At 33.2% G+C, this 57,671-nt stretch carries 68 protein-coding genes, 1 tRNA gene and 1 pseudogene (2 of these 70 only partly in view); 55 read left to right on the top strand and 15 right to left on the bottom strand.

The window, feature by feature from the left end:
* The 3 genes and pseudogenes from CVD28_RS29175 to CVD28_RS04210 form a co-directional block, all read left to right on the top strand.
* A pseudogene (locus CVD28_RS29175) lies at positions 1 to 261 on the top strand (cache domain-containing protein) (its annotated part extends 813 nt beyond the left edge of the window); the annotation flags it as partial.
* Positions 259 to 1,209, top strand: a complete 951-nt coding sequence (locus tag CVD28_RS29170) for a methyl-accepting chemotaxis protein (protein WP_374702501.1) — start codon at positions 259 to 261, stop codon at positions 1,207 to 1,209. The pseudogene CVD28_RS29175 and the gene CVD28_RS29170, both read left to right, overlap by 3 nt.
* Before the next feature lie 123 nt (positions 1,210 to 1,332).
* Complete coding sequence (locus tag CVD28_RS04210; RefSeq protein ID WP_101591106.1) at positions 1,333 to 1,533, top strand: hypothetical protein; 201 nt, start codon at positions 1,333 to 1,335, stop codon at positions 1,531 to 1,533.
* Positions 1,534 to 1,564: 31 nt separating this feature from the next.
* On the opposite strand, the gene CVD28_RS04205 is transcribed toward CVD28_RS04210, so the two are convergent.
* Complete coding sequence (locus CVD28_RS04205) at positions 1,565 to 1,750, bottom strand: hypothetical protein (protein ID WP_101591105.1); 186 nt, start codon at positions 1,748 to 1,750, stop codon at positions 1,565 to 1,567.
* A gap of 91 nt (positions 1,751 to 1,841) precedes the next feature.
* Here CVD28_RS04205 and CVD28_RS04200 point away from each other — a divergent pair, with 91 nt between their 5' ends.
* From CVD28_RS04200 to CVD28_RS04175, 6 genes are all read left to right on the top strand, one after another.
* Positions 1,842 to 2,336 carry a hypothetical protein gene (locus tag CVD28_RS04200; RefSeq protein WP_101591104.1) on the top strand — a complete coding sequence of 165 codons (495 nt, stop codon included), beginning with the start codon at positions 1,842 to 1,844 and terminating at the stop codon, positions 2,334 to 2,336.
* A gap of 589 nt (positions 2,337 to 2,925) precedes the next feature.
* Positions 2,926 to 3,447 carry an antirestriction protein ArdA gene (locus tag CVD28_RS04195; protein WP_101591103.1) on the top strand — a complete coding sequence of 174 codons (522 nt, stop codon included), beginning with the start codon at positions 2,926 to 2,928 and terminating at the stop codon, positions 3,445 to 3,447.
* Positions 3,448 to 3,586: 139 nt separating this feature from the next.
* Positions 3,587 to 4,027, top strand: a complete 441-nt coding sequence (locus CVD28_RS04190; protein WP_101591102.1) for an NfeD family protein — start codon at positions 3,587 to 3,589, stop codon at positions 4,025 to 4,027.
* Positions 4,028 to 4,030: 3 nt separating this feature from the next.
* Positions 4,031 to 4,975, top strand: coding sequence for an SPFH domain-containing protein (locus tag CVD28_RS04185; protein ID WP_257985739.1), 945 nt, complete (start codon positions 4,031 to 4,033; stop codon positions 4,973 to 4,975).
* An 82-nt stretch (positions 4,976 to 5,057) separates the two neighbouring features.
* A complete protein-coding gene (locus CVD28_RS04180; RefSeq protein ID WP_101591101.1) occupies positions 5,058 to 5,756 on the top strand; it encodes a metallophosphoesterase family protein in 699 nt (232 codons plus the stop codon).
* 52 nt (positions 5,757 to 5,808) lie between these two features.
* Positions 5,809 to 6,183 (top strand): hypothetical protein, encoded by a 375-nt coding sequence (locus CVD28_RS04175; RefSeq protein ID WP_101591100.1) that lies wholly within the window; start codon positions 5,809 to 5,811, stop codon positions 6,181 to 6,183.
* A gap of 44 nt (positions 6,184 to 6,227) precedes the next feature.
* On the opposite strand, the gene CVD28_RS04170 is transcribed toward CVD28_RS04175, so the two are convergent.
* Complete coding sequence (locus CVD28_RS04170) at positions 6,228 to 7,658, bottom strand: hypothetical protein (protein ID WP_101591099.1); 1,431 nt, start codon at positions 7,656 to 7,658, stop codon at positions 6,228 to 6,230.
* A gap of 168 nt (positions 7,659 to 7,826) precedes the next feature.
* On the opposite strand from CVD28_RS04170, the gene CVD28_RS04165 reads away from it, so the two are divergent.
* The 9 genes from CVD28_RS04165 (at position 7,827) to CVD28_RS04130 (ending at position 13,716) form a co-directional block, all read left to right on the top strand.
* Entirely contained in the window at positions 7,827 to 8,450 is a 624-nt protein-coding gene (locus tag CVD28_RS04165; RefSeq protein ID WP_101591098.1) for a hypothetical protein, read from the top strand.
* A 33-nt stretch (positions 8,451 to 8,483) separates the two neighbouring features.
* Positions 8,484 to 8,894 carry a hypothetical protein gene (locus tag CVD28_RS04160; RefSeq protein ID WP_101591097.1) on the top strand — a complete coding sequence of 137 codons (411 nt, stop codon included), beginning with the start codon at positions 8,484 to 8,486 and terminating at the stop codon, positions 8,892 to 8,894.
* Between the two features lie 202 nt (positions 8,895 to 9,096).
* Positions 9,097 to 9,609: a hypothetical protein gene (locus CVD28_RS04155; protein ID WP_101591096.1), complete on the top strand. Its 513-nt coding sequence runs from the start codon at positions 9,097 to 9,099 to the stop codon at positions 9,607 to 9,609.
* Positions 9,610 to 9,749: 140 nt separating this feature from the next.
* On the top strand, positions 9,750 to 10,298 hold the full coding sequence (locus CVD28_RS04150) for a guanylate kinase (protein ID WP_101591095.1): 549 nt from the start codon (positions 9,750 to 9,752) through the stop codon (positions 10,296 to 10,298).
* 15 nt (positions 10,299 to 10,313) lie between these two features.
* Entirely contained in the window at positions 10,314 to 10,490 is a 177-nt protein-coding gene (locus tag CVD28_RS27855) for a hypothetical protein (RefSeq protein WP_180953914.1), read from the top strand.
* 118 nt (positions 10,491 to 10,608) lie between these two features.
* On the top strand, positions 10,609 to 11,262 hold the full coding sequence (locus tag CVD28_RS04145) for an HD domain-containing protein (RefSeq protein WP_101591094.1): 654 nt from the start codon (positions 10,609 to 10,611) through the stop codon (positions 11,260 to 11,262).
* A 111-nt stretch (positions 11,263 to 11,373) separates the two neighbouring features.
* Positions 11,374 to 11,937, top strand: coding sequence for a 3'-5' exonuclease (locus CVD28_RS04140; RefSeq protein WP_101591093.1), 564 nt, complete (start codon positions 11,374 to 11,376; stop codon positions 11,935 to 11,937).
* A 1-nt stretch (position 11,938) separates the two neighbouring features.
* Positions 11,939 to 12,349 carry a hypothetical protein gene (locus CVD28_RS04135; protein WP_101591092.1) on the top strand — a complete coding sequence of 137 codons (411 nt, stop codon included), beginning with the start codon at positions 11,939 to 11,941 and terminating at the stop codon, positions 12,347 to 12,349.
* Positions 12,350 to 12,462: 113 nt separating this feature from the next.
* Positions 12,463 to 13,716 (top strand): site-specific DNA-methyltransferase, encoded by a 1,254-nt coding sequence (locus CVD28_RS04130; protein ID WP_101591091.1) that lies wholly within the window; start codon positions 12,463 to 12,465, stop codon positions 13,714 to 13,716.
* Between the two features lie 108 nt (positions 13,717 to 13,824).
* On the opposite strand, the gene CVD28_RS04125 is transcribed toward CVD28_RS04130, so the two are convergent.
* Positions 13,825 to 14,370 carry a hypothetical protein gene (locus tag CVD28_RS04125; RefSeq protein ID WP_101591090.1) on the bottom strand — a complete coding sequence of 182 codons (546 nt, stop codon included), beginning with the start codon at positions 14,368 to 14,370 and terminating at the stop codon, positions 13,825 to 13,827.
* Positions 14,371 to 14,528: 158 nt separating this feature from the next.
* On the opposite strand from CVD28_RS04125, the gene CVD28_RS04120 reads away from it, so the two are divergent.
* The 6 genes from CVD28_RS04120 (at position 14,529) to CVD28_RS04095 (ending at position 17,732) form a co-directional block, all read left to right on the top strand.
* A complete protein-coding gene (locus tag CVD28_RS04120; protein WP_101591089.1) occupies positions 14,529 to 15,038 on the top strand; it encodes a DUF2179 domain-containing protein in 510 nt (169 codons plus the stop codon).
* 20 nt (positions 15,039 to 15,058) lie between these two features.
* Positions 15,059 to 15,502, top strand: coding sequence for an NADAR family protein (locus tag CVD28_RS04115; RefSeq protein ID WP_101591088.1), 444 nt, complete (start codon positions 15,059 to 15,061; stop codon positions 15,500 to 15,502).
* 16 nt (positions 15,503 to 15,518) lie between these two features.
* Positions 15,519 to 15,914 (top strand): hypothetical protein, encoded by a 396-nt coding sequence (locus CVD28_RS04110; protein ID WP_101591087.1) that lies wholly within the window; start codon positions 15,519 to 15,521, stop codon positions 15,912 to 15,914.
* A 190-nt stretch (positions 15,915 to 16,104) separates the two neighbouring features.
* A complete protein-coding gene (locus CVD28_RS04105) occupies positions 16,105 to 16,524 on the top strand; it encodes a hypothetical protein (RefSeq protein WP_101591086.1) in 420 nt (139 codons plus the stop codon).
* Complete coding sequence (locus CVD28_RS04100) at positions 16,466 to 16,900, top strand: hypothetical protein (protein ID WP_180953913.1); 435 nt, start codon at positions 16,466 to 16,468, stop codon at positions 16,898 to 16,900. Before CVD28_RS04105 ends, CVD28_RS04100 begins: the two co-directional genes overlap by 59 nt.
* A gap of 226 nt (positions 16,901 to 17,126) precedes the next feature.
* Entirely contained in the window at positions 17,127 to 17,732 is a 606-nt protein-coding gene (locus tag CVD28_RS04095; protein ID WP_101591084.1) for a hypothetical protein, read from the top strand.
* Between the two features lie 38 nt (positions 17,733 to 17,770).
* Here the strand turns inward: CVD28_RS04095 and CVD28_RS04090 are convergent, their stop codons facing one another.
* The 3 genes from CVD28_RS04090 to parM all read right to left on the bottom strand — a co-directional run bounded on the left by CVD28_RS04090 (position 17,771) and on the right by parM (position 20,084).
* Positions 17,771 to 18,280 (bottom strand): type II toxin-antitoxin system PemK/MazF family toxin, encoded by a 510-nt coding sequence (locus CVD28_RS04090; RefSeq protein WP_101591083.1) that lies wholly within the window; start codon positions 18,278 to 18,280, stop codon positions 17,771 to 17,773.
* A gap of 119 nt (positions 18,281 to 18,399) precedes the next feature.
* Positions 18,400 to 19,107 carry a hypothetical protein gene (locus CVD28_RS04085; RefSeq protein ID WP_101591082.1) on the bottom strand — a complete coding sequence of 236 codons (708 nt, stop codon included), beginning with the start codon at positions 19,105 to 19,107 and terminating at the stop codon, positions 18,400 to 18,402.
* Between the two features lie 23 nt (positions 19,108 to 19,130).
* Entirely contained in the window at positions 19,131 to 20,084 is a 954-nt protein-coding gene (gene parM, locus CVD28_RS04080; RefSeq protein WP_101591081.1) for a ParM/StbA family protein, read from the bottom strand.
* A gap of 338 nt (positions 20,085 to 20,422) precedes the next feature.
* Here parM and CVD28_RS04075 point away from each other — a divergent pair, with 338 nt between their 5' ends.
* The 5 genes from CVD28_RS04075 to CVD28_RS04060 all read left to right on the top strand — a co-directional run bounded on the left by CVD28_RS04075 (position 20,423) and on the right by CVD28_RS04060 (position 22,901).
* Positions 20,423 to 20,731 (top strand): hypothetical protein, encoded by a 309-nt coding sequence (locus CVD28_RS04075; protein ID WP_101591080.1) that lies wholly within the window; start codon positions 20,423 to 20,425, stop codon positions 20,729 to 20,731.
* 19 nt (positions 20,732 to 20,750) lie between these two features.
* Positions 20,751 to 20,891 (top strand): hypothetical protein, encoded by a 141-nt coding sequence (locus tag CVD28_RS27850; RefSeq protein ID WP_180953911.1) that lies wholly within the window; start codon positions 20,751 to 20,753, stop codon positions 20,889 to 20,891.
* A 23-nt stretch (positions 20,892 to 20,914) separates the two neighbouring features.
* Positions 20,915 to 21,778 (top strand): ABC transporter ATP-binding protein, encoded by an 864-nt coding sequence (locus tag CVD28_RS04070; protein ID WP_257985738.1) that lies wholly within the window; start codon positions 20,915 to 20,917, stop codon positions 21,776 to 21,778.
* Positions 21,753 to 22,433, top strand: coding sequence for an ABC-2 transporter permease (locus CVD28_RS04065; RefSeq protein ID WP_101591078.1), 681 nt, complete (start codon positions 21,753 to 21,755; stop codon positions 22,431 to 22,433). The genes CVD28_RS04070 and CVD28_RS04065 overlap by 26 nt, the downstream gene beginning before the upstream one ends.
* Positions 22,434 to 22,547: 114 nt before the next feature.
* Positions 22,548 to 22,901 carry a response regulator gene (locus tag CVD28_RS04060; protein WP_257985737.1) on the top strand — a complete coding sequence of 118 codons (354 nt, stop codon included), beginning with the start codon at positions 22,548 to 22,550 and terminating at the stop codon, positions 22,899 to 22,901.
* Positions 22,902 to 22,951: 50 nt separating this feature from the next.
* Here the strand turns inward: CVD28_RS04060 and CVD28_RS04055 are convergent, their stop codons facing one another.
* Both CVD28_RS04055 and clpX read right to left on the bottom strand, forming a co-directional pair.
* A complete protein-coding gene (locus CVD28_RS04055) occupies positions 22,952 to 23,908 on the bottom strand; it encodes a hypothetical protein (RefSeq protein WP_101591077.1) in 957 nt (318 codons plus the stop codon).
* Positions 23,909 to 24,000: 92 nt separating this feature from the next.
* Positions 24,001 to 25,236 carry an ATP-dependent Clp protease ATP-binding subunit ClpX gene (clpX, locus tag CVD28_RS04050; protein ID WP_219621175.1) on the bottom strand — a complete coding sequence of 412 codons (1,236 nt, stop codon included), beginning with the start codon at positions 25,234 to 25,236 and terminating at the stop codon, positions 24,001 to 24,003.
* A 187-nt stretch (positions 25,237 to 25,423) separates the two neighbouring features.
* Between clpX and CVD28_RS04045 the strand changes: the two genes are divergently transcribed.
* Positions 25,424 to 25,681: a hypothetical protein gene (locus tag CVD28_RS04045; RefSeq protein ID WP_142384725.1), complete on the top strand. Its 258-nt coding sequence runs from the start codon at positions 25,424 to 25,426 to the stop codon at positions 25,679 to 25,681.
* A 53-nt stretch (positions 25,682 to 25,734) separates the two neighbouring features.
* Here CVD28_RS04045 and CVD28_RS04040 read toward each other — a convergent pair whose 3' ends face one another.
* The gene (locus CVD28_RS04040; RefSeq protein ID WP_101591074.1) at positions 25,735 to 26,466 is read right to left on the bottom strand and encodes a hypothetical protein; all 732 of its coding nucleotides are present in this window, start codon (positions 26,464 to 26,466) and stop codon (positions 25,735 to 25,737) included.
* A 282-nt stretch (positions 26,467 to 26,748) separates the two neighbouring features.
* On the opposite strand from CVD28_RS04040, the gene CVD28_RS04035 reads away from it, so the two are divergent.
* The 3 genes from CVD28_RS04035 to CVD28_RS04025 all read left to right on the top strand — a co-directional run bounded on the left by CVD28_RS04035 (position 26,749) and on the right by CVD28_RS04025 (position 29,691).
* Positions 26,749 to 28,791 carry an ATP-dependent DNA helicase RecG gene (locus tag CVD28_RS04035; RefSeq protein ID WP_257985736.1) on the top strand — a complete coding sequence of 681 codons (2,043 nt, stop codon included), beginning with the start codon at positions 26,749 to 26,751 and terminating at the stop codon, positions 28,789 to 28,791.
* Between the two features lie 45 nt (positions 28,792 to 28,836).
* Positions 28,837 to 29,370: a hypothetical protein gene (locus tag CVD28_RS04030; protein ID WP_101591072.1), complete on the top strand. Its 534-nt coding sequence runs from the start codon at positions 28,837 to 28,839 to the stop codon at positions 29,368 to 29,370.
* A gap of 120 nt (positions 29,371 to 29,490) precedes the next feature.
* Positions 29,491 to 29,691, top strand: coding sequence for a hypothetical protein (locus tag CVD28_RS04025; protein WP_101591071.1), 201 nt, complete (start codon positions 29,491 to 29,493; stop codon positions 29,689 to 29,691).
* A gap of 82 nt (positions 29,692 to 29,773) precedes the next feature.
* Here CVD28_RS04025 and CVD28_RS04020 read toward each other — a convergent pair whose 3' ends face one another.
* Positions 29,774 to 30,274 (bottom strand): hypothetical protein, encoded by a 501-nt coding sequence (locus CVD28_RS04020; RefSeq protein WP_101591070.1) that lies wholly within the window; start codon positions 30,272 to 30,274, stop codon positions 29,774 to 29,776.
* 180 nt (positions 30,275 to 30,454) lie between these two features.
* On the opposite strand from CVD28_RS04020, the gene rnr reads away from it, so the two are divergent.
* From rnr to CVD28_RS03990, 7 genes are all read left to right on the top strand, one after another.
* Positions 30,455 to 32,590, top strand: a complete 2,136-nt coding sequence (gene rnr, locus CVD28_RS04015; protein WP_219621174.1) for a ribonuclease R — start codon at positions 30,455 to 30,457, stop codon at positions 32,588 to 32,590.
* Positions 32,591 to 32,752: 162 nt separating this feature from the next.
* Entirely contained in the window at positions 32,753 to 33,226 is a 474-nt protein-coding gene (locus tag CVD28_RS04010; protein WP_101591069.1) for a hypothetical protein, read from the top strand.
* A gap of 56 nt (positions 33,227 to 33,282) precedes the next feature.
* Positions 33,283 to 33,678, top strand: coding sequence for a hypothetical protein (locus CVD28_RS04005; protein WP_101591068.1), 396 nt, complete (start codon positions 33,283 to 33,285; stop codon positions 33,676 to 33,678).
* Positions 33,679 to 33,747: 69 nt separating this feature from the next.
* Positions 33,748 to 34,638 (top strand): cation diffusion facilitator family transporter, encoded by an 891-nt coding sequence (locus CVD28_RS04000; RefSeq protein ID WP_101591067.1) that lies wholly within the window; start codon positions 33,748 to 33,750, stop codon positions 34,636 to 34,638.
* Between the two features lie 112 nt (positions 34,639 to 34,750).
* Positions 34,751 to 35,614 (top strand): DegV family protein, encoded by an 864-nt coding sequence (locus CVD28_RS03995; RefSeq protein WP_101591066.1) that lies wholly within the window; start codon positions 34,751 to 34,753, stop codon positions 35,612 to 35,614.
* Positions 35,615 to 35,634: 20 nt separating this feature from the next.
* Positions 35,635 to 35,802: a hypothetical protein gene (locus CVD28_RS27845; RefSeq protein WP_180953907.1), complete on the top strand. Its 168-nt coding sequence runs from the start codon at positions 35,635 to 35,637 to the stop codon at positions 35,800 to 35,802.
* Between the two features lie 62 nt (positions 35,803 to 35,864).
* Positions 35,865 to 37,187 (top strand): hemolysin family protein, encoded by a 1,323-nt coding sequence (locus tag CVD28_RS03990; RefSeq protein ID WP_101591065.1) that lies wholly within the window; start codon positions 35,865 to 35,867, stop codon positions 37,185 to 37,187.
* 117 nt (positions 37,188 to 37,304) lie between these two features.
* On the opposite strand, the gene CVD28_RS03985 is transcribed toward CVD28_RS03990, so the two are convergent.
* On the bottom strand, positions 37,305 to 37,538 hold the full coding sequence (locus tag CVD28_RS03985; protein WP_101591064.1) for a helix-turn-helix domain-containing protein: 234 nt from the start codon (positions 37,536 to 37,538) through the stop codon (positions 37,305 to 37,307).
* 2,304 nt (positions 37,539 to 39,842) lie between these two features.
* On the opposite strand from CVD28_RS03985, the gene CVD28_RS03975 reads away from it, so the two are divergent.
* From CVD28_RS03975 to CVD28_RS03950, 6 genes are all read left to right on the top strand, one after another.
* On the top strand, positions 39,843 to 40,037 hold the full coding sequence (locus CVD28_RS03975; protein WP_101591062.1) for a hypothetical protein: 195 nt from the start codon (positions 39,843 to 39,845) through the stop codon (positions 40,035 to 40,037).
* Between the two features lie 487 nt (positions 40,038 to 40,524).
* Positions 40,525 to 40,595, top strand: a tRNA-Phe gene (locus CVD28_RS03970).
* A 53-nt stretch (positions 40,596 to 40,648) separates the two neighbouring features.
* On the top strand, positions 40,649 to 42,223 hold the full coding sequence (locus CVD28_RS03965; protein ID WP_101591061.1) for an RNA-binding protein: 1,575 nt from the start codon (positions 40,649 to 40,651) through the stop codon (positions 42,221 to 42,223).
* A gap of 140 nt (positions 42,224 to 42,363) precedes the next feature.
* The gene (locus tag CVD28_RS03960; protein ID WP_101591060.1) at positions 42,364 to 46,794 is read left to right on the top strand and encodes an OmpL47-type beta-barrel domain-containing protein; all 4,431 of its coding nucleotides are present in this window, start codon (positions 42,364 to 42,366) and stop codon (positions 46,792 to 46,794) included.
* A 104-nt stretch (positions 46,795 to 46,898) separates the two neighbouring features.
* The gene (locus CVD28_RS03955) at positions 46,899 to 47,336 is read left to right on the top strand and encodes a nucleotidyltransferase domain-containing protein (RefSeq protein ID WP_101591059.1); all 438 of its coding nucleotides are present in this window, start codon (positions 46,899 to 46,901) and stop codon (positions 47,334 to 47,336) included.
* Positions 47,337 to 47,358: 22 nt separating this feature from the next.
* Positions 47,359 to 47,538 carry a hypothetical protein gene (locus tag CVD28_RS03950; protein WP_101591058.1) on the top strand — a complete coding sequence of 60 codons (180 nt, stop codon included), beginning with the start codon at positions 47,359 to 47,361 and terminating at the stop codon, positions 47,536 to 47,538.
* Between the two features lie 48 nt (positions 47,539 to 47,586).
* Here the strand turns inward: CVD28_RS03950 and CVD28_RS03945 are convergent, their stop codons facing one another.
* Complete coding sequence (locus CVD28_RS03945; protein WP_101591057.1) at positions 47,587 to 47,976, bottom strand: universal stress protein UspA; 390 nt, start codon at positions 47,974 to 47,976, stop codon at positions 47,587 to 47,589.
* 261 nt (positions 47,977 to 48,237) lie between these two features.
* Between CVD28_RS03945 and CVD28_RS03940 the strand changes: the two genes are divergently transcribed.
* Entirely contained in the window at positions 48,238 to 48,558 is a 321-nt protein-coding gene (locus CVD28_RS03940; protein ID WP_101591056.1) for a hypothetical protein, read from the top strand.
* Between the two features lie 27 nt (positions 48,559 to 48,585).
* Here the strand turns inward: CVD28_RS03940 and CVD28_RS03935 are convergent, their stop codons facing one another.
* Positions 48,586 to 49,188 carry a zinc dependent phospholipase C family protein gene (locus CVD28_RS03935; RefSeq protein ID WP_257985735.1) on the bottom strand — a complete coding sequence of 201 codons (603 nt, stop codon included), beginning with the start codon at positions 49,186 to 49,188 and terminating at the stop codon, positions 48,586 to 48,588.
* 690 nt (positions 49,189 to 49,878) lie between these two features.
* On the opposite strand from CVD28_RS03935, the gene CVD28_RS03930 reads away from it, so the two are divergent.
* The 4 genes from CVD28_RS03930 (at position 49,879) to CVD28_RS03915 (ending at position 52,642) form a co-directional block, all read left to right on the top strand.
* Positions 49,879 to 50,706, top strand: coding sequence for an AIM24 family protein (locus CVD28_RS03930; protein WP_101591055.1), 828 nt, complete (start codon positions 49,879 to 49,881; stop codon positions 50,704 to 50,706).
* 136 nt (positions 50,707 to 50,842) lie between these two features.
* A complete protein-coding gene (locus CVD28_RS03925; RefSeq protein ID WP_101591054.1) occupies positions 50,843 to 51,598 on the top strand; it encodes a hypothetical protein in 756 nt (251 codons plus the stop codon).
* A 67-nt stretch (positions 51,599 to 51,665) separates the two neighbouring features.
* On the top strand, positions 51,666 to 51,956 hold the full coding sequence (locus CVD28_RS03920; RefSeq protein WP_101591053.1) for a hypothetical protein: 291 nt from the start codon (positions 51,666 to 51,668) through the stop codon (positions 51,954 to 51,956).
* 62 nt (positions 51,957 to 52,018) lie between these two features.
* Positions 52,019 to 52,642: a regulatory protein RecX gene (locus CVD28_RS03915; RefSeq protein ID WP_101591052.1), complete on the top strand. Its 624-nt coding sequence runs from the start codon at positions 52,019 to 52,021 to the stop codon at positions 52,640 to 52,642.
* Positions 52,643 to 52,749: 107 nt separating this feature from the next.
* On the opposite strand, the gene CVD28_RS03910 is transcribed toward CVD28_RS03915, so the two are convergent.
* Entirely contained in the window at positions 52,750 to 53,589 is an 840-nt protein-coding gene (locus tag CVD28_RS03910; protein WP_101591051.1) for a hypothetical protein, read from the bottom strand.
* Positions 53,590 to 53,828: 239 nt separating this feature from the next.
* On the opposite strand from CVD28_RS03910, the gene CVD28_RS03905 reads away from it, so the two are divergent.
* From CVD28_RS03905 to CVD28_RS03895, 3 genes are all read left to right on the top strand, one after another.
* Positions 53,829 to 54,590, top strand: coding sequence for a vWA domain-containing protein (locus CVD28_RS03905; RefSeq protein WP_101591050.1), 762 nt, complete (start codon positions 53,829 to 53,831; stop codon positions 54,588 to 54,590).
* Positions 54,591 to 54,678: 88 nt separating this feature from the next.
* Positions 54,679 to 55,503: a vWA domain-containing protein gene (locus tag CVD28_RS03900; RefSeq protein WP_101591049.1), complete on the top strand. Its 825-nt coding sequence runs from the start codon at positions 54,679 to 54,681 to the stop codon at positions 55,501 to 55,503.
* A gap of 312 nt (positions 55,504 to 55,815) precedes the next feature.
* Positions 55,816 to 56,190 (top strand): DUF6075 family protein, encoded by a 375-nt coding sequence (locus CVD28_RS03895; RefSeq protein ID WP_101591048.1) that lies wholly within the window; start codon positions 55,816 to 55,818, stop codon positions 56,188 to 56,190.
* Positions 56,191 to 56,541: 351 nt separating this feature from the next.
* Here CVD28_RS03895 and CVD28_RS03890 read toward each other — a convergent pair whose 3' ends face one another.
* Positions 56,542 to 57,312 carry a hypothetical protein gene (locus CVD28_RS03890; RefSeq protein ID WP_101591047.1) on the bottom strand — a complete coding sequence of 257 codons (771 nt, stop codon included), beginning with the start codon at positions 57,310 to 57,312 and terminating at the stop codon, positions 56,542 to 56,544.
* A gap of 272 nt (positions 57,313 to 57,584) precedes the next feature.
* On the opposite strand from CVD28_RS03890, the gene CVD28_RS03885 reads away from it, so the two are divergent.
* On the top strand, positions 57,585 to 57,671 hold the start of the coding sequence (locus tag CVD28_RS03885; RefSeq protein WP_101591046.1) for a hypothetical protein. The gene runs 1,245 nt beyond the window's last position; the window shows 87 of its 1,332 coding nt (coding positions 1–87); it begins with the start codon at positions 57,585 to 57,587; its stop codon lies beyond the right edge, outside the window.

Here is a 57,671-nt window from a genome sequence, read left to right as displayed (position 1 = left end):
AATTGGATTGTCATGGGTTCTCAATCCGTTGAGGAATTGAAAAAAGACACTGGAATTATTCAATTAATTGCTTTTGGTATGATGGGACTTATTTTGATTGTTGCTTCCGTTATTTCGTATCTATTTAGCAAAAGAATGGCAAGAGATATTCATTCCATTAAAGATTCATTTGAGAAGGCTTCAAAAGGCGATTTAACAGTTCGTGCAAAAGTAAAATCAAATGATGAATTCAAACAATTGGAAATTTCATTTAATGCTATGATGGAAGACATTTCTGATACTCTTAAACATATCAAAGAATCTTCTATTAATGTACTAAATACGTCTTCTTCGTTAGCCAATATGACGGATGAAACAACTGCTTCTGCTCTTCAAGTGGCAACAGCGGTTGAGGAAATTGCTCAAGGAAACTCTGCACAAGCAGAAAATACACAGCAAGGCGTAAATGAAATCAGTGAACTTTCTCTTCAAATTGACAACATTTCACAGGTCACAATTGAAATGGGTGAAGCATCTCAAAAATCAACAGAATTGAGTAATCAAGGAATTGAAAAAGTAGAGGTACTAAGTGAGAAGTCTACACATACGAAAAAATCATCTGTTGAAATGGGTGAAATCGTAGGTCGAGTAAACAATAGCGTAGAAGAAATCAATTCGATTATTGATACCATTAAGGGAATTACAGAGCAAACAAACTTACTTTCACTTAATGCAAGTATCGAATCGGCTCGTGCTGGTGAAGCTGGTCGTGGATTCTCTGTGGTAGCAGGAGAGATTCGTAAGTTAGCAGAGCAATCTAAAGCATCAGCAGAAGAAATCAAATCCATTGTTGATAATATCAAGGCAGTAACAAGCAATGCAGTTATCGCTATGAACAAAACAATGGCAACAGTTGAAGAACAAGACGTAGCAGTAGGAGAAACAAAGGCTATCTTCCAAGAACTCCTTGCCTCTGTACAAGTCTTGACAGATAAAGTAAATAAAACAAAAGAATCTATTGTTCATGTTGAAGTGAAGAAAGATAATATTGTACAAGAAATGACCAGTATTTCAGCAGTATCGGAACAAGTAGCTTCGTCTTCACAGGAAGTATCCGCTTCTGCAGAAGAAATTTCCGCTACAATGGAAGAGTTTTCTGGACATGCAAACGGATTGAAAAATCTATCAGAAGAATTGGATAGTCAAGTGAAGAAATTTAAATTGGAATAGTCATAAGAAAAGAACTCCTTTTGATAGGGGTTCTTTTTCTTTTGAAAAAAAATATAAAAAAGGTGTAATTTTTTGGCTTTTCAAACCCCATATATAGTGAAGGAATAAAAAAGGAGTGGTTTTATGTATCAAGTAGAATTATATGCAAATTATGCGTTAAGAGAGTTATTGCCTAATGAAATGAAAGAGGTTTTGCCATCAAATATAGAAGGAAGTAAAGGAAATACGATTATTGTTTATTTCAAAACTTCAATGGAACGTGATTCTTTTTTATCGGTTTGTCGAAAGTATCAGTTTGGAACAAGAATGATATTCGATAAATAAAAAAGAGGGGATACTCATGTATCCTCTCTCTTTAGTGGAACTCAACTTCTAATTCGCATTTTAGGGTTGTTTCGACTTCACGCTTTAATTCATCAAATTCACCAACGGACATATCGTTGAAACAATGTGCCATTTCCTTTTGATTCGTAAATGAAACGCCTTTTCCATGAACACCTCTCACATAATATCCAGTAGATGTTATAAGGTAAACTTGCATGGTATTCCTCCCTGATTCTATTGACTTAATTCTATTATAGTTATATCATACACTATAGTCAATAGATTTGATTAAAAGGAGGGTAATATATATGACAAAAGAATTGCTAAAGGCATTAGGAAGATGTCGTATCATAGATAAGAGCTTGGCTGAAAAGTGGTTGGGTGTAACAGAGGAAGAATTGGAATCACTAAAGGAGCAAAAACTAATTTCAGTTGAATTGGTTCAAGATGATTTACAGGTACATTCTTATTACACACTTACAGAAAAGGGCGAAAAAGTCTTAAAAGAAGAAGTCCCTGCTTTTGGTGAGATTTATCGAGGATTTATTGTAGAACACGATTTATGCTTAATGGAGTTTTATCTTAAACGCACAGCAGAAGAAAAAGAAACATGGCAAACAAGAGACGATATGACAAAGAAATATCGACTACCAGGAACATTAGATGGAGCTTTTACGAACGAAAAAGGAGAGTTTGAAGGGGTAGAAGTTATCAGCAAAACTGCCAAACCTTCTGTAGTAGAAAAAGCAGAATCTTTTATTAAAGAGGTAAATATTCAGCGAATGAATTATCTTCTTTATTAAGGAGGTTTTTCAAACTGATTTGACTGTCAGAAGTAAAAGAAGACCATTTATGGTGTCAATCTTGTTTTAAGAAAAACAAAAACAATCAAGTAAAACTATTTGATATTTCTATTAAACTGCCATACGAAGCAATAAAGATAGATATTGCGGATTTTAGACTTTGCCCTAATTGTTTAGAAGAATTAAAGGGAAAAATTACATCTGCAACAAATAGCCTATAAATATAAAAGAGACGCAAGTGTTATTATTTCACTTACGTCTTTTTTATGTTGTTTACTATCGAACAACGATATGTTTATTCTTTTTTGTCAGAACCGTTTTGTTCTGCTTCTTTTTTGCCTTTCATGAAGTTGCCTACAAATCCAATCACAACCATAATGACAACCATTCCAATTAAAATACCCAAGGTTATCCCTCCTCTTTTAAATATTTTTGTATTATTATAGTTTAATCTAATGAAAAATATCGAAAAAAAGTGTCTTTGAATGATGGAGTACACTTTCACATAAAATATAGGAGTTTTTATATAACAGGTTCTTTTTGAAGAAACTTTTAAACAGGTTAAATTTACTTAAGGGAGAGATTTTAAATGGTAAAAGTAGAAGTGAAAATTTTTGTAGGTTCAGTTATTTCACCAGCTATTGGAGGTTGGATTACACTTCCTATGGAGAAAGAAGCGTTAGAAACAAAGATTAAAGAATTGAAAATAGGCGAATATATCATTTCGGATTATCAAACGGAATTGCCTGTGGAGATTGGTGAATATCAATCGCCATATCAAGTAAATGAATTTCTTCAACTGCTGTTAGCATATGAGCAAGAAGGTAAATTAAAACTATTCTTGTCAGCTTATCAGCTTCGTGATGAAGATGTTGAAGGAACGATTCGTTTTCTTGCAAAAGGGAATTATCGTTATTTTGAAAATGTAGAAGACACTGAAAGTTTGGGGGAATCAGTGGCTCGTTCAGGAGAGTTAGGAGTTCTTTTTATGAACGAAAAAGTTCTTGAATATCTTGATTTTGAAAAAATCGGAAATGATTATGAATGCAATGGTTGTCGGATTTATCCACAATTGAAAACAGCAATTATGGAAACAAGACCACAAGCATAACACACAAAAAGCAAGAGAGTTTATACTCTCTTGTTTTTTTATGGATAATAAATAGTACATAAAATATTTCCACTTTCTATTGACTATAGTGTATAATAAGGATAATGTAATACTATAGTCCTTTAAAGGAGGGATAAAATTGATTTGGTTTATTGTATTCATCGTTGCTCTTGGGATTGAACTGATGACCACAGCTCTAATTAGTATTTGGTTTGCAATTGGTTCATTGTTCGCTCTTGCGTCTATATGGATGGGGGCTTCTATTTTGGTTCAAGGCATTATTTTTATTGTTGTTTCTGTTCTTGCACTTATTTTAACTAAACCATATGTGGAGAAAAAATTATTACCAAAGACCAAAGTTGAAAAAACAAATGTTGATGCACTTGTTGGAACAAAAGCTATTGTAACTGTCGAAATTTCTAATCTTCATGGAAATGGAGAGGTTCAATTAGATGGTAAAGAATGGACAGCAAGAAGTGTCAATGAAGAGAGTATTTCTGTTGGCGAAACGGTTATCGTGGAGCGAATTGAGGGTGTAAAAGCAATTGTATCACGATTAAAAGAAGAGAGAGGGGAATAAAAATTGATTGGATTAATTGTTGGAGGAGCTACGGTATTTCTTGGTGGAGGTTTGATTCTAAACAATATTAGAATTGTCCAGCAAAGTGACGCTTACGTTATTGAAAGATTAGGAGCATATAAAGAAACGTGGAGTGTAGGATTACATTTTAAAGTACCATTCATTGAATCTGTACAAAAGAAAGTAAGTCTTAAAGAACAAGTGGTAGATTTTCCACCACAACCAGTAATTACGAAAGATAACGTAACCATGCAAATTGATACGGTTGTATATTATCAAATTACTGACCCGAAACTATATGCGTATGGAATTGAAAATCCAATAGTCGCTATTGAAAATTTAACAGCAACGAGTTTACGTAACCTCATTGGTGAATTAGACCTTGATGAAACATTAAGTTCAAGGGATATTGTTAATACGAAAATGAGAGCTATCTTAGACAAAGCTACTGATTCTTGGGGTATCAAAGTAAATCGTGTGGAACTGAAAAACATTATGCCACCAAGAGAAATTCAAGAAGCAATGGAAAAACAAATGAAGGCTGAACGTGAGAAACGTGAAGCGGTGTTAAATGCACAAGCTGAGAAAGAAAGTGCGGTATTACGAGCACAAGGTCACAAAGAAAGTGCGATTTTAAATGCTGAAGCAGAAAAGCAAAGTGCGATTTTACGTGCAGAAGCAGAAAAAGAAAAACGAATTAAAGAAGCAGAAGGGGAAGCGGAAGCTATCCTTATCGTACAAAAGGCAACTGCAGAGGGTATTGAATTAATCAACAGTTCTAAACCAACACAAGAAATGATTGCCTTACGTAGTTTAGAAGCTCTTGAAAAAGTAGCAGATGGACAAGCAACAAAGATTATCATTCCTTCTGAAATTCAAAATATTGCAGGGTTAGTTGCTTCACTTAAAGAAGTTTCTATTCCTACAAAGAAAACAGAGGAAGAATAAAAACGAGAGAGGCTTAGTCCTCTCTTATTTTTATGTGAAATCAGTTAGAATAAGAAATAGAAAAAAGAAAGGAAGGTTAGGCATGAAAGTATTTTCCGTAGCAGATATTCATGGCAATATGAGAATTTATAAACAAATTGTAGAGATTGTGAAACAGCAAGAAGTTGATGTTCTTATCCTTCCAGGTGATTTATACCCTAAACCAGATAATGTGACATTTGAAACCTATAAGGCGATTCAGGAAGGCTCTGCTTCCGATATTTCGGCTCTTTTAAAAGAGTTGAGTATTCCTATCTATTATGTCCTTGGAAACGATGATTGGGTCGATACAGGGATTTTATGTGGAGAAAATCTTCATGGAAGAATAGTAGAGTATCAGGGTATTCATTTTACTGGATTTGAATATGTAAAAAACAGCCCCTTTCATACGAACCGAGAATTGTCAGAGGATAATCTGAAAAAGAAATTCAAAGAACAAGTACAGCGTTTGGATTTAAACAACAAAGAGCCATTGATTATCGTTGGTCATACTCCATTGTTTGAAAAACAAGATAAAGTAATGGGTGGAAAATGTGTAGGTAGCCGAAAACTACGAATGGAAGTAGAAAAGCTGAATCCCCTTATCTATCTTTGTGGACATATTCATGAAGCTTTTGGTGAAAACCAGTTAAATGATACCTATATCTTCAATTGTGCCTGTGCTTATGAAGTAGACCTATTACGTGGGTATTTAATTGAAGTAAAAGATGGAGAAGTGTCTTATGAAGCGGTCATTCGATAAAAAAGAGTAGGGGAGTTGTTTTCCTACTAAATTCAGTTTCAAGGAGGTTAAGATGAAATACTTTGAAGAAGCTAAAAATATTTGGAAAACCCAAGTTTCAAAGAGTGGTCAAGCAGATACCGTTGAAGGTGAATTGTTAAGAGCGATTGAAAAACTACGGTATGAATCCCAAAATAACGGTAATAGTAATTGGGATAAGGGATTTCAGCTTTTCTGCGATTTTCTATGGAAAACTTTAAACGATAAGAAGATTTTTCATCAAAGCATTTTAGATGAAATAAAAAGAGATATTGATACACTTCTTAATTTTGAAGAACCATATCTTAATGATGATTTATACGATAGAATTACAGACCATATTGTAGAATGGAGTCTTGTAAATAAAAGTCCAATCAAAAGGGAGAAAGACCCAAATCAATATAGATAATAAAAAACGCAAGGCAATACCAACCTTGCGTTTTCTCATGCCTTTTATTTTTGGATTTCAATATAATCAATTGGGAATGTTTCTACAAAGTGATGGAAGAAACGAACAGTAGCCTTTGATTTGTTGTTCGATAAAGAAATAATCGTTCCTTCCAAACCTTCTAACTGACTTGTTTCGGTTAGTTCTTTTATTACTTTGATTTCGTCACCTGTACGGAATCGTGGCTTTCTATTTTTAAATTCTTCATCATAAATTTCAATCTCCACTGGTTTTTGTGGATTATTTAAGTGATGGGAAGGTAAATCCTCAAGAGATTCCCAATAGGAGTGATACTCATTCTTTGGTCTTTCCGTAATGATTAAATACTCGTCTCGATAATCACTTATTGAAAAACCTACTTCTTTTGCTTCTCCAATTACACTATAGATGATTTGTTGATGTATGACCAAATCAAATTTTTCATGATTGCTGAAAATGTAACCTTTTTCAATTGGAACAATAACCGTTTTCACATCATTTAAAAGAAGGGTACTGTACAATCCAGAGCCTTTCATTTTTGTATCAGAAGGAATGTTTGTTTTCATGAAAGGTTCTAATTCTTGCTCCTCAAAATGGAGCGTAGCATTTTCAACTTTGCTGTACAGATGATTTTTAATAAACATATAAGGCTCTTTACTGTCTAATCGTGAAAAGAGGGTAGAAAGGGTGTATAAAGAATCATTTACGACTAATAGGCTTTTAAATTCAGCCTTTACCTCTTCTTTTTCCTGGTAAGTTACGACCTCTCTCCACAGGCGGTTTTGCTGGTCTACGATAAATCGCTCATTTCGATTATCAAGGTAATTCATAGTTACGTATCGACTAACCAAATAGGTATTCCCTTCTTCTGTTAAAAGGTTTCCTTCATACTTAAAGACCGATTTATCAAATAGCATTTTTACGTCAATTTCTTTTCGATTATAGCGGTTATCATCGACAACATATCGTGTTAGATGTTGATTTGTAGAAATGGTAAGGTATGATTTCTCTTCATCACGTTCTGTATGATTGATAGTAGATTCATTTTTAAAATGAACAAATTCAATCGTTGCATAAACCGATTCATATTGAATTTCATCATCTTCTTGTTCAATCAACTGATACCCTGTCAAAAGAATTTCTCTTTCTTTTTCATCAGAGTAAGCAATAGGTGAGTGAGTGACTTCTATGTTTTCAATAGAATCCAATGTTTCTCTTTTAATTTCTTCTCCATATGTACCAGAGCCTCTTCCTTCAACAGAAATCGAATCCGACAATACAAAGGCATATTTGATTTCTTCTACTTGTCCAGTCGGCACAATGACAGTATAAGATAGGTACAACGTGCAACGATTCTTTTTGATTTCACGTTCAATGACGTTTTGACCTTCTTCAAGTGATTGCCCTAAATAAGTTTCTAATTCTTCTACTTTTACTTTTGTTGCATATGTAGCCATTGACAAAACCCCCTGTTATTTCATATATTTATAATATCATAGATAAACATATTTGTAAATTATTTTTTACAAAAAACACTCGTTTTTAAGAAAAGAAAAATCATCTATAATATAGAAACCTGATAAAAAAGGAAAGTCGATGATTTATATAAAAAGGGGAGAAAACACATGAATCATATGCCAATTATTACAATGGAAGAAATGATTTTTCATGTAGGACAAATGGATAAATCTTTGAAACAAAAAGGAAGTTTGGAAGGTTCAGGATTGTCTTTCTCAACAGAACCTAAAGCGTGGGTACGTATCAACCCATTTACTGGTGGGAAGCTCTTTGAGTTAAAGAAAGAAGGAAACCAATTTCTTGATTACTATTCTTTAACTGAAGAGCAACAGCAGGAAATCATTCAGTGGGGAATCCATGAAGGATATGTAACAGCCTGTCCTCTATATCGTGTGACCTATTATGATGATGAAATGGATATGGACTTATGCTCTCTTTATTCTGATAAAGGTATAGGAGAAGAAGAAGCAGAGGATTATGGTGTAGAGTTAGAAGAAGAAGAAGGATTTGTTTCAACAGAAAAAATGGAGAGACGAGTGATGTCACATGGCTCTTTACTTGCTCCACTTGATTTATTGACAACGATTTATGTAGAAGACGAACTTTCAATTGATGGCGTTTGGTGGGAAGAAGAATTGGATATATCCAGATATTCCGCTCCAAGAGGTGTCATTGTAGAAAGTAAGGTAAAAGAGTGGGAAGTTATATTGGTAGATGAACATTGCTATTAATTGATTTTTACGATACAACAGGGAGAGAGAAATATGAATATACAATATATAAGACAGCCAAAGAAAAGTCGTCAATGTGGTCAGCATTGTTTAGCCATGTTGACAGGGAAAAACATTGAAGACATTATTCAAGTGGTTGGAACACATAAAGGGACAACAACAAAACGAATTATCAACGCATTAAATCAATTAGGAATTAAAAATTCAGAACGATTGATTTCAAGAAGAACTCAACCTATGCCTCTATTAGCCATTTGTAAAGTAAGGAGAGAATGGAATAAAAGTGGTGGTTGGCATTGGGTTTTATTGTATGATGGGAAGATATATGACCCTGACCCTGTGGAAAAGGATGGTGTACAGGCAATTATGTCATTAGGTGAATATGATTCGATTATGCTGAAGAGAAAACAAAAGTTAAGTTCGTATATTACAATTGAAATGTAAAAAGAAGACGCTCTGTAAAAGGGGTGTCTTTTTTAGCACCTAAACAACAATTAGAAATAAACTCTATTGAGAAAAAATCAAAAATCAGGTAAGGTATATAGACCTATAATTAATGACTATTGACAATATATAACACATATAAAATCAAATAATGATATAAAATAAAAGATAAAGAATTGTGGAAAGAGAGGTGTGGCATCGTTTGAATAAGTATCACCAAGAATATTCTTGTAACCCTAAAATATTAGAAAAAGAACAAGATAGTATTGCTAAAAGGTTTGCACGTAATAAACGATTATGGTTAGTTTATGGAATTTTGTTGGTCGTTAGTATTTGTTTGCTTCCTATGTGGATGACTTCATTAATCTGCTTGGGAGGGCTTATATTATTTCCAGCATCGATTCAATACTACGAATTGAAAGATAAGCCTTTCTTAGTCATAGATACCAGGTATATTCAATACAAAGGGAAATTAATTGGATGGAATACTATCAGTAAAATTGTCATAACGCATGACAAATGGAAAGACAAAGAGATTACTCATAATTACACCATTTTATTAAGAAATCATAGCGGAAAAGAGATTCGAGTAGATACTTGCTATTTTTGTAAGCAAGAGGATATTCTGAAAGGCATTATTTCATTGGCACAATCTAAGAATATTTCTATTGAAAGCACTTGTCCGACAGAATATATAGCTCAAGTTAGCATCTAAAATCATTCCTCTTTGCATGTATTGATATTGACTATAATCAATAAAACTATTATTATAGTCTATATAACAAATCTACAATATAGTAAATTTATATATAAATCAGTCGTAGATTACTACAAGTATTGGAGGCGTGAATCATTATGAATGAGAGAAAAATCTATATATTAATGGGCGGTAGTGGAACTGGTAAAACAACTTTAGGGAATTACTTAAAGGAACTTGGTCTTCCTGAAATGGTATCTCATGCGACAAGACCTATGAGAAAAGGGGAAGTTGATGGTGTGACCTACTATTTCATTAGCAGAGAAGAGTTTGATTCAATTGATAAGATTGAATGGACAGAGTATCCAAAGAATTCAGGTAAACTTTATTGTCTTTCTCGAAAAGAGGTTGAAACAAAGTTAGGTCAATTTGGAAAGGTATTTGCGATAACAGACCGTAATGGTATGGAGCAAGTAAAAGAAAAGTATCCAAATGAAGTAGAAGTGATATATGTTTATATTTCACTTGAAACAATGGAAGAAAGAATGAGAGCAAGAGGAGACAGTGAAGAAGCGATTCAAGAACGCTTGTTACAAGCAAAAGAAACAGGAGAGCTTGAAAACATGCAATTTGCTGACCATGCAATTGAAAACATTGATTTAGAAGAAAGTAAACGAAAAATTCGTGAAATCCTATTTGGTAAATAAAAGGAGTTTTGTTCATTGACTGGATTTAAAGTGATTGAAAGAACGACTGGAAAAGAGTTGAAAGGTTGTATTATTGTGTTTAGTGAACATGGTGGATATGATGTTTATGAAAACGAAGAGGATTACAAAAACGGAATAGATACCATTACTAAAAACCAAGAATATTATCAACTTGTTATGGTTTATGATTGAAAATGTAAGAAAGATACTTTCGGGTGTCTTTCTTATTTTTTTGTAAAAAATAATTTGCATTTTTGATAAATCATGATATAATACATTTACATTTCAGACAGAAGGGATAGGTGATAATATGAGTGAAAGCAGAGTTCTCCACTTAGAAAAAACATTGACATGGATGGGTTTTGAAGATTCGATTCGAGCATTGGATTGGATGAAACAAGAAATGTGTACAGATAAAGGATTCTCTCGACATAATGGAAGTCATTATTATCACCATTTAGTAGCAGTTGCTCAAGATTTACTGGATTTTGGAGTAAAAGACCAAGAAATCATTACAGCCTCTTTATTACATGATTCAATTGAAGATGTGGAAGGCATTACGTATCTCATGATTAAAGATAAATTTGGTCAACGAGTAGCAGATATGGTGCAAAGGGTAACAAAGTTAAAAGGAATAGACTACAAAAACCCTGAAAACTTTATCGCCTATCTAAAAATCATATTAGAAGATATGGGTTCTTGTTTAATTAAAGCCTCCGATAGAAAACATAATATTGGAACATTGCTTGATGCGACACCTGAGAAGAAAATGCGACAAGCTCTGGAAACAGAAACTTGTATTATTCCATTCTTGAAAGAAGCTCGAAATCTTTATCCGAGATATGCAGGGTACTTCTTCTCCGTTAAAACAACTGTAGAGCCTCATATATGGGAAATTAAAGAGCATTATGCAGAAGTAGAAAAATTAAACAAAATCATACAAGAACTTCAACAAAGAGATTAAAGCACTGGACAATATCCAGTGTTTTTTTTGTGGAGAAAATCCATTCATTTACAGACTATATATTACATGATATAATTTATAGACAATAGTCAATAGAAAGGGAGAAAAAGAATGAAAAATTACATAGTATTTGATTTGGAAGCGACCTGTATAGATAAAATCAAATACCCTGAACAGGCGAAAACTTTTCCTAATGAGGTCGTTGAAATAGGAGCAGTAAAGATAAATGAAAAAGGTGAAATCGTAGATTCCTTTGAACGCTTCGTAAAACCTATTTTAAACCCTGTTTTAACGGATTACTGTAAGAACCTTACGAAGATACCACAATCTAAAATAGACGAAGCAGAGGGCTTTCCAGACGTTATACAAGCCTTTAAAGAGTGGATAGGTGAAGACTATATTCTATGTTCTTGGGGTCATTATGACAAGAAGCAATTTAAAAAGGATTGTGAGCTTCATAAATTATCGTATCAATGGGTTCTTCCTCATATCAGTTTAAAACACCAGCACCAAGCCATTCGGAAATTGAAACATGGTATGGGAACACGAAAAGCTCTTCACAAAGAAGGATTTGCTTTTGAAGGGACACCACATAGAGGTATTGATGATGCAAAAAATATCGCTAAGATTTTTGTGAAGTATTTGAATCAATGGGATTTTAGAAAGGAGGAATAATATGTTTATTTGGACAAGTATTATTGGAATCATTTTCTTTCTGGTTTCATTCATAGCAATATTTAAGGTAAGACAACACCCTTATACAATAGTAGCATATTCAGGGTCGATGGCATCTGCCATTGTGCTGACAGAATTGATAGGATTGATTCAATTTAAATGGGTATCGTTAATCGTTATACCAGTGTTTTTGTTTGTAGCCTGGTTTTCTTATTCCCTGTTTAAAAAAATCGGAAAAGGAACTGCAAAAGAAATCATTTTAAAATCATTGATTCCAACCTTATTGATTTTGTTGTATGCGTTTGTGATAAATATATGGTTTGTTTTTCCTATGTTTATCATGTCATTGTTCGTACCTATCTTAACACCGAAACATATAAAAGAACAAAGACGAAATTTGTTTGTCTCGTAAAAAGGTTATGGATTATCCATAGCTTTTTTTATTAGACCAGATAGACATCCTTACGCAGAAAAAGCTCTCCTTAAAACTCCTATAATATAAAAACTTTTATAGGAGATGACAGCATGGATTATACAAACCTTTCAAAAGAAGAACTAATTAAAACATTAATAGAGTTAGAAAACAAACAACAATACGGTTTATCATGGGAGAGAAAGAAGGAATATTTACCACCTTCTATATCTAAAGAAGAACAAATAGGTAAAGGCATTTTTTATTCTGCAGACACTAATACCCATCAATTAATAGAAGGAGAGAACTTGTACGCTCTCCATCTTCTAAGAGAAACACATAAAGAGAGTTTTGACTTGATTAGTACAGACCCACCTTATTTCACTCGAAATAAAGACCTACGTTATACCGATAGTTTTTCCACTCACAAATTAAAATTCAAATATAGTGAATGGCTAAATTTTATGTACAATCGAATGGTTATAGCAAAGGATTTGCTAAAGGAAGATGGAATTATAGCGATTCATATTGATGATAATATGCAACCTTACTTACGACTTCTTATGGATGAAATATTTGGCGAAAAGAACTTTATCATGGATATTGTATGGCAAAAGAAATATGGACAAGCTAATGACCGAAAAACCATAAGTAGTATTACAGAAACGATTCTACTCTATGCGAAGAATATTCAATTAGTAGAGTTCTCACGTATCCCTTTGAAAGAGGATTATGTATCGAAACAATATAAAAACCCTGATAATGACCCAAGAGGACTATGGAGAAGCGTAGAAATGTATAAAGACAAAAACCCGAAAGTGTATCCTGTTACTGCACCAAATGGGACAGTGTGGGAAAAGCCCTGGAATGTGACACCTGAAAACTTTCAAAAGTTAATAGAGGAAAATCGTATTTGGTGGGGAAAAGAAGGTACAGCTATGCCACGTAAAAAACTATTTTTATCTGAGAACAAAGGACAAATTATGAACAATCTTTGGATAGGAAAAGAGTTTGGAACAGTAGGGGATGGAAAGCGTGAATTAGATAGAGTGATTCAAAAGAGAAGTGCTTTTCTATACCCGAAACCAGTAGAGGTTCAGAAGAAAATTGTTTCTTTGTTACCGAACAAAAATATAAAAGTATTGGATTTCTTTGCTGGAAGCGGGACATTAGGACAAGCGGTATTAGAATTAAATCAAGAAGATGACGGTGGAAGGGAATGTATCTTAATTACCAACAATGAAAACAAAATTTGTGAGGAAATTACGTATCCGAGATTGAAGAATCTCTTAACAGGAAAAGTAGAAGACAAGAGCTTCCAAGAAAATTTAGAAGTTTATAAAATTATACAAAAAGAACCCAAGTAGATTGGGTTCTTTTTTTAGAGGCACTTCCAAACTACAATCCAAGAGAAGACTTGGTTATATGAATTATTGTAGCATAGAAACCTTTTATTATCAATGACTTCAAGGATTTTAACCTTCTGATATTTGGCTACCAGATAGAGAAATTTTCCCTTTCACATTGGATACCTCTTTAATAGATAGAGTTGGGTTTTCATAGTTATGTTTTCGTAATACTGCTTCTAAAACAGGAACTTCTTTTCGTAGCATCGTTACTTCAATTCGGTATCGTTTGCTCCCTTTGTTGCCAAAGGTAATAGATGTATTGACGCTATAACCGATTTCACGTAGAGTATCTGAAATTTCTATCATTTTTTTCTTATTATTTAAAAAGAAATCAATTTCTAAAATACCTAATGCCATTTTGCATTCAATCAAATCTGCAAAATAAACTCCAATAACCTTACCAACTGCAAATGCCAATATATAATAAATGCCATTACCTGAAGCTAACTGTTTCATAATGGAAGCAAAGATAATCGCATCGATAAATGTTACGACATATAAAGGTTTGATAAATCGTTTTGTACTAAAAATGGTTTTTAGTGTTCCTATTGTATTACTTACTGCATTTATGAGAACCAGCCCTATCAATTGAATAATTAGTGCTGTGTCCATTCTTTCGTTCACCTCTTCTTTCTTTTTTACAACATGAATTATTATAATACACAAAAATTAATTTGTAAATAATAATTTACAATAAATATATAAGGTGATATACTTTTGTTATAAAAAAATTGACTATAGTCAATTAGTGAAAAGGAGGCATCTAAGTTGTGGAGTATCTGATTATTTTTTTAGCCAAGATTATTGAAGTATCCTTATCCACGATTCGTACTGTATTTATCACCAAAGGGAAAAAGGGATATGTGGCGTTACTTGGTTTTGTTGAAGTCTTAATTTGGTTAAAAGTTGTAAGTGTTGTGATTATTGGGGTTAGTGAAGACCCTTATAAAATGTTAGTTTATGCGATTGGCTTTTCATTCGGAAACTACATAGGGTTGTGGCTTGAATCTAAATTAGCCATAGGTCTTGTAACGATTCAAGTAGTCGTAGATGAAGCTGTGGGACATTCATTAGCGGAGTGTCTACGAAGCAAAAAAGTGGGTGTAACCATTATGCAAGGAGAAGGGATGCACACCAATAAGAATATTTTGATTCTTCATGTTAAACGAAAAGAAAAAAATAAAGTGGTTGATTGTATCGAAGCTGAAGTAGAAAATGCCTTAATTACCGTATCCGATGTTCAACTGGTACATGGTGGATTCGGACTGTTAAAAAAATAGAGAGAAAGAGTGATAGAAAAATGAAAACAATAGATTTTTGGACACCAAAAGGAAAGTATGGCTTTTTAAGTAATTTCTACCATGCTCCAACTGTTATGAACGGAGTGACTTATCCTACAAATGAACACTTCTTCCAAAGTCAAAAATTTGCAGGAAAGCCACAAGAACAATACATTATTGCGTTACCTACTCCTGGTGACACTGCAAGAGAAGGTAAAAGACGTGACTTTCCACTTCGTTCTGATTGGGAGCAAGTGAAGGAAGAAATCATGCTTCAAGGATTGATTGCGAAATTTGAACAACATCCAGAGCTATTAAAAAGACTCATGGAAACAAAAGAGTCTTCATTACGAGAAACATCTCCTTATGATTCCTATTGGGGTACAGGTAGGAATTTGAAAGGAAAGAACCGATTAGGAGTTCTGTTAGAAAAAGTACGTGATGAAATTCTTGTAAATAAATAGGCGGTGTAACAGTATCATGAAAAAGGTTAAGACGATATTTCTTTTAAGTATGATGGCTGTATTATTTATTCTTTTAACTGCTTGTGGTGAAACAACAACGATGAAATCGGTGTCTGAACCTGTAAAGGAAGTAAAGAAAGAGCCTAAACTATACGAAGACACATTAGAAATTGGAACAGCTTTTTATTCATCTTTTGAAAATGAATATATTTATAGTGGATTGGTGAATGATTCTATTTTAATTACCATTTTAAAAAATGACAACAATAATAATAGCAATAGTTTACCACTATATATCCCTGTTTCAAGAACAAGTCCTATTGACTTACCTTATTCTTCTGCATCTATACAGATAAAAGAAGTAAACAAAGAAGATGGGGAAGTCAAGTTGAAACTCATGATACACGAATAATCCATATAGGTATTATAGGAGAGGATAAGAAAGGGTAGGTGTTTATCATCTACTTTTTCTTATGTAAAAAATAATTTACAATAAAGTTATTTTAAGGTACAATGAATATATCGAAAGAACGGAGAATAGTTGCCAATCGCATTACTTGGTAATAATTTGAAACTTATTATAAAATAAAGGAATGAGTATATTGGAAAGTTTAATTTTAGATAACCCTGTTTTTAATGTAAAAGGGCAAGGGAAAGATATGTTATTAAAAACTTTAGAATTAGGAATAGCCTGTGTAGGATATCATAAATTTTCTGGTTTTAGATTAGATGATAAAAAAGGGATTGTTCTTTATTGGACTGATACAGAAAAAGAAGGATACCAAAAGTTTATGTTGGAAAGTGAACCGAAAGATATTGTTGACCAGGTTTTCGAGGCAGTTTCTCATTTTAAATTGAAGTTAGAAAAAAATGAAGATGAATTTTGGGATTTACCAATTGATGATTGTGAAGTTGGAAATGATTTAGGTTGGCGTGTTTATACAGAACAATGGGGTCATATTGATGAAGATTGGCAACCTTGTTTGGCAATTGTACCTTCTTATCTGTGGATTGGAAAATAATAATCTATACCTAATGAAGAAAAAAGGAGAGAAAAATATGCTTATCTTAGACAAAGAACAACGATTTGAGGTAAACAAGGAAAAGAAGATTGGACATATGCGTTGTGATTTTGCTGATGGAAGATTAGCAAACAAGTGGTTTCCAACAGAGTTAGCTTCTAAAGAAGGAGTAAATCTAAAAGAAATTCAAAATATAGTCAATGCTATCATGTTTGAAGAAATTACAACTTTTGATAAAGTGATTGAGCTTTGTGAAGGACTTGGCTATGATAATACAAGTAATCGTTTTGTTTATGAAGGTGAGTATCACTATTGGATTAACTTAGTTCCTGTAGCTGGTGACTACAATTACTACATTCATGTTTATGAAAAATAAGGAATATAGAAAAGCAATTTGCTTATAATATAACAACTTTTTTCCATATAAGGTTATTGACCTTCATTTTTCCGAATAGGAAACCCCTTCTTTCATTAGAGGGGTCTTTTTTTGTGCCATTTTCCTTCCTTATAAATCCAATTATCCAATCCTATAATACAATAAGGTACAAAAAACAGGTGTTTTATATAAACGATTTTTCATTTACATAGGGAGGAATTTATTTATGGAAAGACAATATCAGGATATGACAAAAGAGCAATTAATTTCAATTATCGAGGGACAACAAACCTTAATGAACAGAATGTGGAGCAAATTGAAAGAACAAGAGGAACAAGTAGAAACATTGAATCAAGAAAAAGAAGAAGTGGTAAAGCAATCAATTATCATGGAGCTTCAATACAAACTACAAGAGGAAAAGTTGAAGAAGGTAAGAAAAGAAGTTCGTTTGGCAAAAGAACAAACAAAAGAATACAAAGCTCAAATGGAAAGCAAAGAGGAGAGTTTACGTTGTTTCCAAGCGGTTATTCAACACTCTTATGGGGAAGAGAAGCCTGTTGAAAAAATAGCAAAGGAACTTACGTCAACTGTCCAAGAACTCTATTATGAAGAGATTATCGAGTTTCAAAACAAACTCTATCAAGAAACAAGTTCAGTAGTGGAAAAACATGAAGTGAACGGATTTTTAAACCAATTGTTACTAACATTACACAAAGCGAACAGTAATCATGAAATGTCTTTTGAAGAGAAGGGGAGAACAGAGGTAAAAATCGGAGATAAAATGGAGATTAACATTGACTTTGTACAAGAAGGGGATTTAGCAACAGCATAAAAACACAAAAAAAAGAAGACCTTTCGAGGTCTCTTTTTTTATGCCTTTGCCAATTCTCCAATCATACCTAAAGAAATCAGTATGCTTAGTTCTACTTTTACCATCGTTTCAGGCGTTACTTCCCCAATTTTTCGCCCTAATCGTGCTTTAGATAGAGCTTTCATCTGTTCTGATTTCACTGTTCCAGTAATAGACTTTTCAGTATAAGCAAAAGAATCAACATGTAATTTGACATGTGTCGGCAACATTTCTTCACCGTTAGAAATCGGGTCTACGGTAACAATAGGTGAGTTTCGGTTTCCTTTATCATTGGAAACAATCAAAACTGGTCGTATTTTATTTAATTCACAACCAACATTTTCACCCATATTACAAGTCCAGATTTCACCTTTTCTTGGATAAATCTCTTTTACCATTCTCTCCTTAATCGTCAAATCCATCATTTCACCAGCCCATGAAATGATATTCTTAAATCTGTCTTTATCCGATTCTTTCACGTTCATGATAAAATTTAATTTGTCGCTAAGTTCATAAATATTTTGTTCCATTTCCAGTTCCTCCCTAAGTAAGCTATTTATTAGCAAAACACCTTGTATATAAATAAATATTCATATATTCTATACATTTTTCCATACTGAAATAACGAAAAAAAGAACTCCCCATACATTTAGGGAGTTCTTCTCTTTAGGAAACTTTTACGCAAATCATCTTTAGTGCTATCATCTATTTTTTGTGCTTCATTATTTTCAAGTCTTTCTTCGTCAGCTAATCGTTTTAAATGACCGATTGCTTCTTTTTGTTCTACTTCTACTGTTTGTGGCTCTTCTGCCTTATGTTGAACTTCTTCTACCTTCTTCTCCACTTCTGTTTCTGTTGTATGAACCATTTCGTTTTCTTGTGGTGAAGAAGTTTCTTCCATCATTTCTTGTTGATTCTTTTCTTGTGGCACTTCAACTGTTTTTTGAATGATAGCCCCTTCATTTGGATTCATCTTTGATTCAACAGAAGGGGGAGGGGAGTTTCGATTTTCCTTAACTGAATTATCCATGTCCATTCTTTGTTGATAAGGAGAAGTGGGTTGAGTTTGTGACATTTGTACAGGTGGTATCCATTGTGATTGTCCAACCTCTTGTGTAACAGGATTTCCAATAATGGATTGAATTTGTACGAAATGAGATAACGCATCCTGCAAGTCCTTATTTGGATTTTTGGTTCGCTGTAATTTCTCATATATCGCTTCACAAACGAACCGAGACATATTTGGCATGGACTCAATTTCAGGAAGAATAGATTCAAACTCCCTGGATACTGAAAAGGTGAGCCGAGGGGTTTTGTTTCCCTCAACTCGAACAGCTACCTTATTTTCATTCTCCACATCTTTTCCCTCCTACTTGTCCATTAAAGAAGTAATGAAAAACCTTCTGCGTTATCCCAAACACCAGTCTCACTAATGATTACATCTTCACCAAAAACTTCTTTGATTTCATCTGTTAGAGAAAGACTTCCACCGCCCACAAAAATGAAATCCATATTTTCTAAATCCCAACCTTTTGATTTAAGGTTAGTGTAGATTCCTTTTACATGTTCTAAGACAATTTTCAAGATAAGTTTATGGCTTTTTTCTTTATCCTTTTTAATAAACCATTGACTTTTATCTTGGGTCATAAATTGTTCAACATGAATTTCTTGGAGGTTAGATTCAAAGGCTTTATTTAATTGAAGCTGAATCGTTTTATACAACGTATTCATTCCTGACTTCGTTGTTACGTCTGTTCCTGGAATAATATCTTTTCCGTTATATTGACAGCAGTTTGCATTTAAACCACCAATATCAATAACTGCAAAAATCTTATTTTTATATTTAGCGATATTTTTGAATAGGTATCCTGATGTTTCAGGTAAAGCATTGATTTCAACGATGGTAAATGTCTTTTTCTCACCGTTGACGGTAATAGTAACTTCTCCGTCAGCTTTAATGTAATCCTCATAGGCTTCACGTTGGTCTCTTGACGTATAAACAGATAATGGACAACCAACCATAAGGGCGACTTCATCTCCAGCACTTACAAAATGATGAATAGCAGTATAAATAGAATAGCGGTGAAGTTCTGTTGCTTTCGATGTATCCCAATCAATTTCATTGGCTAATTTACCAATTAGATAACGCTCTCCATTGATTTCGATAGCATACGTTTCATCACCATTAGTAATAGATTCGTCTGTTTCTTCCATTTTTGTACGGAACTTTAATTTATTTAGTTCACCTTTTTCCGTTACTTCCACAGCTTTTGTAGCGTACTTACCACTGTCTACTACCACTTTTCTTAATGTAGGTTCTTTTAATTTTGTCATACCATATGTACCTCCTTGGTAATTATGTAGTCTTCAATGTACAGAGATGCCTCTAATCTCTAAACACAAATTTATCGTACCACTGAATCTAAGAAAATACAACTAATATAAGAAATATATTCCTAAAAATTCAAAAAAAGATTGATAGTTTCTCATAAAAAAAGGGGTAAAAGGTAAGAAAAAAGTATGAACATTTTAAAAAGAGGGAAAATCAATAGACAAACGTCTTTGAAGGCAACTGTCATTGACTATAAGCGACAAAAGTCGTATAATTTCTTTATATCTATAAAAAAGCTGAATACATTAAAAAGATAGTAAAATGTGAAAGGAGATTGGATATGAATAGACGTTACTTTCTTTTTGAAAACGGAAAGATTAAAGAAACACCTGAAGTTATCGTTAGTGAAGGTGAAAAACTATATTTCCATAAATCTTTAAGAAACTTTTTAGAACTAAATGATGAACTAAAAAAATTGAGCTTTTTATGTAATGGGGTATATGTTTCTTTCTCTGAATCAGACATGGAGATTTTCTTCTTTAAACGTGATTCATTAGAGTTATTTACCAAACTACAATTATCATCTGAACCGTATTCATTAGAAGTCAATGAACGATTAAAAGATTACCTCTGTTCAATAGAGGATTAATAAAAAGGAGAGAGTACAATTGAAAAATCAACAACAAGGAAAAAATCAAAAAGCACCAAAGAAAAAGAAGAAAAAACAACTGGCAAAAGTTCTAACCATTACCATGCTTATTGTCATGTTAGCAAGTTCACTGTTATCTGGTCTTGCCTTCTTAATGTAAAGAGGTGAGTTGCCATCTTACATGTGAAAAACTTAAGAAAAGAATATAACGACTTTCTCTTAAAAGATATTAGCTTTGATATTGAAGAAGGTGACGTGGTGGGGTTTGTTGGACAAAATGGTGCTGGTAAATCGACAACCATGAAACTAATCTTAAATATGCTAAAGAAAGATGGAGGAGACATTGAAATATTTGGTCTCGACCATATGAAACATGAAGAGGAAATCAAGGACAGAATAGGATTTGTATTTGATTCTAATTATTTTTATGAAGATTTACGTATTGATGAAAGCGTTCAGTTCTTTTCTGCATTTTATGAGAAATGGGACAATCAATTAATCAATTATTATCTTCAAACATTTGAGCTAAACCCGAAAAAGAAAATTAAAGAATTATCTAAAGGAATGAAAATGAAATTCGCTTTAGCTGTTTCTCTTTCACATGATGCTGATTTCTATTTAATGGATGAAGCCTCAACAGGGCTTGACCCTTTAAGCAGGGAACAATTGCTGGATATCATTTTAGAAATTAATAAAACAAAGAACAAAACCTTTTTATTTTCCAGCCATATTATTTCGGACATTGAAAAGATTGCGAATAAAATTATTTTTATTCATGATGGCGAAATCATTATGAATGGAACAAAGAAGGAAATTAAAGAACGCTTTTACTCCGTAAAAGGCAATTTAGAAGATTTCCATGAAAAAGTAGCAGAATTAAGTGTTGGTTATAAGAAATGGGAAGATTTCTTTGTAGGACTAATTTCAAAAGAGCATAAACCAGTATTTGAAGAAATGAATCTTCAAATTGAACCAGCTTCTTTAGAGGATATTATTATCTTTCACACAAGGGGGAAATCGAATGAAAAAACATTTGAAATTATTTAAAAAAGATTTCCTTCTGCAGAAAAAGACGATTCCGTTGACTGCTATTCTGGTTTTGGCATTGTTATTTTTAAACAAAACGCCACCGAATGACGGATTACTAATTAACTTTAACTTCATTACTTCCATTTTTATCATTTCAACCATGATAGTTACAACCAGTATGATACACGATGATAAAAACAATGTCTTAATGATGTTAAGTGGTTTACCTATTAAGCGTAAAACTCTGGTTGCTAATCGTTATTTTTTTACCAATATTGTAACCATTCTATCTTCTATTGTATTAGGTATTGTCTTTATTGTTGGCGATAACGTGTTAGGGGATTCACCGCTGATTTCAGATATATATTTGTCGGATGTTTTCTTTTCCCTTGCTATTGTCAACTTTTATTTTTCCAGTATCTTTCCGTTATTCTTCAAATTCGGATACGCAAAAACACAAATGTTTAACATGGTAATTATCATGGTGCTTATGGGAATTACATTGATTTCGGTTAATATGATTCCTGAACCGCAACAGGTGACAACAACACAAGTAGTACAAAAAGAAGTTTCTGGAACAACTGCTGGTATCATTATGATGGGGTTGTCCTTTATAGCTTCCTATTTTTCTTACAAACTATCGGTGTGGCTATTTAAAACAAGAGAATTTTAATCAAGCAGTAGAGATAAGCTCTCTACTGTTTTTCTTGTTGGACAACTAACTCATTGACTATTGTCAATAATTGAGCTATCATAAAAATAGATTGGAAGTAAAAGGAGAGATAGTGTGAAACGAGTTTTAATTGCGGATGACGCAAATTTTATGAGAATGATGATTAGAAATATTTTAGTAAAACATGGATACGAAATAGTGGGGGAAGCAGTAAATGGAGTAGATGCAGTCGAAAAATACAAACAGCTTGAACCAGATTTTGTAACGATGGATATTACTATGCCTGAATGTAATGGAATTGATGCGGTAAGAACGATTAAAGCGTTATATCCTAATGCAAAAATCATTATGGTGTCTGCAATGGGGCAACAAAGTATGGTTATGGATGCCATTCAAGCAGGGGCGAAGGACTTTATTGTAAAGCCATTTAATGAAGAGAAAATTTTAGAGAGTGTAAGTAAATTATAAAATAGCAAAAAAAGCAAACCGACTATGAAGGTGTCATAATCGGTTTTTTCTTATTCTATCGTATATTTAATTTCTCCTTTTACTTCATCGAACGTATAATCAATTTTTTTGTCTTTCAATAATTTTAGAAACTCTTCGTTTTGCTTTTCTTTTAATGTGTTTTCTACATCAATAAGTGCATTTACCTCATTGATTAGTTCATCTTGGGTAGAAGAGTTATTAAAGGAAGCGAGAATCGTTTCTGTTAGACGAATGGAATTGTTTAAGCGTTCTTCTGTAACAGAATAGAAATCTAAAATCTCTTCTTCTTTAAAAATACCTTTTTGTTCAGAGAGATAGGCAGATAACTGTGTTTTCGTTTTTAAAGACGAATTGAGTGTTTTCTCAAAAGAGAATTTATTTAATTTGTTATCGAAGTAGAGATTTAAACTACCAAGTTCCTTGCTGGTTTCAGAAGCTAACATACTATTTACAACATTAGAAGCGTCAATAGCTGTTTTTAAAGGGCTTTTTTCTGAGTTATCAGAAGTAGTATCCTTCTCTTTATCCTCACCTTCATCAGAGGTAACAGGTGTAATTTGACCTACGTCATCCGAACCTGGCTGATAAGCCCCTGTTTCTGTTGGCGTTGGTGTTTCAGTTTGAACAGGGTTGGTTATTGTGTCTGTCGGTGTTTCATTTGGTGTCTCCTGTACAATTTTATTTGTATCAGGTTCAATAAAAGCGAAATACACATCTTTAACCGTATAACCAAAAAAGACAACAATAGCAATTGCTCCTGCAATTTTTAGCGTCTTCCATGTTCCGTATTTCTTTACTTTACCAGGCATGTCCACTTTTTCTTTAATAACGGTCTTAATATCAAAGTCTTCTTCACGATTAGACGAATTGATATTGAACTCTTTGTAATTTTTATGTTCTTCTACTTCAACAGGAATAATCTTTCCATCTTCATATTTCATATATTCCTTGTTTCCCTTTTTCTTCATTTTTCCAAAAATGTTCATACATCTTTCACTCCTTTCTTATTAACCATTTTCTATATCATATGTTCGTTTTTCAAAATAATAAATAAAAAAAGCGTAGCCTATTGGCTACACTATGCGATTTCCTCATTCGATTCAAGTTCTTCAAAAACATATCCCTTAATGAAATCCAATGTAATTTCATAATGAGTTTGTTTAGAAGAAGGCATTTCATAAATGACATCTAACATAACTTCTTCGATAATGGAACGAAGACCTCTTGCTCCAATCCCTTTTTCATAAGCGATAGTTGCTATTTCAATAATCGCTTCATTTGTAAAATGTAAAGACTTCCCTTGTAATTCAAATAAGGTTTGATATTCTTTGATAATACTATTTTCAGATTCTTGCAAGATGGCTACAAGGTCTTTAATTTCAAGAGGATGCAAATTAGAAACAACAGAGAAGCGACCTAAAAATTCTGGAATTAATCCGAATTTCTTTAAATCTTCAACAGATATATTTTCTCTGTATTTCTTTAACAATTCAGCATCTTCTTCTTTTTTGCTGGAAGAAGCAACTGCTCCAAATCCAATAGTAGGTTTATTGGAATCTTTCAGTCTTTCAGCAACAATTTCTTCAATTCCCATAAATGCTCCTCCTGCAATAAACAGGATATCTTCGGTATTAATTTCGTGCATAGGTTGACCTGGATGTTTTCTTCCACCCTGCATAGGGACTCGAATGTTATGACCTTCTACTAATTTCAATAAGCCTTGTTGAACACCCTCACCAGATACATCTCTGGTAATGGAAACATTTTGGCTTTTCTTCGCTACTTTATCTATTTCATCAATGTAGATAATCCCAATTTGAGCTAATTCAAGATTGTAATTGCTTGAACGTATTAAACCTAAGACTAAATTCTCTACATCTTCACCTACATAACCAGCTTCAGTTAAAGACGTAGCATCACCAATGGAGAAGGGAACACCTACAATATTTGCTAAAGTTTGAGCCATAAGCGTTTTTCCAGTACCAGAAAGACCAGTTAGCAGGATATTGGTTTTACCTAACTTTTTCCCTGTAGCTTTCAAGTAAGCCTTATTTTTAATTCGTATATAGTGCTTATATATTTCAGTGGCTAACACTTTTTTTGCTTGGTCTTGACCAATGACGACTTTATCCATTTCTTTTTTGATTTCTTGTGGTGTTAGCATTGGAACTTCAAAAGTTGGTTCTTTATCTTCATCCTCTTCATTTACGTCTAATTTATCTACACAGTGAGGACAAACATGAATTTTTCCATGTTGACTTTCAAATGGAATTAAAGTTTTGTCTTCATCGCAAAAATAACATGATTTTTTCATCATTGTTCCCCCTAAAAGTAAAACGATTGGTGTAATCATATCATAAAGAAATTTTTCTGTAAATTATTTTTTACCAATGTTTATATCCTAACGCTATTTGTGGTATAAAATAGTCTGTTTTCATTGACTAAAGTCAATAAAATAAGTAAAATAAAAAGAAAGAGATACAATGAAAGAAGGGGTAAGGTTGAGGTATTTAATTGAAGAAGACCCGAACGGAAAGTATATGGTTAAGTATTCTTATTTAGAGAAATCCAAAGAACCACTGGTAGACATTCTTCGAGCATGGGAAACAGATGTGGTTGCAGACATTCGCCCTGAACTTATCAGAGATGAATTTGGTGTAAAAGTGTCAGAATTGAAAGCGATTCTTGCAGATTGTTTATTGAGATACGGGTTTCAGCAAGAACAATGGATTCGGATAAATATTATCAATGTCATGTAAAGAAAGAATGAGACAACACAAAAAAAGAGCCATCAAAAATGGCTCTCTTTTTATTATTTTGTTGTACTTACCATACGGTAATAATCCTTATGGATAAAGTTCAGTATTTCATCTATATCCTTCACCAGAAGATTTAGGACAGTCGTTGTTGCTTTTAGATGTTTATCCGTAACAGAAATTACAATTCGGAAATCAATATTGTAAACTTCATGGGTTTCATTGAAATAAAACTTAGACGTTTCCAATTTGATGTACTTATCCAATCTAAATTGTTTTTCTGCTCTTGCTACCATGTCTTTCATAATTGCGTTTAGCTTCAATTGAGCATACTTTTCTACGAATCCATCTTTCAAGAGTTTACGTGCTTCTCTATCCGTTAGTCGGAACTCTCTCTTGATAAAGTCAAGATTGATACCAAATTTGCGGATAATTACAACCCCACCATCTTTAGGAGAAGATTCCGTAGTGAAATATTTTTGACCTTTACGTTCCAAAGCGTTAGATAGCTTCTTTTGGAAATCAGCATACATCTTCTTTAGAACTGCAGTGTTTGTGTATTTATCAAAAGAAACCAATACAGATTCAAATGATTCCACTGTCACTGTGTCATTAATCAACTTTGCATATACCGCTTCTTCATAATCAGAAGAATTGATAGAGGATAGCAAACCGTTATAAATCAAAGGATTTTGTTTGTTCTGCATAAGAACATTTTTTAATTCCAAAACATTCTTACCCATTTCACTCAAAAGTCCCATTTCTTTCTCCAAAGTCTTTACTGTCATATAAAATCTCTCCCTTTTTCTCACGTTTTAAGTAAAAACACCTGTTTTATCAAATACATCTTATTTTATACGAAGAAAAGATTGGATATTCAGTATCCTTTTGAGGGGGATAAATAAAATAGGGGAGCACCACAAATGATTGCTCCTTTTCTCTTATAGAATGAAGTTTGTTTTCAATCATAATAAACAATAGAAACAGTTATAATAACAATGTTAGATTCATTTTATTGTCATTTATAATTTACAAAAATGTATTTTTGTGATATAATGATAGAACTAATAGTGAATTTAAAAATCGTTCATATAGAAAATAAACAGAATAGAGGTGGAAGAAAAATGGATTTATCTATGTTAGAAATTCCAAAAGCGAAAATAACACAATTCAACAAGAAAGGTATTTTTACCGTAGAAGATTTAGCAAGATTCTTCCCACGCAAATACTACGATTTTAGAACCATTACTCCAATTAGAGATGTAAAAGATGGTGAATATATGGCAGTAGTAGGGGAAGTAGAGGAAGTAACAGCTAAGAGTAATATGGTACGTGCTAAAGTAAAGGATAAATCAGGAGCAAGAATGTACATTACTTGGTTTCATCAAGTGTATGTTGCTAAGATTCTAAAAAAGGGACAAAACTATATCTTTTGCGGAAAGATTCAAATTAACCAAGAATACAATTCCAGACAAATGACTGCTCCTTTGTATTGGGGTGCAGATATTAAAGCCTATCAGAGAATCATACCTGTTTATTCTAAAATTCAAGGAATGTCTGATGATTTTCTTCAAAAGTCCATTGATTCTGCTTTAGCGTTAGCAGACAAGACCGATTACTTAGAACCACTTATGTTGGATAAGTTTAGAGTCCCGAAAAACTCTGTTGCGTTACGTGCAATGCACCAACCAAAAGAAGACAATGAATTAAAAATTGCTCAAAAACGATTTATTTTTGATGATTTGTTTCTTTTTGCTATGCAGTTGATAGATAGACAGCAAGGAATGGAAACGAAAACTCCTTTTGTGATGCCTACTTGTAATACAATTGAAGGTTTTATGAAACGATTACCATTTGACTTAACCGATGGACAGCGACAAGCTCTTCGTTCCATTTATATTAAAATGAGAAAAGGAGAAAAAGTAAATGCGTTAGTTCAGGGTGATGTTGGTTCTGGTAAAACGATTGTGGCAATTATTTTAATGTTGATTTCTGCAGAGAATGGTTTTCAATCTGTGCTAATGGCTCCAACTACAGTATTAGCAAAACAGCACTATCTTGACCTGGTAGAAAAAACAGAAGGAATGGGCTACAAAGTAGGGTTCTTATCAGGAGACATGAAGGCGAAAGAAAAGAAAGAGGTTATGAAGGGAATTGAAAGCGGAGAAATTCAATTAGTGGTTGGAACTCATTCTGTCATCAGTAAAGCTGTAACCTTTAAGAACTTAGCCTTAACCATTGTTGATGAAGAACATCGATTTGGTGTCGTTCAACGAAATGAACTGAATGAAAAATCAAAAGATGGGGTTCATCAAGTAACTATGAGTGCTACTCCGATTCCAAGAACTTTGGCATTAAGTATTTATGGAGAAAATGTAGATGTTCTAACGATTACGACCATGCCGAAAGGAAGAAAGCCTGTTCAAACCCTTCAAATTACGAATGAAGAAAAGGCGTATGAGGCGATGTATCGCCAAATCAAAGAAGGTAGACAGTGTTATGTGGTTTGTCCATTGATTGAGGATTCTGAATCTGAGGCTTTAGCAGAAGTCGATTCTGTTGAGCGTACCTATGATAAAATGAAAAAGTTCTTTGCTAAATATCCAGAAGTAAACATTGCGATGATTTCAGGAAAAATGAAACAAGCCGAAATTGCAGAAGAGATTGCTAAATTTTCACGAAACGAATATCAGATTATTATTTCTACCACGATTATTGAGGTAGGGGTAAACGTACCTAACTCAACCGTTATCCTCATTAAAAATGCAGAGCGGTTTGGATTAGCACAACTTCATCAGTTAAGAGGAAGGGTAGGAAGGGGCAGTCACCAATCTTATTGTGTCCTCTTATCTAAAGAGAACGGTAATGCAAAATTGCAAGCTATGTGTGAAACAACCAATGGATTCAAAATAGCGGAGAGAGATTTAGAGCTTCGTGGAACTGGTGATTTCATTGGTACAAAACAATCTGGAAATAACAAATATGTAATGTTGATGTTATCGTATCCAAAATTCTTTGAAAAAGTGAAAAAAGAAGTGAAGGATATTTACGGAAACTCAACCAGAATATCTCGATATAAAAAGTTAAACGAACTGGATATAAGTGATAAATAAGGAGGGGAAACCCTCCTTTTATTTTTAGAAGGAGAGTGAATTAAATTGTTGACGAAAATATTGAAAAACGATGACCATTTTATATCCTGTAATTCATCCTATTCTCGTTTTGAATATAAAGATAAAGAGAAAAACTATACCATTCGTATAGGAAAAACATTTAATGTTTTTAAAGATATTCCTGTATCTCTGGAATTTCCAGAAAGTATTATATGGGAAACACCACTATGGTTTAGAGAATTAGTCAAAAAAGTAGAAGATGCTTATTATGAGAAATATAAAGATAAGTACAAAGAAAAAAGAAAAAACATCTCTTTGAGTATGCTATTATTCCTTTATTCTATTATTCAAGAAGATGTAGATGAAGGATATGATATGGACAATGAGTTTTCTATTTATTTAAAAGGAGAAAGTATTCTTAGAAAAGATATAGATTTTGTGACATGGAAAAAAGAGTGGAAATCTTCCTTTCCTGCATTCCAAAATTATCTACAACAATATGGATACAAAGTCAAAGTCGTAGAAGAAAATCACTATGAACGATATTTTGAGATTTATACGGTGGATAATGCTTCTTAAAAACAATCTTTATTTGTTTGAGGATGTATTTATAAAACAGAGAGGTCGTTTACATTGACTATAATCAATGATATAATATTGGAAAGAAAGTTAGGTTAAGGAAAGGAGTGTTTTTATAACATGACATTAAAAGGCAAAGAACTAAAAAGGCTGTTACCATCAAGTACAAGAGAAAGTTATTTATCTGCTCTACGTGACTTTACTAAAATGACGATTGATAATCCATCTTTTTTTGAAAAATCTTCTGAAGAACAAAGAGAAATAGCAATGGCAACTATTCAAGAACATAAAGTTAGAGGAAAACAAGCAAAAGAAGAATAAGAGAAGTGATGATTTTGAATAAAGACAAATAAAACCTGTATCCATGCTTACAAGAGCGAAAAGAAGATACAGGTTTTTATATTTATTCGGATTGTTGTTGTTTGGATTCAAACTCTTTCCGCTTTTCTTCATAAATAGGTATAATGTTTTGATACATAGTATTTAATGCTTCTGTAACCAATGGTGTGTCATCCTCAATTAATTGCAACTCCATTAAAGAGGTTTCATGAATAGATTGTTCCATTGCTCCTACTAAACAATCTAATTCAACAAAAGAAAGCTCTTGAATTACTTCTTCTATTTTATTAATTCCCTTTAATTTTTTTATAAGGGAATGAAATACTTCTTGAATCATGTTCCAGTAATCCATTTCTTTTTTATTCTTTTTGGCTACTGCTTCATGATACAATTCCTTCGTTTCTCTTTGTTCCTTTAGTAAGACACGAATTAACACATGAATTTCTTGTGGAAGAATACGCATTTTAGCAGTAATCCCACTTTCACCCATGAGTTTAAGCACAATCGCATCTTCTTTTTTTGTATGTTTGTCATTTGGATTGGAAAAAGGAATAAGATTTCCCACATTGTCACTCCTCACTATATACAACCTTTATTATAACATAAAAAAGAAAAAGACTCCAATGATGGTTTTTACAGAATAATCAAAGCATTATAGCCCCTATTTATTTTTATAGCAATTATTTTTCCTCCGTATAATCTAAAAACGGCTTTAACCAAGCCTTTCAGAATTGGAGGAATCATAATGAGAGCCACTGTTAAAGAAGAAATCATGGTCTTTTTATTAGATAGTAAATCAAAAGAAAGAAAGAAGCCAATTAAAAAAAGAGACCTTGAACGGTATTTAAAAATCAACCATGAAGACAAATGGGAATTTTATCAATCCTTAAAAGAATTGGAAAAAGAAGAGATTCTTGCTGTTTCCAAGCGAAATCGAATTTCCTTGAAGAATGACAATGTAGTAGTAGGCAAGTTTTACTATAACCCAAAAGGATATGGATTTATTGTTTCATCTAATGACAAAAAAGATGTGTATTTTATATCTAATACTCATATCCAACATGCTCTCCATGAAGATGTGGTTATTGCCACAATCTTACCAAATGTAGAAGACAGCAAAAAAGAAGCGGATATCCAAGTAATTATTCAAAGACAATTTGATAAAGTTATTGGTACGTATATCGCAAATGAATCATTTGGGTTTGTTATTCCTGACAACTCTAAAGTAAATATGGATATTTACATTCCTCAAGGTTCAACTTTAGGTGCTAATTCTTATGATAAAGTCATTTGTAAGATTGTGAAATATCCTGAACGAGACCGAAATCCAGAAGGAGAAATTGTGGAAGTCTTAGGATTAAGATTTGAGAGAGGAGTAGACCTTCTTTCTGTTATCAAGGGTCATAATTTACGTGACGAATTTCCTATCAAAGTATTGAATCAAGTGGAGAAATTGTCAGATGATATAAGTGAAGAAGAAATCGCTATCAGAAGAGATTTAAGAAAAGAAACCATTTTCACGATTGATGGTGAAGATTCAAAAGACCTGGATGACGCTGTATCTATTGAAAAGTTAGAGAATGGACATTACCGATTAGGTGTTCATATAGCAGACGTAAGTCATTATGTAAAAGAAAATTCAAAAGTAGACAAGGAAGCATTGGAGCGTGGAACATCTGTTTACTTAGTAGATACAGTTCTTCCTATGTTACCTTTTAAACTATCGAACCACTTATGTAGTTTAAATCCAAACTCTGATAAATTAACACTTTCTGTATCAATGGAGATTAGTGAAAAGGGATTTGTTGTATCTCATGAGATTTTTGAATCCATTATCCGCTCTAAAGCGAAACTTCATTATAATGAGGTTACTGCCTTTTTGAAAGGAGAAAACCCTGCTTTTGAAGAGAAACATGCTGATTTAACAGAATCTCTTCGATTAATGGAAGAATTAGCTCTTATCTTAATGAAGAAAAGAGATGATAGAGGAAATATCGACTTTGACTTTCCAGAAGCAAAAATCATTTTGAATGAAGAAGGGGAAGTCGAAAATGTTAAAAAATACGACAGAGGTATATCAAATCAAATTATTGAAGAGTTTATGATTGTTTGCAATGAAACGGTTGCAGAAACTTTTGTAAAAAACAATATGCCATTTATGTATCGAACTCATGATAACCCAAGAGAAGAAAAGATAAAAGATTTTAATGATTTTATTCAGCTTCATGGATACAAATTGGAAGATGTAGAGAAAGTAGAACCAAAACACTTGCAAGGCATTTTGAAGGAAGTAAAAGGAAAAAAAGAAGAAAAAGCAGTAAATCTTATCCTCTTACAATCCATGCAACAAGCCAGATACTATTCTGTTTGCAAGGGACACTTTGGATTAGCAACAAAGTTCTATTGTCACTTCACATCCCCAATCAGACGTTATCCTGACCTTCAAATTCACCGTATTATCAAAGAATACCTTCATGGTGTATTGACGGAGCAACGTGTGGAACAATTAAATGAAATTGTCGAGCAAAATGCAAAGGTTTGTTCCAGAAAAGAACGCACCGCACAAAAAGCGGAAGAAGAATTATATGACATGAAGAAAGTAGACTTTATGAGAAATAAAATTGGTGAAGAGTTTGAAGGAGTGATTACTGGAATTATGGGTTCTGGTTTTACTGTCACATTAGACAATACCATTGAAGGATTTGTAGGTATTCATTCGTTGAAAGATGATGAATATGAGTTCATTCGCTCAGAACATTCCTTTGTTGGAAAACAAACTGGAAAACGTATTTCTCTTGGAGATAGCTTAAAGATTTCTGTTGAAAAGGTAAAAACAGAATCGAAAGAAATCATGTTTAAAGTGATACAATTTAGCGAATAAGGGATGGGGATAGCTCCATCTCTTTCTTTTTGTCCATTGACTATTGTCAATAAATTAGATATGATAAACGTAGAATATATTTTTTTATTTACTAAATAAAAAGTTACAGTTAGTCCTTTCTATTTTTTTATATAAATTAGAAATGAAGGGAAAGGTGATAGGGTGAAACCACAGTGGCAAGAAGTAAAAGATTATTTGAAGAAACAGTTGAATAGAGAGAATATCGAAAGTCAAGACAGACTTCATATCGAAAGAACACTTGCATTTTTGGAAAAGGAAAACAAAAAGGGCAAAGAGGACTGGAAACTGTTTGTTGAACGTATGAAGCGTAAAATGGCTGATTGGGAAGAACAATATCCAGTAGAAGGCTATCGTTATAGTCTTAAAGAATACAATTCCAATGGATTGAGAAATCTTTCATTGTCTTTAAAAAGTAAAGTCCATTCTACATGGCTAATTGAAATTGATTCATTTCAGAGACCTGAAAATGAAATATATATATCGACTATCGAAACAGATGAAGATGATATATCAATATCTAATTTTAGTGATGTGGATGCCTATATCGAGAAAATGTTCAACAGTAAAAGTTTTGAAGAAACAGTAGCATACTGTATATCAAATAACAAGATTTAGAAAATAAGAATGTTGGCATACTTGCTATACCTTAACATAAGAAAGGAGTGAAAAACGTGAAGAAAAAATCGAAATGGTTACTATTAGCTCTTTCAGCTACTTTAACTGCTGGTATTATGACAGGTTGTTCAAATACTGATAGGGAAAAGGAAGCAACTCAACCAGCAGTCCAAGAATGGAAAGTAGTGGAGGAAACTTCTATTAAGGTGGAAGATACAGAAAAACTTGTTACACAAAATGGAGTGTTAAATGGTTTTCCTGAAAACAATTTAGTTGAGTTTAAGATAAAAAAGGATAATAAAGAAACCCTTCGTGTTTTCCAAATGGGAACGGATATTTACAGCCATCTTTCTAAAGAAAAACCCGATGGAAAGACAGAATTTGTTTTGAACTATCGTGAATCCAAAGATGGAATTACCCATCCTATTTTAACAAAAATCGAGAAAAAATAAGTCCTACGTAATAAATGGCTATTCAAGTAGTCATTTATTTTGTATTTCAAACGAAAAAAGGAGGAAACTATGAGTCACCACCATCATGAACACCACCATAGCCACCACCATCATGATGCATCTCAAATTAGTAAAACAAAGTTATTTTGGGTTGTACTGATGAATTTGCTTATTACTGTTGCAGAATTTATTGGTGGAATTTTATCAGGTAGTTTAGCTTTACTATCCGATGCCTTACACAATTTAAGTGATACCATTGCAATTCTTCTAAGCTACGTTTCTATTCGATTATCTTCTAAATCAGCAAATGAGAGAAAAATGTTTGGATATAAACGTGCTAATATCCTTTCTGCTTTTATTAATTCAGCAGTCTTATTGGCTTTATCTGTTTATTTGTCTTTTGAAGCAGTCCAGCGATTTATCCACCAGGAAACAGTAAATGGAAATACGGTTATTATCGTTTCATTAATAGGATTAGTTGCTAATTTAGTAAGTGTTCTTCTGTTAAGCAAAGATTCTAAGCATAGTTTAAATATCCGCTCGTCATATTTACATTTAATGAGCGATATGGTTTCATCGGTTATTGTTCTCTTTTCAGGAATCATGATTAAATACTTCCATGTTTATTGGATAGACCCTGTGTTCACGATTATCATTAACATTTTGATTGTTAAATCTGTTTATAGTGTATTGAAAGAAAGTATTCATATTTTAATGGAAGGTTCTCCTGAAAACATTTCAATAGAAGAAATGAAGAAAGAATTAAAAACTATTGAAAATGTAATAGATATTACAGAAGTAAAAGCATGGAGTTTAGATGATAACCATATTTGTATCGAATTAAAGATGAAGATAGAGGATATGAAAATCAGCGAATCGAACCAAATTAAACATAAGATTGAACACATTTTAGAAGAGCATTATGGAGCAAGAGATTTCATTATCGAATTCACATCATAAACAGTAGAAATTTTCTACTGTTTTTTTAATGCTCTTGCTATTACTGTCTATTTCATAGTAGAATAGAATTATTAAACATTGACTATAGTCGATAAATTTAGGAGGAAAGACTATGAACAACAACTATGTAATTGTGACAGACTCTTGCAGTGATTTACCTATTAAGTATGTAAAAGAGCAAGGTATTGATATTATTTCTTTGAATTTGGTTATTGGTGACAAATCTTATAAAGACGACTTAGGTCAATCTATTTCCCATCAGAAGCTATTTGAAGCGATTGATAGTGGAGCGTTGCCTATGACTTCTCAACCATCACCTGACGCATTTTATGAAGCATTTAAAAAGCATGTATCAGAAGGGAAATCAGTCTTGTATATTGGTGTTTCCTCTGGACTAAGCGGAACTTTTAATAGCTCTAACATCGGAAAGCTTATGGTAGAAGAAGAATTTCCAGACGCTCATATTGTTTGTTTCACCACACTAATTGGCTCTTTAGGACAAGCTCTTTTTGTTCAAAAGGCAATAGAGATGAAAAAACAAGGAAAATCATTAGAAGAAATAACAGAAGCCCTTTCTGTAAAAGTAAAAACACAGCACAATATGATTTTGATTAATGATTTGTCTCATTTGAAAAGAGGAGGCAGAATTTCAGGTTTACAGTCAGCAGTCGGGACAATTCTAAAAATTAACCCAATCCTGCAGATTGATAAAGAAGGAAAAGTGAAAGAACTTGATAAGATTCGTGGAAGAAATAAAGCATTGAAAAAATTAATAGAATTTGTAGTAGAGAATATCGAAAATCCTGAATCTCAAACCATTGCAATCTGTCATGCAAATGCACTGGAAGATGCGGAGAAAGTAAAAGAAGCCATTTCAAGCCAAATCCAAGTGAAAGATTTTCTCATAAGCAGTATAGGTCCTGTCATTGGGTCTTACAGTGGGACAGGAGCAGTTGTCGTATTCTTCTTAAACTAAGATAGAAAGGAGGAATTGTTGTGCAGAAAATGAAATGTGGATTAATGACTCGTTCTCCTTATCCTGTTTGTCAAAATTATGTAGAGGGAAATCGAAAGGCATGTGAAGAATGTCTACACAATCTATATACAGACTTCGGGACAAAGGAGAAACCTAAAAAAGATAACTTTGTTGAAGTAACAAAGTAAGAAAACGAAAGATACTTTTAAAAAACCAGGAGGTGTAAAGTCTTACTCTTGTAAGACAAAATGTGGACATAGTAAATTTAGTTATATTGTTTTTACTCATTGCGTTTACTGCTTTCTTTGTGGCGGTAGAATTTGCAATTATACGTGTTAGAAGCACAAGGATTGACCAGTTAATTGCTGAAGGGAAAAAAGGGGCAGTTTCAGCAAAAAAGGTAACATCTCAATTAGACGAGTATTTATCCGCTTGTCAGTTAGGAATTACCGTTACAGCGTTAGGATTAGGTTGGATTGGAGAACCAACAGTTGAAAATCTGCTTAAACCATTGTTTGATTATTTCAACTTGGGTGAATCCATTACTCATATCCTTTCCTTTGCAATTGCATTTGGTTCTGTAACTTTCTTGCATGTGGTAGTAGGAGAATTAGCCCCTAAAACGATTGCTATTCAACAAGCAGAACGAGTAACCCTATTATTTTCTAAACCTATCATGTTGTTTTATAAAATAATGTATCCGTTTATTTGGGCGTTGAATGGTTCAGCACGATTTGTTACTGGTCTTTTAGGTTTTAAACCAGCTTCAGAACACGAAATTGCACATTCAGAAGAAGAACTAAGAATGATTCTATCTGAAAGCTATAAGAATGGTGAGATTAATCAAACGGAATTGAAGTATATGAACAATATTTTTGAATTTGACAACAAGATTGCGAAAGAAATCATGATTCCACGTACAGAAATCATTAGTTTATCAATGGATGACAACATTAGTGACGTATTGGACTTATACAAAGAAGAAAATTATACTCGCTTCCCTGTAACGAACAATGGAAACAAAGACGATATTTTAGGTGTTGTAAATATTAAAGATTTGTTATCCACGAAACTATCTAATCCTGATAAGGAATTAACCGTTAAAAGCATTATGATGCCTGTTATTCGGGTTGTTGATACAGTTGCGATTCATGCTTTGTTAGCCAAAATGCAAAAAGAACGAAACCATATGGCTATCTTAATAGATGAATATGGTGGTACGTCTGGATTGGTTACGATTGAAGATATTATTGAAGTCATTGTTGGAGAAATTCGGGATGAATTGGATACAGACGAAATATCTGAAATCCGAAAAATCAAAGAAGACCATTATATATTAGATGGGAAAGTATTGATTTCAGAAGTAAATCAATTGCTGAATATCTCCATTTCAGATGAAGAAGTGGATACGATTGGCGGTTGGTTCTTAACAAAGGAATTTGAAGCAGAAGTTGGAACGGAAATAGAGGAGCAAGGATTTATCTTCCGATTGAAAGACATTGATAGTCTTCATATCAAATATATTGAAGTAGAAAAAGTAGTTGAAACCAAAAACAAAGAAATAGTAGAGTAAAAACAAAAATAGTCAGTTCTTCATGTGGAAGGGCTGACTACTTTTATGTCTGATATTGATATAGATATAGAATTGTCATATTTACTTTCACGCCTTTTCTTCTTTTTTCTACAAGGCTTATTCTTCGTTGTCGGTATTTACATAGGGATAATCAATCTTGATTAAATCATCTAATTTGCAGTTTAACGCAAAACAAATTTTAAGTAAGTTCTGTAATTGAATACTTTCAATATTTTCATCATTGTCAAGGTTGCTTATAATCTTCCATGATACATTTGCACGTCTTCCTAATTCTCTCAATGTTTTAATTCCGCTTTGAGCCATTAATATTCGTAAGTTGGATTTTATCACAATTTATTCACTCCTTTCATATTTTTTAGTCAAAAAACAATTTGTTATTGAATATTGACAATTCATTAGTTATATAATATCATATTCTTTATATAATATCAATTATAGTTGACAAATATACCTTCAAATTGACATTCGACAATTATAAAACATATTTTTGATTGTTGAGTGGAATATAATCTGATATAACTGTATATAGTAATCAGGTAAGTGTCAATTACAGTTGAAATAAAACAAATTATAGTTGACAATAGTCAATGGACATGATATAGTATGTATATAGTCAACGAACGAGGTGCTGAAAAGACTACATTATGTGGATATAAAAGATGTCTTTTTACTTTTTCCTTGTAAGACGTACATATAAGTTAGGCTCTCTAAGTTGGAGAGTTTCACAAGAACTCTTTAGAGAGAGCTTGGCTTATACCATTAAGAAGAGGTGCTGTTAAGACTACATTGGGATATGTATTCAATCAAACAGACAAATGCAAGTAGCAACATTAAACCAACATAGCGTTGAAGTTTAATGTAAGACAGAGTTAGTTTTTCTTTTTCAAGAAGAACAAAAACACACGTCTTAACGCTCTTCCTTTTCTTTAAATCCTTTCGGGGTGCTAACAAGACTACATTTGAACAAATACAAACTATCAAATCAAACATTGTTACTTCTTTCTTTTGCTGAAAAGTCAAAGAAAAAGGTAATTTTCAAATTTCTTTCTCCGTAAGGTCAAAGAAATACAAAAAACACGTCTTGTTATCCTTTTCCCTGAAAAAAATACCAAGCCTTTCGAGGTGCTGATAAGACTACATTTAAATCAAATACAAACTTAAAATGAAAATTCAATTATTTATCAAGGTAGGAAGTTAATCTTGCTACCAGACAAATACTTTTTATGTCTTATCTCCTTTTCCTTGAAAAACCGCTTATCTTCTCCAAGAGTCCATATCGAAGAGAAGGTTAGCAACTTAACCTGATGGGGTGCTTGAAAGATTACATTAAAAGATATGAATATTACACATGAACAACTATTCAAATTAAACATGTAATAAAACGAGCAATTCAAAACAAGATTAGTCAAAAACCAAGACATTATATGGCTATTCAATATAGCCATAATAAGAAAGACCATTAAATTAAGAAACAACTCTCTTAGTTGAACGGAATGAAAACAATTCATATTGTTATCTCTCTTTTCACGATAGAATGAAGTTTCTTATACCAAAACACTAATCTTTCAGACCTTTCCCTATCAATCAAATCAAAACTAAATCGGGGTGCTTGTAAGACTACATTCTTATGAATATTACCTTACAACCTATATTGATGAAAATCTTGTTTCACCGCCACCATGCGGAGAAATCTTAACCGAAGTCTTACACCTTTTTCCCCGAAAAAATAAGACATTAAAATTGGGAAGGATGTAACTCCCTATAAACATCATATGGTCGCTATCGTCATAAGCCTTTGTTGGGTGCATACCAAGCAATCAGAAAAGAAAGTCTGAATAGACATTCCATTCTGGTTGGAAGGCGAACGAAGGATAAGGGAAAACCTCAACCCGATAGCAGACGACTGAATTGCTTTCAGCGTTGAAACACATTTATGTACCTTTGCGTACCGCAGAATTGACTGCACTCAAACTTAACCTAATGGGGTGTTTGAAAGATTACATTATACAGAGAATTAATTTGACTAAGAGGGTGATTCCAATGATTCACTAAGCTAAATTTCTACCTTGAGTAGAAAAATGATTGTCTTACGCCTTTTTCCCTGATAACTAATGTATTCATTTTCAATTAACACTTCTAAAATAAGCGAAATGCTAAAGCAAGAACCGTATCTTTCAGCCTTTTCCCTATTAGGTATAAATAAGTTTAACCAAAAAAACAAACCAAAATTAATTGAAAATGAATACCCATCGGGGTGCTTGTAAGACTACATTCAAACATTATGATGAAATGTGTGGAAGGGTATCCAAAGAGAGTAAAACCAGCCACAAAAAAGGTGAAGGGGAACACCAGAAAAAATCCCCAAATTCCTCTAAAAAGTTTGTGCGGTGACATTTGGAAACTTGCCAACCCAAGACAGCACAAATGAAAACTTGGATATAGGGCGTGTTAAAATTAGGTCAACGCTTTGGCGAGTGCGAACCTTCCCTGTATCTCAACGTCTCTAAGTTATAAGACCTTGAAAGACGGTGACAGCCATTGGGCATAGTCGCTGTGTAATAGATAGGCATCCTACGAAATAGGTAGGGGGTTATAGGAGACACCTATTTTAATAAAAGGAGATGATGAAACTACATGAAATCTTCAGAAGATACTCCTATTTATTATGATGGAAGATGCCCCATTGACATGAGCAATGTCAAAGCAACTTCTACCACTTTGGTAAGTGCAAAGAATTATGGGGATATTCCACCTGTAACGGATGTGTCTAATAAACCTATCTATTACGATGGAAGTCAGCCATTTCCATTTATGCTTCCTAAAAATTGAACATGAAGGATAAGTTCCTGTCATGATTCAGTCTATCAAGGGCGAGTACCTGTGATAGTTTAAAACCACATATATTGTGGGGTGCTTGTAAGACTACATTTTTTATTACAAATTCCAATAAGAAAAAACACAAAAATATCTGAAAAGATATATACAAAGTGTCTTACGCCCATTTCCCTACTTTATGTTAATCAAAATTAAATACGAGGTGCTGAAAAGACTACATTACAAGATAAATTTTTGTAGACATTACAAACTCGACATGAAGACTTACTTTTTAAGTTTTTACTCACGAACGAAGTGAAGATACAGGGAATCCCCATGTATATTCATAGTAGTTCGACTCACATTCCATGTCTTTTCACCTTTCCCTTGTATGGAATTTTGTGTTACATAAAAGGGATAGGACTGTAAATAGTTTTATCCTTTTTATTTTTCTTAGAAATTGACTATAAACGAAGTTTTATATTTATTGACTAAATATCATGAGAGAATAGTTCAAGTGGTAGAACAATTGGTGAAAGCCAATAGATATGGGTTCGATTCCTGTTTCTCTCTTATCCAAAAAGTTATAAACCAAACAAAATTAAACTAAAGGAGCTGTTGATAGAATGAATAACGTAGCAAAAGTAAAAGCAATGACTGGTGATAAAAAGAAAACTTTTGAGGGTGGCGTTGGATACCAGATGTCCTTCCGAGAAACCCTTGCAGAATTTTTCTCTCTTGGACTATTGAATGGTAACTTCTATCAGTCCCAAGAAGAAGTATTGAAAAACGCAAAGGACATCTTTGAACGTGCATTGAAGGAAGAACCAGAGTTCGCAACAAAGTGTGCAATTTACGGTAACAACGTAAACTCACTGAAACTTGTTCCGACTGTATGGTTGGTGTATCTTTCTACGTTGGAAGATAAAACGCTTTTCAAAAAAGCCTTCCCACGTATTATTCGTAACCCTAAAATGCTTCATGATTTCATGACATTGGCTCGTAAGGGTGGAGTGCGTGAAGGTCTTGGTCGTAGCATCAAGAAAGTCATGAACGAATGGCTTTTTGTGAAGCTAAATGAATATCAAGTTTCTCGTAACAAAGGGAAATTGTCTGATGTCATTAAAGTGACACGCCCATTCAATAACGAAGAAGAGTTCCAAAACTTCATGCGTTACTTGGCAAAAGACGAGTTGAGCTTCCCAAGAGCAGTGGCTCTTAAAACAGTCATTGAGAACTTGGAGAAAGGCATTGTGGACTTGGATACATTGGCTCTTATTGAGAAAAACCGTCTTCAATTAGAAGAGTTGAAACACTCGACTAAAACCCTTTCTGACGAAGGGAAGAAGGCTCTTTATGAGAAAATGTACGAGGGTCTGAACTACTCTGCTCTTATTCTAAATCTTGTCGCTTTAGAGCGTGTATTCGCTACGAAAACGCAACAAGTGAATAAGTGGACTTCTAAAGGGGCGTTTACGCAAACAATGGTTGTAGAAACTGATATGCCAGATGATGTCGTTCAAATGGTTGTTGGTAAACTAAACGATGTTCAGGCGTACCGCAAATCCAACATGCTTCCATTTGCTCTTATCACTGCTGAACGTATGGTGGTAACACCAGAGTTTAAAACAGCGATTGGCAATATGCTGAAGAAAGTGGCAGGAGAGGCATTTGCAATTGATAAGAATATCAGTTTAATGGTAGGTGTAGATACTTCTGGTTCTATGTCAAGCCAATTGACGGATTCTCTATCTGCAATGGATGTTGCAACACTATTTGGAGCATTGGTGAAAAAATCCCATGCAAAAACAAACGTGTTTGCAGTAGCTTCCCTTATCAAAGAAGTCCCTGTTCGCAAGCAGGATGATGTCTTTGATATGGCACGTCAAATTGAGGAGACAAGAGTAGGGGCTGGTACTTATTTTGAGCAAATCATGGATAAGTACAATGGAGAGCAATATGTCCTCTTGATAACGGACTCTGAAAGTGCTGATAATCTGGAAAGAAAGTGGTTAAACACTAAAAAGCCAGAAGGAGCGAAGCTGATTGTGTGGCAGTTGATGCCATATCATACAAAGCTCTCTAAAGACCCTTCAGTTGTCTATGTTGCTGGATACTCTGACCGCCTTTTAGGTTTGGTTAAGAATATCATGGAAGGCAAAGCTGGACAGATTGAAGAAATCGAAAAGATTGAGCTTTAAAGAGGAGGGGGATACCCCCCTCTTTTTTATTTGGATTTAATAGGGAAAGGGTTCGTAAATGGTCAATCTATGAATATAATATGGAATATGCTATTATTGACTATAATCAATAAAATTTGACAAGTAGAGGAGGGTAAATCGTGAAAGGAAATCGAAAATCCAAAAAAAGAATGAATCAATTCTCGATAGGTACAATGATAATTGGCGTAGTTTCTCCTTTTGTGGGAGCTATTGAGGCACATGCAGAATTAAGCACCTATGATAAAAACAGAATGCTTGGAGCAACGTCAATAGATTGGCAATCCACTAACCTAAGAGAGTGGTTAAATAGTGATAAATCGGTTGTTGATTATTCTGGCTTAAAACCAACTTATAAAAATGAAGCTGGTTTTTTATCAAGTCAAAACTTCACTGATAATGAAAGAAATGCAATTGCAGTTACCAGACATGGAGTTGGTAGACAGGATTCATTGAATGGAAATATCAATGACACACTTTATCTTTCACAGAGAAGCGTAGCACATAATGACTATGTTTCTAACGATAAAGTTTTTATCTTGCATTATACTGATTTAGTAAACTATCTTGAACGGAACAAACAATTAATGAATGTAAATAAAAAGTATTATTCAAATTATTTACAACAACAAACCAATAAGAAAAATAAGTACGACTACATTGTAAATAGTGGATATTACAATAGTGGATATGTTGGTACAAGCGTTTTATATACAAGTGTTTTAACTCAGGTAAATACCAGAGATAGTCAAAATATTGTTCCAGCTCTCTCTTTAAAACCTGATTATGTTTTGTCAAATGGTGTGAAAGCGAAGGACTTACCATTAGGAAGCACTGTTACGTTTGGTCATTACAATGGTGAGCCGATTGAATGGCAAGTCATTAATAAAACAGATAACGGTTATCCTTTGTTATGGTCTACCAAAATAATCGCTACGAAGGAATATGATGCACAGGGAGATATTAACCCAAATACCTCTCAATATATTAATTTTCCATCCTTAGAAACTGATATTTATTCGGGTAATGGTCAAGCAAAGTCTTGGGAGACAAAAGGGAGTATGGATTCAATTCCTTCTATCAATTTATTGAATGAATCAGTATTAACTACACCAACAAATGACACACAAATTACGTTGCAAATTAAAGCGGTAGATTCAAAATATCCAATTAGGAAAATCACCTTACCTGATGGTCGAGTGGTCAATGGTGATTATGCAGAATGGACTTTAACCAAAAATGGGGAATATGACATTATTGCTGAAAATTCAATTGGGGTGATAACGGTTAAACACATTATCACGAAAGCCATTAATACTCCTGCTGAAGTTACCATTACGACTGATAAGAGTAATAATAGTAAATGGTCTAATAAACCTGTAAATGTCCTAATATCTGCTACAAATAATGGAGTATATACGCTAACAATACCAGGCAATCGAAACATGGGTTACGGTGGTTCATCTTCAGGGACTTTTCCATCATGGATGCCTCTTGGTGGTAAACGACTTCATGTTACAGGAACGGTTAGAAATGCTATGACAGATGTAGAGGCAAGTCAAGTAAATATGGATGTCTATATTAGAATGAGATTAAATATGAAATGGTATAACAGTTCACAAGTCGGTTGGACATATCCGATTATAGACCAATTTAACCTAAGAGAATTGAAGGAAAAGGGAGAAATTAAGGTAGATAAAATCTACACGATTCCAAGTAATGTCTATAACTATGCTTATCCATCAATTAATCTAATGGACTCTAATACTGCTTACATGAAGTCACCTTATAATTATTGGATTTCGGATTTTAAATTTGAATTATTGGATAAAGATGATTTAAAAATTGAAGAAATTACGTTCCCTGATGGAAATAAAGTATATGCTAACCAAGCTACTTATGTTATCTATGAGAACGGTACTTATACATTTAGTGCAAAAGATAACAGAGGTAAAGTTACGTCTAAAACAATTGAGTTAGCCATTGATACGGTCAAACCAAATTTAGAAATTAGTGGAGTAAAACCAGAATATACAACTGAACAAGTTCTTCGCATCAACGCAACCGATGATTTAAGTGGAATTAGACGAATTAAATTGCCGAATGGTGAGTATAGAGAAACCACTCAAGAAGGAAAACCATTATCTATTGATTACAACATTGTAAGAAATGGAGATTATACCTTTGAAGCGGAGGATTATGCTGGTAACGTAACAAAGAAAACCATCAAGATATCCAATATAGATACCAAAGCACCAATATTAAACACTCAAACAAGTCCTTCTGGTTGGACTAATCAAAATGTAAACATTCAATTAACTGCTACAGATGAAGAAGGAGAGATTGACTTTATCCAACTTCCAAACGGAAACAGAATAACTGGCACAACTGCTTCTTATCAAGTTAGCAAAAACGAAGATTACGCTTTTATGGTTCAAGATAAAATGGGGTATCAAACAACAAAAACTGTAACCATAAGCACTATTGATAAAGATAAACCTACTGCTCATTCTGATACCATTCATAAAGGTGCAGACAATTATTCTATTGAATTAACTGCAGAAGATTCGTTATCTGGTATAAAACGAATCAAATTGCCAAACGGAAATTATGTAAATAGTAGAAATGTAAGTTATCCAGTGAAAAAAGATGAAACGGTTCAATTTGAAATTGAAGATAATGCTGGAAATCTATTAACCTATGAAGCTACTGCAACACCACCTAAATTAAGCGTTTATCAAAAGGAAAACCATGTAAAAGCGGAATGGGCTGTGGAAATGTTAGACCAAGATGTTCTTTATGTTTCAGGATTTGAAGAAAATGATGAACTTCCTTCTTTAAATTATGGTGGTACAGATAAAGCAGGGGGGCAGTTTGGTGGTCAATCTTTTACTGCGGAAGATTCCTATTCAGGCTCTAATTCCTTGAAAATAGAGGATACTTTTACAAGTGGACAACATGCAGGGAATCCAGATTTAAATGGTATTGTACCTTTCTCTAATTTTTCAAGAGCTATTTTCTCTAAGAAATATGTGGCAAACGGAACTGATTTATCTGTAAGTTTTAGAGCAAAAACAACAGGTACAGGGAAAATAACACCGACATCTACAAATGCAATTGCTGATTATGGAACACCTTTAGGTATTACCTTTTTGGAAGATGTTAAAATCGGTAGTCGAACAGCTAAAGTTAGTAACCCTGCCTTTTTCAAGAACAATATAGATAAAGGGACACGTTACTATTTAGCAAACAAGAAAGGACAATACTCTGCTATTTATGTAACAAGTGTGGATATGAATACCTCCACGATAACAGTGAATAGTCCGTTCCAAGGCGATTTTAAGCAAGGTGACTATGTATTAAGGCATGTTACAAGAACATCGGTTTCATTCCCATATCGTATTATTTCTAATAATGATTGGGAATTATTCAATGTGAATACAAGTGTAGCTGATTATGCGGATTACGATTCATTGCTAAATGGGTTTGGTTTTGCTTTCTATACGGAAACACAGGATACCGTCTATATTGATGAATTGAAAATGGGTTATGCTACGAAGTCACGTCTATATAGAGGAGATACATTGCTTTATGAGGGGTATCTATCCGATTATGAAGATAGAGAGGCGACTGATAAAGAAAAACCAAATTCTGTTTCTAATCTTGAAGTGAAAGCAAGTCAAGGTTCAATCATAATGGATATAGATAGACCTTCTGACAGTGGTACGCCATATGAATATACTATAAAAGCAGTTAGCAATAAAGGTGATACGGTTGCTTCGGAAAAGAAAAATGTTACGGTTGTGTCTGGTGTGGATGGTTACTCTTATGTTGTAGATGCAAATGCTTTTACTGTACCTGATAATATAGTAGATAGTAGAAATGATAGCATAGCCATCCCTATTACAAACAATGCCAAGCATTATATTCATATCAAGACCATTGATAAAGCAGGAAATGTATCCAGTGTTAGTCATATTCCATTTCAGGATAATGTAGCTCCAAGTTTAACTCTTACGCAAAATCCGACTGGTTGGACTAATTCTACAGTTCAAATTACTGCAACTGCAACAGATGAAGATTTAAGTGTCAGACGAATTAAATTGCCAAATGGTAATTGGCAAAACGGAGAAAACGTCATTTATCCTGTTACATCTAATGGTACGTACACCTTTATAGCAGAAGATTTGGTAGGAAATCAAACAAGTAAATCCATTACGATTACGAATATTGATATAACACCACCAACAGCACCTTCTATTTCTAACAATGAAGATTGGACTAAAACAACACCAGTACAAGTCACAATAGCACCAGGAACGGATAGCCAATCGGGTGTAAAACGCATTGAGTATAAATTAGAAGGGGCAACAAGCAAGTCTTGGACAAGCTATTCAGGTTCATTTTCTATTAGTAATGAAGGAGTAACGAAAGTGACAGCAAGAACCGTTGATAATTTAGAACAATATTCAATTGAAACGGTATCCTATGTCAGAATTGATAAATCTGCACCGCATAAGACTGGTATTACCATTAAGTTAAAAGAAGACTAAAGAGGGGAAATCCCCTCTTTTTTATTGGTAAAAAACGCATAGAATAAAAAGACATTTATATATCAGGTCATTTATTTAAATGAGATAAAAAGGGAGAGGTAAAAATGGAACAAACTTGGAAAGAGCATATGGAAACCATAGAAAAGTATTTTGAGGAAAGTTTTATCGAATCATTTTTAGAAGATAATGATATTCTTCAAGAAATGATATTCTTTGGTTCATTTATGAAAGGAACAAATCACAATAATTCTGATTTGGATATCATTTTAATTCCTACTTTATCGTATTTAGAAGAAACAAAGGAAGATGATATGGATAGGATACAAACACTAATGGGTCTGCATGATGATTTAACCGATGGATTGTTACAATCTATTCCATTAGACGTAAAATTACAAGAATTTCAGAATGAAGAAGAACAATATGGCTGGACATATCGTACTGGCAATGCGGTTTCAACATTTTATTCCTTTATTAAAGGAGAGATTGGTGTTATTGCTTCAATCAATCGAAAACAAGAATTGTCGTTTTCAGAAATATAAAGGGAAAAGGAGAGAATGAAGCATGATTCAAAGTAAAAGCAGGAGAAAAACCAAAAACGAAGTTCATCTTTGTGAGTTTTGTCAAAAGAAGGATAATTGTAAGGCTCAACCCCCTAAAACGGAATGGAAAGACGTATTAAAGTCTTGCCAAGGGTATGAGGAAGTGGAAATAGACTACTTCACAGGTGGTCATAGTCGTTAAATCAAGAAGGAAATAAAGAGAGTAGGAGAAATAATCTCCTACTCTCTTTTAAATGACATCTTTATAATGTCTGTCTTCACGTATTGGAACAAGCACAATCTCTGCGATTCCATATAGAGCGGATTGCAATTTGTACATCGTGCTTTTTCTTGGATTTTCCTGTCTTGTTTCTCCCATTATGATTTTATCAATTTGATTTTCTTTTACATATTTAGTAATCGCTTTTACAATGCTGTCTGAATGGATGACTCCAAAGTTTGCATCGTATTCTTTACATATATCATAAAAAAATTGAATTTCGTTCGCTAACTCAGTTAAAGGCTTTTTCGTTACATGAAGAACAAAGAGGTCTCCATTTGATTTTTCTTTCATTTTTAAACCATGTGTAATTAAATGTTTCACAGTATTTTGTTTTGTTACACATACCAATATATTCATTTCTTTTTTACCTCCTGCTTGTTTTGTCATAGAAGATAGAAGACTATCAACCTTTTATTATACGATTTTTGAAATTTGTTTATAAAAAAGCAATCTACAATAAGACAGAACGGTAACACCAGTTATGCCATTTGAACCTATTCATCTATCTCATTTCTTTTTTTGTGGGCTTAAACCATGTTCACGTTCTTCCTTTGAATAAAAACAACCCAATAAGCAATAAGAAATATAATGGAAATTTATTTAAAAGGAGGAAATATTGTGATTGAAAAGATTTTAAAAGACCGATTAGTAAGCGTTGAATTATATGAAGAAAAACTGAAAAAAGATATGAAAAAGATAGTGAAATTGAAAAAATCAGAAAAAGAATTGGTGGCAAAACGTGCTGGTGAATTAGAAAACAGCATTACAGAGGTTTTAACCTTTACGGACATCTACAAGAAAGAATTGAAAGGATTTTTAGCAGAAGGAAACTTTGGAATGGACAAATATCAAGAAAAACTATCACGCTATGATGATAAATTTTTCGATGTATTAAAGTTTATTCAGATGAAAGAAGACGCATTAAAAGAATTGGAGTAAAAAAAGAGACACCTTTATAGGTGTCTTTTATGCTGTAACGACATATTTAAATTCTTCTACTTCTATACCAAACAAAACAGCTTGGATAATAAATGTGCTAACTGCAGTACATACATTAACCGAATAGAGCAAATCTCTTTCATAATCTTTTTTCTGTTCATATTCATCTAACAACTCTCTTAAAAAAAGAGAGATAGATTCTCTGGAATATGTTTGAATGGTTGGTGTGAGCATTGTATCAATCATTGAGATATCTTTTGTGATACCCTCTAATTTCGTTTCATATTTTACATGGGGAATCATACTGTGTTTAAATTCCCAACGCTGATTGTGAGGGACACAGAAGAAATCAGATACAAAGTGACAAATAACACCTAACTTTGCTTCAAAAACCTTTTTCGTTCGTTTGTTTAATAAGTCTTCCATCGGTGTTTTCATAAGGGAAAGAATTTCTTCTATTACAAAAGGAAAACTTTCATCAATATAGTGCTTCTTTACTGCTAAAGAAGGAACAAAGTCAGGTTTCATATTTGACCATGTAAACGTAGACTTTTCAAATTCATAATCTACTTTTTCTTTTATATGTGTCGCAATATGATGGGACAACATTTGGTGAGTTTTTGCGAACAATTTCATAACTTCCTTTCTATTTTGAGTCTCTATTTAAAATGTCTAATTTTATTGACTATAATCAACAACAATATCTATTGTACACGATTTTCCTTGATTTATAAACCTTTTGAGGTAAATAATGCTTAAACATTTCTAAGTTATACGAAAAGAAATCCAGTATAGAATATATTAAGTTTGAAAGTAGAGATTCCTTTATTCTTCCTGTAATGGAAGTTCCCCAAACTTCTATTATTGGAGTGAGTGGTTGGAATGGATATAGGAAAACTTATGAATCGGAACGGAAGCATCTTGGACATGCCCCCAACATAGAAAAGAAGCAGAAGGGAAGAAACAAATAGAGTGGGACATACAGGGATGTCTTCCCCAAAGATAGAACTGAAACTATCACTCGACTTTTGTTATCTATTCACCCCCCATTAGATAACCATGAATTTTAAAATAAAGATTGTTTTTCATTTTTGAACGCTTCCCCAAAGCAGGATAAAAAGGAGAACAATCGTGAAAGAAAGAATAGACTGTTCCCCAAACAGAAAGTTCTTTCGGACAAAACAATTGAAAGGAGGATACCCATGTATGAGATAAAAGGCTCGGCCAAGCTCTTTTGTTTCTAACAAGGTATCCTCTTTTTCTGTTATCGAATGTGAAAAATCTTTCTATTATATAAAAACACTAAAAGGAGGAATACGATTGAATCCATTATTTTATGAAAATGTGAAAATATTAGACCGAATAGAAAAGGAGAAATTTACTGCTGAAATCCTTGAATTTAAAAGCCTAAAAGGGGCGAATGATTTAGATTTGGCTGGTGAAATCTTCTTTGCCAGAGAAACAGGAATGTCATTAAAACAAGTTAAAATTACACTGCGAAACGGTTCATTTATGACGGAGGCAGGAGCATTGTATTTTATGAAAGGTCGCATTTCTGCTCAAACAAACGTAGGTGGTGTTGGTGGTCTAATGAAGAAGGCTTTTAAGAGCTATCTCAATCAGGAATCAACCTTTAAGCCTACTTATGAAGGAACAGGAGAGATATTTCTTGAACCGACCTTTGGACACTATGTTTTTTTTGAATTAGATAATGAGAGTGTGATAGTTGATAAAGGATTATTTTATGCTTGTGAACCATCATTGCAAGTTGAACCAGCTATGCAAGGAAATCTTTCAAGTGGTTTATTTGGAGGCGAAGGCTGGTTTCAAACTAAAATATCTGGAACAGGTCTATGTATCTTAGAAATTCCAGTGCCAAGAGAAGAAGTTCTTATTTATGAACTAAATAACGAAAAACTACAAGTAGACGGAAACTTTGCCCTCTTGCGTACAGAAGGGATTAACTTCTCTGTTCAAAAATCTTCTAAAACATTGGTAGGTACATTAGCTTCTGGTGAAGGACTATTGCAAACCTTTGAAGGAACAGGGCAAGTATGGTTAGCTCCTACACAACCTGTTTATAAGAAACTTGAAACTTACGGTGTACAAGCCTTAAATAAATCTAAAAATATTTCCAACGATGTTTAATATCCAACAATATAAAGAACAATATCAAGGGTGCTTTCTTATATAAGCACCTTTTATATTTGTAAAAAATAATTGACAAAAAAGATATATTGTTATAGAATAGATATATAAATTTGCGGAACAGGAGTGGTTGTAAGTGGAATTTCAAGAATTAATCAATAGTGTTAAAAATGATGTAAGACAAGGTGCATATGATAATGAGGAAATTCTTCTCCTTTGCGATAAAGCAGAAGCGTTGATTCCATCAACAGAAAAGAACCTTCGACCAATCTATAAAGCAGGGGAAACATTTAGAGATAAAGCAAAAACCGATTTAATTCATACAATTATCGCTATCTCTCCAAAAAAAGATTACGAAGAGGAAATTACGTATTTTGTTGAGTGTGAAGACGAAAACAACGAAATTCATTATGATGTCCTCAAAGAATCTTATTTGAATGAAGAAACAACAAAACTGGAACAAAGACTTTGGTCTCAAATCAATAATGAATTTGAAGACGAACAAGTAATTTTTATTGACGCTTGGACAACAAATGATGAAAACGAGGAAGGAAAAGTCATTGCGAAGGTCTTTAAAAATGAACAAGGAATCATTGAAGTCGAATATTTAGACGAACGTGCCAAAACAGATGTGTTTGCACAAGAAGTTATTCAGGAAAGTATCAACAATCTAAAAAGTCCTATTGACTATATCATGGTTTGGATAGAAGAAGAGGAAAAATGGTATTACTTTATAAACGATTTTGATACAAAACAGTTTCCAAATGGATATGTTGATTATATGATTTCAGTCAAAGACGGAATTATTAAAGAAGATAACTTTAAAGCTGACACAATTGGAAAAACATTCAAGGACTGTTACCAAGAGAGTTACTGGAATCCTGTTGCATAACAAAAAAAGATGGCGAGTTCTTGTGACTCGCTTTTCTTTCATGAATAAACAGAAAGAAGGAAAAAGAATGATAGAAAACAAAGACGGAAACTTATCTTCAGAAACGCCTCTATTAATTGAAAACATTACGCTCCCTGACGGTGTAACGCCAGATGAACGTGTGCAATACAAGATTGGGAGAGAAGTATTTAAATTGATTGGTGCTGGACTTGGTTGCCCTTTCTTCGTTTTTTATGACGAAAATCGGGGTTGGAGAACGAATCCTGTTTCTTCTATTGAAGAAGATGAAGAAAAAATTGTATTAAAGGATAACCTAAGTGTTTACACATTTAAAAAAATATCAACGCTAACAGATTAAGAAATTATCGAGCTACAAGCTCGGTTTTTTCTTTTATCTTTAGAGAAGGGAAGGTGTTATTTTTGAAAAAAATCACCAAGATTGAACAACAAAAACGTCATCACCACCGCTTTAGTCTATATGTAAATGATGAATTTGCATTAGGGGTAGATGAAGAGGTAATTATTAAATATTCCTTATCTGTTGGGAAAGAGATTTCAGATAGCTTTCTTGAAGATGTAGTAAAGGCAGAAGAACAAAGCAAAGCCTTTAACTATGCTGTTAATCTATTATCCTTTCGTTCACGAAGCAAAAAAGAATTAATAACCAAAATGAAACAGAAAGGATATGAGGAAGAATCCATAAATCCTGCTATCGAAAAACTCATTTATTATGGATACCTAAACGATTATCAATTTGCTACGCAATGGGCGAATGATAAGCAGAAATTTAAACAGGCAGGAAAGAACCTATTAAGGCAAGAACTCTATCAAAAGGGAATAGATAAAGAAATCATTGAACAAGTTTTGGAAGAAAAAGTGGATGATAATGAAGAATACGAACGTGCCTTACAATTAGCAGAGAAAAAAGTTAAGACGTTATCAAAAGATGATAAAAACGCTAAATATAGAAAATTGTCAGGACTATTAGCAAGAAAAGGATATTCGTTTGATATTATTTCAAAGGTTATAAAGGAAGTCATGTAAACAGAACCTCTCTTAATAGATTGGTTCTTTTTTTATTCCCTAATATAGTTTGTATTTGAACTCAATAAAAAAGGCTTATCAATTTAATCTCTGATAAGCCAATAAGGTTATGGAACTGGTGTAGTTTGTCTTTTTTTCATGGTGCTATATAAATAAGAATAAATTGTAGGAAATGTTTTTCTATCTTCAATATATCCAGTTTCCGTTGCGTAAATATATAAAACGTCTACTCCAAATTCTTTAGTGTAGGCTATATTTTTATTGTGATTAAATGCCTTAGTTTTTTTCACAATAGATTGATTATCAACTTTGTAGTGACTTGACTTAATTTGAAGTGCAACCATTAATTCACCATTTAAATAGACTTCATAATCGACTGCATATTTGGCATCCATTTCAACAGAGACTTCTTTAAAAGTTGCTTCTGGAAAGAAAGTTTCTAATTTTTTTATCGTGTTGATTTCTCTTTCTATTCCTATAAAAATTTCATCCAACACTCTAATTTTTACAAAGTCGATACATTCTTTTTCTGTAATAAAAAGTGGATTTTCTCTTTTATTGATTTGCTGATACATGAAAGAGCCTATTTCTACAAGTTCTTGTTCCGTTCTTCCATAGTAAGCATTTAAGTTCTTTTCTTCATTTGTGACCTGATAAAGTTCACTATATTGATTTGTGGAAGGGATTTTAAAGTCCTTGAGCAATGTTTGTTTTTCAAGAGGGAGAGCATGAATATGTTGCAGACGTTTTTCTCCTGATTGATAGTAGAATCGCTCCCATGCCTCATAGTCTTTACCTGAATAGGCTTTGAATAGCTTGGTTAAATAACCAATTGTCCAAGCGTGATTAAGACCTAAGTCGTTCCATATTTTATTTGTTGATTTAAACTTTCGTGTGTTCCGTAAGTCTAAACGTCTTTTTCTTTCTATAAAAGAAAATTTGCTCACACATTCACCTCCATTAAATTTCCAGTTGATTTCTGGTTTCCATAAGTATATACTCATTATACCATAGACTATTGTCTATACCAAACCGTTTATTGACTATGAATTACAGTGTTAGTTCTGTCAATAAATTTTGTAACTTATCATTGACAATAGTCAATGAAAGTGATAATATAAGTAACAGAGAGGACAAATGTTCTCCAAACTAAAGAAAACAACATATTAAAGGAGTGAATTGCTCAGTGGGACTATTTGATGCATTTAAAAAAGGTAACACACAGCCACAAACTACATCTCAACCAGCAACAGGAGGGATAAGTCTTAACAAAGAACAAGCGGTTCAAACGCTTAATCTACGTAAAGAAACTTTCGCTCTAACATTGCAGAAAAAATCATTAAGCCATGTAACTGCAAGAGTAGCAGTAGCAATGGATGATTCAGGTTCAATGAGGTCAGAATTTAAAGACGGAACAGTTCAAAGTGTATTAGAAAGATTGCTACCAGTAGCGATTAAAATGGATGACAATGGTGAATTAGACATGTGGTTATTCTCTAATAGCTTTAAGCGTCTTCCTTCTATTACAGAACGTGATTTCTTTGACTATGTAAATCGTGAAGTAATGCATCGTGCATCATGGGGCGGTACAAGTTACGCACCAATCATTCGTGACATTACGAAGAAATATGCACAAGAAGAGCCTTCAAATGTACCAACATTTGTTATCTTTATTACAGACGGTGAGAATTCTGATAAAGCTGAAGCTAAAAAAGCAATTACAGAAGCATCTTACCACAACATTTTCTTCCAATTCATCGGTATTGGAGACGAACGATTCCAATTCTTGCAACAATTAGATGACTTGTCTGGTCGTCATATTGACAATGCTGATTTCTTTAAAATTGAAAACCTAAACCGTATTTCAGACGAACAGCTTTACGATAAGCTAATGACTGAATATCCTGGTTGGGAACAAGAAGCAAAACGTATTGGTTTAATTCGCTAATATATTGACTATAGTCTAATTATTATTTTATTTGTCTATAGTTATTCGCTATAAACCTATTAAACTAATACAATAAGGAAGTGAAGATTTGGGAATCTTTGATTTTTTCAAAAAAGGTGGGAGTCAAAGTGGGAGTAAACCTTCCACTTCTTCTTACCAACAACAAACACAGCAAGTACAACCAACATCACCTTCAAAACCAACTTCAAGCTATGACAATGGATTGAAAATGAGAAAAGAAGAAGCGGTTGAACAATTGAATTTGCGAAAAGAAACTTTGGCTCTTACTATGAGGAAAAAGAATATGAATAACGTATTCGCCAGAGTAGCAGTAGCAATGGATGATTCAGGTTCTATGGAAAGTCTTTATGAAAAAGGTACTGTTCAATCAGTGCTGGAAAGACTACTGCCTGTTGCCTTGAAGTTTGATGATAATGGAGAATTAGATATGTGGCTATTTGCCAACAAATTCAAAAGATTGCCTTCTATTACAGAAGAAGACTTCTTTGACTATGTAAATCGTGAAGTGATGCATCGTGCATCATGGGGCGGTACGAATTATTCTCCTGTCATTAATGACATTGTAAGAAAATATGCAAAAGAAGAGCCTTCAGATATCCCTACATTTGTTCTTTTTATTACCGATGGAGAGAATTTTGATAGGAATGAAGCTGAAAGAGCAATTCGTGAAGCGTCAAGATATAATATCTTTTTCCAATTCATCGGATTAGGGAACGAAGATTTCCGTTTCTTAAAAGAGTTAGATGAAATGGAAGGTAGATTTATCGACAATGCGAACTTCTTTGAAATTAGAAGCATTAACCGAATTTCGGATGACCAACTGTATGATTTACTCCTTACAGAGTATCCGATATGGGAAAAAGAAGCAAAACGTGTAGGATTATTGAGATAGGTAAAAAACAACACTGTAGGGGTGTTTGTAAATAACCATAGGTCAGGACAGTCTATATGGTACACGAATGACAAAAAGATTAAAAAGGTGGTTTCAATCTTTTAAAAAGAAGATTGAATACGTAAAAAGGTCAAAAATCATAAAACAGGTAAGAACAACAAACAGGTAAGAAAAACTAACAGGTAAGAACAACAAACAGGTAAGAACAACCAAACAGGTGAATGGAGTAGGGGTAATAACCTTGCTCCATTTTTAATTCTCTTTCTTTCGCATATAATATATCAGTTTATATAAAAAAGGAGTGTTTTTTAAATGACATACTTTGTAAATGGTGAACACGAAGCGAAATATGATGAATTTTTACAGGAAGCAAATGTAGGAGAAAAAGAATATACCGTACAATCAGTGTTGTATTTGCTATCTTCTGTTCCTAAAATTGCAAAGAACATTGAACAGTTTTTTGTTTTGAAAGGGAAATACATCAATCCTGATGAAGCAGAAAGAATGGAATTGTCTACTGGTGAACGTATCATTGTTGGATTAGCTTTTAATCTGTATAATGGTTACGAAATGGAAGGCGTTGACCTTTCGCCACATACTGTTTTGTCTTGGTTGGATAAGAACTTGAAAAACGCCTATGTTCAAGCATTGGGGATTAAAATGGGAACAAATCAATCTGTTGCTTAAACAAGAAAGAGGGGTCGAGCTTAATTATATAGCTCAACCTCTCTTTTGTTGTTATAAACAAAACTCCATTTATGTATATTGTAATAAGAGATTGGAGAAATCTCATAAACCATTATCGGGTTTATACCACAAATATCTTGCTGATATTTTAGTGTTATATAAGGAGACGTTCTTATATGATGATTAAAAATCAGGACTTTTTTAATCAAACTTTTTAAAAACCCTCATAATGTAAAATAAAGAACCTGACAATTTGCCAGGTTCTTTTCTTGTGTTATTTAGAAAAATCGCTTAAAGAGAATACCGAAGATTGTTCCCACTGCAATAAATACAAGGTCAATCGTTACTTCTTTAATCACTTTGCACCATTTTTTCGTCTTTTTCATATTGAAAAACCTCCTGTTTAATCCCTTGTTGTAGAGCTTTAAGAGCCAAAGAGATAATATCTGTTCTTGACATGGAATCAACGAATGCTTCTAATACATCGTCTTCTGAATCATCTTCTTCTATAAATAATTGTTGAGGAAGCTGTATATCCCCCAATTCAGCAACTACGTTCCCAGAATAGATTTCAATGACTTTCCAATCCTTTATCAAAATATTGCCCTCATAATAGCCTGTAGACGCTTCTCCTGTCACTTGGAAGGTGTCTAATAGATTTACTTCCACTTGCTTACCTGAATGAAAGGCAGACGTTTTAAAAGCATACTGCTTCAATGTTCGATAAAGAATAGAGACAATATCACTTGAATACGTAGCATTAATTTCTCCTCTTTCATTGCGAAGAACAAGAAATAGCCATTCAAATGTTTCTATCCAAACTTCATCTTGAGCTTCCTCTTCAGGAATAGATGTAATCGACAAGATTTCCAATAATTCTTCTGTTTCATTGTTCACTTTTAAAACCATTACTTCATCTGATACAGAATAATGTTCTTCATTACCTGTTAATTCAATTGCAGAATAAAACGAGAAATCTGTTGTTACTACGTTAAAGTAATTTTGATTTACAAAGTTCCCAACAAAAAATAAACGATTATTAGCCTGATAAAAAGAACGTGGTAAGAAAAAATCATTTCTTGTTTCCTTGTTAAGTAAAGTGCTTGAAATTTGAATGTTCACAAAAATCTCTCCTTTAAAATGTAATATCAAAAGATATTTCCTTTATTATAAAATCTTTTATATTATAGTCCATTCTTTCTTTGAAAATTATAGAATCGTATTGATATAGGAAGAAAGGCTGTGATATAATAACTATGATTTTATCGCCTATAGTCTATAAAATTCATTTCTTTGACTAAAAATAAGTAAAACCATCAGGGAGTATAGTCAAGGACTAAAACATATAAAATGCAATTTACGTACATTTTTCTTAAATAAGGGGAGAGAAAAAGATGGCAGAGGCATTACTGCAGGATATTACACAAACCACTGGTCTGTTCTATTACATGACCATGAAGGATTTTGAGAGAGCGGAAGAA

Source organism: Bacillus sp. M6-12 (assembly GCF_002860285.1).
Lineage (GTDB): Bacteria > Bacillota > Bacilli > Bacillales > DSM-1321 > Peribacillus.
The sequence above is the reverse complement of the archived record's forward strand: the minus strand, read 5'-3'. Positions and strand labels throughout refer to the sequence as shown.

Coding starts and splice junctions, on each gene's coding strand:
- CVD28_RS03995 (WP_101591066.1), top strand. CDS start 34,751: ATGAACAACAACTATGTAATTGTGACAGACTCTTGCAGTGATTTACCT.
- CVD28_RS04100 (WP_180953913.1), top strand. CDS start 16,466: ATGAAGATTGGCAACCTTGTTTGGCAATTGTACCTTCTTATCTGTGGA.
- CVD28_RS04145 (WP_101591094.1), top strand. CDS start 10,609: ATGAGTGAAAGCAGAGTTCTCCACTTAGAAAAAACATTGACATGGATG.
- CVD28_RS04040 (WP_101591074.1), bottom strand. CDS start 26,466: ATGACAGTAAAGACTTTGGAGAAAGAAATGGGACTTTTGAGTGAAATG.
- CVD28_RS04150 (WP_101591095.1), top strand. CDS start 9,750: ATGAATGAGAGAAAAATCTATATATTAATGGGCGGTAGTGGAACTGGT.
- CVD28_RS04055 (WP_101591077.1), bottom strand. CDS start 23,908: ATGAACATTTTTGGAAAAATGAAGAAAAAGGGAAACAAGGAATATATG.
- CVD28_RS04095 (WP_101591084.1), top strand. CDS start 17,127: ATGGAAAGACAATATCAGGATATGACAAAAGAGCAATTAATTTCAATT.
- CVD28_RS04200 (WP_101591104.1), top strand. CDS start 1,842: ATGACAAAAGAATTGCTAAAGGCATTAGGAAGATGTCGTATCATAGAT.
- CVD28_RS04175 (WP_101591100.1), top strand. CDS start 5,809: ATGAAATACTTTGAAGAAGCTAAAAATATTTGGAAAACCCAAGTTTCA.
- clpX (WP_219621175.1), bottom strand. CDS start 25,236: ATGAAAAAATCATGTTATTTTTGCGATGAAGACAAAACTTTAATTCCA.
- CVD28_RS04110 (WP_101591087.1), top strand. CDS start 15,519: ATGAAAAAGGTTAAGACGATATTTCTTTTAAGTATGATGGCTGTATTA.
- CVD28_RS03950 (WP_101591058.1), top strand. CDS start 47,359: ATGATTCAAAGTAAAAGCAGGAGAAAAACCAAAAACGAAGTTCATCTT.
- CVD28_RS04130 (WP_101591091.1), top strand. CDS start 12,463: ATGGATTATACAAACCTTTCAAAAGAAGAACTAATTAAAACATTAATA.
- CVD28_RS04210 (WP_101591106.1), top strand. CDS start 1,333: ATGTATCAAGTAGAATTATATGCAAATTATGCGTTAAGAGAGTTATTG.
- CVD28_RS04115 (WP_101591088.1), top strand. CDS start 15,059: ATGAAAACAATAGATTTTTGGACACCAAAAGGAAAGTATGGCTTTTTA.
- CVD28_RS04135 (WP_101591092.1), top strand. CDS start 11,939: ATGTTTATTTGGACAAGTATTATTGGAATCATTTTCTTTCTGGTTTCA.
- CVD28_RS04160 (WP_101591097.1), top strand. CDS start 8,484: ATGAATATACAATATATAAGACAGCCAAAGAAAAGTCGTCAATGTGGT.
- rnr (WP_219621174.1), top strand. CDS start 30,455: ATGAGAGCCACTGTTAAAGAAGAAATCATGGTCTTTTTATTAGATAGT.
- CVD28_RS29170 (WP_374702501.1), top strand. CDS start 259: ATGATGGAAGACATTTCTGATACTCTTAAACATATCAAAGAATCTTCT.
- CVD28_RS04065 (WP_101591078.1), top strand. CDS start 21,753: ATGAAAAAACATTTGAAATTATTTAAAAAAGATTTCCTTCTGCAGAAA.
- CVD28_RS04125 (WP_101591090.1), bottom strand. CDS start 14,370: ATGGACACAGCACTAATTATTCAATTGATAGGGCTGGTTCTCATAAAT.
- CVD28_RS04165 (WP_101591098.1), top strand. CDS start 7,827: ATGAATCATATGCCAATTATTACAATGGAAGAAATGATTTTTCATGTA.
- CVD28_RS04025 (WP_101591071.1), top strand. CDS start 29,491: ATGACATTAAAAGGCAAAGAACTAAAAAGGCTGTTACCATCAAGTACA.
- CVD28_RS03895 (WP_101591048.1), top strand. CDS start 55,816: ATGACATACTTTGTAAATGGTGAACACGAAGCGAAATATGATGAATTT.
- CVD28_RS04180 (WP_101591101.1), top strand. CDS start 5,058: ATGAAAGTATTTTCCGTAGCAGATATTCATGGCAATATGAGAATTTAT.
- CVD28_RS04140 (WP_101591093.1), top strand. CDS start 11,374: ATGAAAAATTACATAGTATTTGATTTGGAAGCGACCTGTATAGATAAA.
- CVD28_RS03920 (WP_101591053.1), top strand. CDS start 51,666: ATGATAGAAAACAAAGACGGAAACTTATCTTCAGAAACGCCTCTATTA.
- CVD28_RS03975 (WP_101591062.1), top strand. CDS start 39,843: ATGAAATCTTCAGAAGATACTCCTATTTATTATGATGGAAGATGCCCC.
- parM (WP_101591081.1), bottom strand. CDS start 20,084: ATGACAAAATTAAAAGAACCTACATTAAGAAAAGTGGTAGTAGACAGT.
- CVD28_RS04000 (WP_101591067.1), top strand. CDS start 33,748: ATGAGTCACCACCATCATGAACACCACCATAGCCACCACCATCATGAT.
- CVD28_RS03955 (WP_101591059.1), top strand. CDS start 46,899: ATGGAACAAACTTGGAAAGAGCATATGGAAACCATAGAAAAGTATTTT.
- CVD28_RS04090 (WP_101591083.1), bottom strand. CDS start 18,280: ATGGAACAAAATATTTATGAACTTAGCGACAAATTAAATTTTATCATG.
- CVD28_RS04195 (WP_101591103.1), top strand. CDS start 2,926: ATGGTAAAAGTAGAAGTGAAAATTTTTGTAGGTTCAGTTATTTCACCA.
- CVD28_RS04205 (WP_101591105.1), bottom strand. CDS start 1,750: ATGCAAGTTTACCTTATAACATCTACTGGATATTATGTGAGAGGTGTT.
- CVD28_RS03945 (WP_101591057.1), bottom strand. CDS start 47,976: ATGAATATATTGGTATGTGTAACAAAACAAAATACTGTGAAACATTTA.
- CVD28_RS03965 (WP_101591061.1), top strand. CDS start 40,649: ATGAATAACGTAGCAAAAGTAAAAGCAATGACTGGTGATAAAAAGAAA.
- CVD28_RS04170 (WP_101591099.1), bottom strand. CDS start 7,658: ATGGCTACATATGCAACAAAAGTAAAAGTAGAAGAATTAGAAACTTAT.
- CVD28_RS04075 (WP_101591080.1), top strand. CDS start 20,423: ATGAATAGACGTTACTTTCTTTTTGAAAACGGAAAGATTAAAGAAACA.